A 50,680-nucleotide genomic window follows, 5' to 3' on the forward strand; every position below is an offset into this window, starting at 1 on the left:
CCGGGGCCGGGGATCTCGGCGCTGACGAGGTACTCCTTGTCGTTCTCGCTGACGTCCACGCGGATGTCCGCGGGCAGCTTGACATCGTCGGCCAGCGACAGCGGACGAGACCAGCGGCGCAGCATTTCGGGGAAGAGGTTTTCGATGCGGTCGAAGGGAGTCAATGCGTTCATGAGTTTCTCCAGGGTGGTTGGGACTTGGCATCGCACCGCGGTTCGCCGCGAATGAAGGCGCGACCCAGCACGATCGCTTCAGTCTAGAAGTGCACGGCGCACGCGTATTGCGCTCGATCAAGGTCGAGGGTGATGGACACCCGGCGCGGCCCGTCCCGCGGGCACCGCCCTTGTTGACATGCATCAAGGCGCTCGCGTCCGCCCGGCCTACGATGAACTTCCACGCACCGACGGTGCGGTGCTCGATGCAACGAAAGGAATCTCCATGGACACGCCCAGCGCAGACACGGCAGCGGACGAAGCAACGAGGCGCGCGGCCGCCTGCTGCGGCGCGGCTTGCGACAACTTTCTCGACGGCATGAAGAAGTTCGCGCCCGGCGGGATGGGCTGAAGTCGGATGCCCTGCTCAAGGCGCGCAGTGCCGCGCGGACGACCGGGGAGGCGGTGCAGCACCATCCCTTCAGCGCCATCGGTATCGCGGCGCTCGCGGGCCTGGTCCTCGGATTCATGGCCTCGCGGCGCTGACATCGGCGCGGAAGCGCGCCACGGAGGGGTCACCATGAGACCACGGATACTCATCGCGGGGCTTGCGGCCGCAGCCCTGTTCTCGCCACTGCCATCGATGGCGCAGGCACCCGCCAAGGGTGCCCAGGCGCAGACGGCGCCGGACCTGCAGGCCTTCGACAGGCAGCTGGCCGAGGCGCAGGCACAGATGCGGAAGATGCAGGAGCAGATGGAGCACATCCGCCAGACGCAAGACCCTCAGGAACGACAGCGCCTGCTGCAGGAGCACTGGACCACGATGCAGTCCGCCATGGCGACGATGCGCGGCATGTGGGGTCCGGGCATGATGGGCGGCCCCGGCGGGATGCACGGCCGGGGGATGATGGGGGGCCGGGGAATGATGGGCTGGCGCGGCATGCACTCCGACTATTCCAGGATCACGCCGGAGCAGCTGAAGCAACGCCAGTACATGATGAACCAGTACATGGGCATGCAGCAGATGATGATGGACCAGATGCTCGACAGACAGCAGTGGATGATGCAGCCTCCGGCCGCGCCGCCGAAGTAGCCGTTGCGGCGGCTTCTCAACGGGCCTTCGACGACGCTTCGTGCCCAGGCTGCGGATGGCTCCGCATCATGAGCGCCGGGCCGCGACCAGGAACAGCGCGCCGAACACCCGGGCGGCGGGATTGACGGCGGCGAAGAACGCGAAGTGATACGCGACCGCCATCCAGGCCCACAGGGCTGCCAGGATGGCGCAGACCCATCGGCCATCGGACGGCCCGGCCGCCAGACAAGCCGCAGGACCACGAGGGCGAGCGCGTTCCATGCGATTTCAGTGCGGCGCCCGTGCCTGCGCGCCGCCAGGCAATTCGTTCCTGTCGTCCTGCGCCAGCACCAGCGACCAGATGTCCTGCCCGATGGGCGCGACGCGCTCCTCCATGACGTGGGCCACCAGCCCCGCGGCGCGGCCGATCAGCGCCAGCCCTCTTCCGAACATCGGGTCCAGTCCCATGTCGGCAAGCACCGCGCCGATGGCGCCCGCGGCGTTGAGCGGAAGTCGGCGCCCGTGCTCGGTTCGCAGCACCTCGGCGACCGCGAGGGCCAGGCGCCAGTGCTTGCCGAAGTATCCATTGCGCTGCGAGACGGCCCGCAGCGCGGGCACGCGCGGATCGCCATCGACATGGATCGGGTGCCCCACGCCCGGAATGCTCTGTCGGGCCGCCTTGGCCGCCCGCAGCAGTTCGCGCGCGCAGGCGGTGACGGCCTCGTCGCTCGAATCGGCCGCCAGCGCCGCGCCGTGGCGGGTCCACAGTTCGGCCGCGTTCTGCACGGTGCCGAGGAAGTGGCTGCCCGCCCCCAGCAAGCCGGCCGCCACGGCGCCCTGCAGCGATTCCGGCGCGCCCAGGTAGGTGAGCCGGCTGCTGATCGCGCTGGGGGTCATGCCGTGGTCCGCCGCCGTGACCAGCAGCAGGTTGATCATCTCCTTCTCCCGTGCCTGCGGCAGGCGCGCCCAGCTCAGCCAGCAGACCATGTCGACGAAGTCGAACTTCCCCAGGATCTCGCTCGCCAGGTCGAGTCCGCGAACCTGGATGGCCTCGGGTGTGGTGGTGCCGATGTCGGTCTTGATCATGCGTGCCTCCTAGGACGCCAGGCCGACCGTCATGCCGCCGCAGACGTGGAGCACCTGGCCGGTGATGAAGGAGGCCCTGGCGTGCATGAAGCAGTCCACGGCATGCGCCACCTCGGCCGGCTCGCCGAAGCGCTGCACCGGAATGCCCTGGGCGATGCGCCGCGTGCGCGGACTGTCGGCGGGGTTGGCCGCCTTGAAGGCCAGCGTCGCGATCGGCCCCGGCGCCACCGCGTTGACGGTGATCCCCTGCGAGGCGAGTTCGAGCGACCAGGTGCGCGTGAGCGCGTTGAGCGCGCCCTTGCCGGCCGAGTAGCCGCTGCGCAGCTCCTTGCCGAGCGCCGCGCGGCTGGTGATGTTGACGATGCGCCCGTGGCGGGCCGCCCGCATCGCGGGCAGCACGGCCTTCGCGCACTGCAGCGCGGCGCGCGCGATCACCGACAGCTGCAGGTCGAAGTCCTCCAGCGTGGTGTCCTCGATCGACGCGGGGCGGATCGCGGCGACGTTGTTGACCAGCCCCAGGACCGGCCGCTGTGCGCACAGCGCTTCCAGCGCATGGGCCAGCGCGCCGCTGTCGGACATGTCGACCCGGACGAACTCGCCCGCCTCGTTCGAGGGCGGCGGCTGGATGTCGAAGTTGACGACGTTCCATCCGGAGGCCGTGAGCGTCTGGCAGATGCTCAGGCCGATGCCGGAGGAGCCGCCGGTGACGAGCGCGATGCGCGGGGAGGCTGCCGGGTTCGGGTTCATGCCCTGATCCTTTCGATGCGTTGAATGACTTCCTGGCGCGCGTCCTTCTTGGACACCTTGCCGTTCGGCGTGCGTGGAAGCGCGTCGAAGAAGTGGATGGCCTTCGGCGTCTTGACGGCATCGAGCTGCCGCTTGACCCAGGCGATGAGTTCGGCTTCGGTGGCGGCCCCGCCTTCGCGCAGCTGCACGGCGGCGTGCACGGCCTCGCCCCATTTCTCGTCGTCGATGCCGATGACGGCGCAGTCGTACACGGCGGGGTGCTGGCCCAGCGCGTTCTCCACGTCGGTGGGATAGACGTTGAAGCCGCCGGTGATGATCATGTCGCGCACGCGGTCCTTGAGGTACAGGTAGCCGCGTTCGTCGAGGTAGCCGCCGTCGCCGGTGCGCAGCCAGCCGTCGTGGAAGGCCTCGGCCGTCTTCCCGGGCTGGCGCCAGTAGCCCGACATCACGAGATCGCCGCGGACCACCACCTCGCCGCTCTCGCCCGGCGCGAGCAGGCGGCCTTCGGCGTCCATGATGGCGATGTCGGTGAGAAGCGCGGCGCGCCCCACCGACTGCAGGTTGCGCGGGTCCAGCGCCTCTTCGGCCGGCATGTACGAGATGATGGCCGGCGCCTCCGTCTGGCCGTAGCCGGTCTCGACGTGGCCGAAGACCTGTTGCGCCTCGACGATCTTGTCGGCACGCATGGGCGCGGCGGCATAGACGAAATGGCGCAGGGCGCTCCAGTCGCGCTGCCGCGCGGTCTCGTCTTCCAGCAGGCTGTAGATGAGCGTGGGCGGCATGAAGACAGCGGTGACGCGCTCGCGCTCGAGCTGGTCGAGCACCTCGCGCGCCCGGGTCGAACTCGGCAGGAGGATGGTGCCGCCACTGCCCAGCACGGGCAGCAGGAAGGTCGAGGTGCCGTGCGTGATGGAGGCCACCGCCAGGTAGCGCTCGTGCGCGTCGAGCCGCATCGCCTGCACGAGCGAGACGATGGTGGTGTTCCATGCGCGGTAGCTCTGCATGACGCCCTTGGGCGCACCCGTGGTGCCCCCCGTGAACTTGATGGCCTGGGTTTCGCCCAGGTCGTGGCGGATGGGCGCCGGAAGGCGGCCGCGGTAGCGGGAGATCAGGCCGCCGAGTTCGCAGGCGCCGTCGCCGGTCGCGGGCACATAGCGAAGCAGCGGCGCGGCCGAGCCCTCGACCTTGGCTTCCATGCCCGCCTCCACGATGACCAGCGCGGCCTCCGTGAATTCGACGATGCGGCTGAGCTCCTGCCGGCCGGCGCGCGGATTGAGCGGCACCCAGATGCGGCCGGCCAGCAGCGTCGCGAACAGGGCAATCACGTGCGCGATGTGATTGCCACCGCAGATCGCGATCCGGCCGCGAGGGTCCGGCACGCGCGCCTGGAAGGCCGCCGCGAGCGCCTGCGTCCGGGCCACCAGTTCCGCGTAGGTGATGCTGCCTTCGGGCCCGGAGACGGCCACCTTGTCGGGATGACGCAGCGCGCTGCGCAGCAGGAAATCTATCGGTCGCATGCGGGAACTCCTGATCTCGGAAAGACGCGCGCCTTCATTCGGCCTTGGCGCCCGAGACCTTCACGATCTCCGCCCACTTGTCGTACTCCTTCGCCACGAAGGCCGCGAAGTCGCGCTGGCTCATGGGCTGCACTTCGGCGCCGAGCTCGCGGTAGCGCAGCTGGACCTTGTCGCTTTGCAGTCCCTTGGCGATCACGTCATGCAGGCGTTGCACGATCGGCGCGGGCGTTCCGGCCGGCACGAAGATGCCGCTCCACGCGATCGACTCATAGCCGCGCACACCGGCCTCCGCCATCGTCGGCACGTCGGGCAGCAGCGCAGACCGCGTCGATCCCGTCACCGCCAGCGGGCGCAGCGAGCCCTTGGCGATGTGGGGCAGCGAGGTCGGCAGGTTGTCGAACATCAGGTTGATCTGGCCGCCCATGAGGTCGGTAAGCGCCGCCGCGCCGCCCCGGTAAGGCACGTGCAGGATGCTCACGTGCGCGAGATGCTTGTAGAGCTCGCCCGACAGGTGGATGCTGCTGCCGTTGCCGGACGATCCCATGCTCAGCTGGCCCGGCTTGCTTTTGGCCAGCGCCGTGAGTTCGGCCACCGACTTCGCCGGCACCGAGGGATTGACGACCAGCACGTTCGGCAGCGAGCCCACCATGGCGACCGCGGTGAAGGCCTTGCGCGTGTCGTAGGGCAGGTTGCCGTAGAGCGTCGGATTGATGGCGTTGGTGCCGATCGTGCCCAGCAGGAGGGTATAGCCGTCCGGGGCCGCGTTGACGACTTCGCGCGTGCCGATGTTGCCTCCGGCGCCGGGACGGTTGTCGACGATGACGGGCTGGCCCAGCGCCTGCGCCAGTTCGGCCCCGACCAGGCGTGCGAAGAGGTCGGCGGCGCCCCCGGGCGGAAAGGGCGCCACGAGCCGGAGGGGCCTGGCCGGCCAGGTCGGCGCCTGCGCCCAGGATGCCGAGGCGCAGAGCGTCAAGGCGGCGGCCGCGAGGAAGGTTCGCTTGTTCAAATGAATGTCTCCTGGAGATGAAGTCGAATTCGCGGCCCGGTCAGGCGTGGGCCGACGGTGCGCGCGAGATGCCGTGGCCCAGTCCGCCATCGACGGGCAGGTCCACAGCGTTGATGTAGGCCGCTTCGCGCGAGAGCAGGAAGCTCACGGCATGGGCGATGTCCCATGCCGTCCCCTGGCGGCCGAAGGGCAGCGCCCCGCTGGCCCGCCCGGGACGGGCCGCGCTCGCGGCGCGCCCCATGGGCGTGTCCACCAGTCCCGCCCTCACGACATTGGCGCGGATGTCCCTGGCATGGCCGTCGAGCGCGACCGCGCGGCACAGGGCCGAGAGCGCGGCCTTCGATGCCTCGTAGGCCGGGTTGCGCCCGAGCGGCAGTTGCGCGGCCAGCGATGAGACGAAGACGATCGCGCCGCCCGCGTCCATGACCGGCAGCGCCGCCTGCGCGCAGAGCATGTGGCCGCGAAGGTTGACGTCGAAGATCGCGTCCCAGCTCTGCGGCGTGATGTCCGCGAGGGGGCGGCGGTCGCTGATGCCCGCGTTGAGAACGAGCCCCTGGAGGGGTCGCCCGCTGCACGCGATGCCGTCGAACAGGGCGCGCACCTCGGCCGGCCGCGCGATGTCGGCCTGCAGGGCCTCGGCCTCGCCGCCTTCCGCCTCGATCGCGGCCACCGTCAGGGCCGCGGCGTCGAGGCTGCGGTCGGCGCACAGCACGCGGGCGCCGCGCCGCGCCAGCGCAAGGCAGATCGCGCGGCCATTGCCGACCAGATCCGGATCTTCGTGAAGGGCCTGGCCGCCGCCGACCACCAGCACGGAAGCAGCGCGGATCGCGGTACCGCCCGCAGCGGTGGTCGCCTCGGAATGTGTAAACGATTTCATGTTCGACCCAAGGCTAACAGTGGGTCAACTTGAGCCGCAACTCATGGAACGTTTACATAAGGGAAATCCATGAGCGCATCGGTTTCGACCGGGAGCGCCGGACCGAGGTCGGCTTCGACGGCGGCCGTTCAGCCGTGGCCGCCTTCGGCGGGGGCGCTCAGAGCTTGTAGCCGAACTGGCGCAGCATCTTCTTGCGCGCCTGGACATCCGGTTCGGTCTCGATCCCCTTGCTGGTGGCGCCATCGACCACGCCGAGAATGCCTCGCCCGGTGCCCGTGTCGGCCACGATGACCTCCACCGCGTTGGCCGTCGCGCAGAAGATGCCGCAAACCTCGGGCACCGCCTTGATGGCGTTCAGGATGTTGACCGGAAAGCCGCCGGTCATGAAGACGATGAAGCAATGGCCGCAGCCGAGCGCCAGCGCGTTCTTCTGCGCCAGCTCGATGAGATCCGGGTCGTTCCCCGTCCGGCGGACCAGGGCAGGCCCGCTCGCCTCGCAGAAGGCGACGCCGAACTTCATCTGGGGCACGGTCTGCACGACCGCCTCATGCAGGTCCTCGATCGTCTTGATGAAGTGCGCCTGGCCGAGGATGAAGTCGAGGTCGGCCGGCTTGTCGATCGGGACGGTCGTCAGTTCCATGACTTTCTCCTTTGCGCCGCGCCCCGCAAGCTCACCGCAGCTTGATGTCGCCGTCGAACCTGACCTTGAGCCCTAGTTCCGGAATCTCCAGGGTCATGGTGGCGGCCAGCGTCTCGGTGCCGGCGCCGGCCGCCCGCGCCACCGCCTGCTCGATCTCGCGCTGCGAGTTGACGCCGACCATCTTGAGAAACTTGCGAATGCTGAGATTGAGTGTCTCGTCGTCCATCGGAGCCTCCTGCTGGGTGGTGCCGGGGCGATCCGCGCGAATGCCGCATCCCGGTGGCGCATGATCCTCCATCTGTTCGAACAACGAAACCCATCCGATCGGGAGAAATCAAGTGAGCGCTTTTGGAGATACGGCCCGATGAAGGCGCCCCAGCGACTGCAATCGCTCGTCGACGAAGGCCTGGTCGACACCGTGGTGCGCCAGCTGATGAGCGGCAAGGAGGCGATGGTCTACGTTGTGCGCTGCGGCGACGAGACGCGCTGCGCCAAGGTCTACAAGGAAGCGGAGAAGCGCAGCTTCCGCCAGGCGGTCGACTACACCGAGAACCGGCGCGTTCGCAACTCGCGCGAGACGCGCGCGATGGCCAAGGGCACGCGCTTCGGGCGCGAGGTGACCGAGGCCGCCTGGCAAAGCGCCGAGGTCGACGCGCTCTATCGCCTCGCCGCCGCCGGCGTGCGCGTGCCGGTGCCCTACAACTTCTGCGACGGGGTGCTGCTGATGGAACTGGTGACCGATGCCGAAGGGGACGCGGCCCCGCGGCTCAACGACGTCGCCTTCACGCCCGAGCAGGCCCGGCTGCACCACGCGACGCTGCTGAAGGAAGTGATGCGCATGCTGTGCGCCGGCATCGTGCATGGCGACCTGTCGGAGTTCAACGTGCTGCTCGCGGCCGACGGGCCGGTGATCATCGACCTGCCGCAGGCGGTGGACGCCGCCGGCAACAACCACGCCAAGCGCATGCTGCTGCGCGACGTCGGCAACCTCAAGACCTTCTTCGGCCAGTTCGCGCCGGAGCTGCTGCGCACCTTCTACGGCGAGGAGATCTGGAATCTCTACGAGCGCGGCGTGCTGCGCCCCGAGTCGCCGCTGACGGGCACCTTCGCGCGCAAGACCGGCCCCGTGGACCTGGGCGATGTCCTGCGCGAGGTGGACGACGCCCGCACCGAGGAAGCCGCGCGCCTCACGCGGCTTCGGGCCCCGAGGTGACCGGCTCGGCCACCTTTGCCCTGCCCGCGAAAAGGGTGATGAGCGGCCCGGTCATCGCCGTGGTCGCCAGCGCCATGACCAGCAGCATGGTGAACAGCTCCGGACCGATCAGGCCGGCGTCCAGGCCGACCTTCATCACGATCAGCTCCATCAATCCGCGCGCGTTCATCAGCGAACCGGTGGCCATGCTGTCTCGCCAGCCGTAGCCGGCCAATCGCGCGCCGGCGGCGCCGCCGAGCACCTTGCCGATGACAGCCACGGCGGTGATCAGCAGCATGGCCCCCAGGCCGGCGCCGGCGAAGGCTCCCGCCGTGCTGCCGAGACCCGCCAGCGCGAAGAAGATGGGCATGAGCACGACGATCGACAGCGGCTCGATGCGCTCGGCCAGTGCATGCAAGAGCTTGTCGTCGCGCGGCAGGCAGATGCCGAACAGGAAGGCGCCGAAGACCGCGTGCAGGTGCAGCCACTCGGTCAGCAGCGCGCAGGCGAGGAGCCCGATCATCAGCGCGGCGAGCACGACGGTGGAAGGTTTCCCCTCCGGCGCGTGCGTGCGCAGGAGCCAGGCATAGCCCGGTTTCAGGACGAAGAAGACCAGGGCGCAAAGCAGCAGCGCGCCGACGCTGGTCTTGAGCAGGCCGGTGTAGCCCTCGCCCGCGCCGACCAGCGCGACCACCAGCGCCAGCAGGATCCATGCGAAGACGTCGACGACGGCGGCCGCGCTGAGCGACAGCTGGCCGAAGTGGGTCCGGGTCATGCCGCGATCCTTCAGGATGCGGGCCATGACGGGGAAGGCGGTGATCGAAAGGGCGGCCGCCATGAAGAGTGCGAAAGGCCAGAAGCCCACGCCGCGCGGCGCGAGCGCCGGATACAGCACCGGCGAAACGGCGAGGCCCAGCCCCAGCGGAACGGCCACGCTCAGCAGCCCGACGAAGCCCGCGGCCCTCACCTGCGCGGCGAGGCCCTGATGCGCACGCAGTTCGAGACCGATCACGAACACGAAGAGGATCAGCCCGATGGTCGACAGCGCCGACAGCCCGCCCAGCGAGGCCGGGGGAAAGAGTTGGGAATGGAAGGCCGGGAACAGCGCGCCGAGCACGACAGGCCCGAGCACGATGCCCGCGGCCATTTCGCCAACCACGCCGGGTTGGCCCAGGTACTGCAATATCCAGCCGCACAGCCGGGCGGTACCGAGGATGACGATGAGTTGCAGCAGGAGCGTGGTCGTGGACATCGAACCGTGTTGCCCCATTCGCCATGAGATATGGAGCGGGAGAAGAGTCTCGAACTCTCGACCTCAACCTTGGCAAGGTTGCGCTCTACCAACTGAGCTACTCCCGCGTTTTAGCGTCCCGGATTATAGGGGGTGTCGCGGGGCGTCCCGGCGCGGGCGCGCCGCTTTACCGCGCGTTTCTGCAATCTCTTTGCCGCAGCTTCGCCTGTTGCTCAGGTGGCGCCAAGAACCCAGGCCTGGATGGATGTCGAGCAGGCACCGCGGGGAAGCATCCGCCGATTGCGGCGAATCTGCAGGCCGACAGCCATGACGCATCCACGATTCGACCGCGCCATCTTCGCGGACGATTTCTCTGGTTCCAGCGCCAACGGGCTGCACTACCACGAACAGAGCCGGGGCTTGTGCGCATTGCCGCGGACGGTCGCTGGCAATCCAGTTCGCGGTCAGCGAGTCGCAGCGTTCGACGAACGCCAGTGTGGACACGGAGGTCCGGCGCCTACCAGAGCCGGGCGAGCGGAAGCACCACGCCGGCAAACAGCGAGTTCGTCGCGGGCCGCGGCCGCATGGCGCGGGCGATGCCCACGTCGAAGGTCAGGCGCTTGCTCGGGCTGAAGGTCAAGGCCGTGAGTACCTGCAGGCCGTTGTCTGCGCCCCTGCGGTGCGTGCCCGAGACTTCGCCGGTCAGGCCCCAATGCTCGGACAGGGCCATCGAGAACGCGGTCGACGCGCCGATCTGCGTGCGCGCGCTGCCCGGGTCGACAAGGCCGAAGCGCGTCGCATTGAGGTTGGCATCCATGTGCACGGGCCCGAGGTCGCGGCTGTAGATGGTGTTGATCGTGTAATCCGCCTTGCCGCTGCCGAGGATGTCGTTGGCGGTCGGCAGCTTCGCGCCGAGTTCAATGCCGAACGCGCTGGCATCGTCGACGACCCAGGCACGCTTGAGCACGACGTTGGTGTCGCCCACGCCTTGCGCGCGGCCCGCGTCGCCCTGCGTCCAGACATGCGCATCGCCACCGAGCAGCACGCCCCATTCGTTGTCGAACGCCAGCTTGAAAAGGTAGGGCAGGCTGCTGCGCCGCGGGTCGCCGCCGGTGGTGCGCAGGCCGCCGAACTCGAACTCCAGCTGTCCCGGAGCGGGCAGCTGCGCGGGGCTGGAGACCGAGGGGCGGTACGGCGTGATCGGCGGGCCCTCGCTGTCGTCGGCGGCGTTCGCCATGGCGGTGAAGCTCATGGCGGCCAGGGCAAGGAGCAGGCCGCCGGCAAGCAGGCGCGGGCGTGGGAGGGCGAGTGTCATGGAGGCGGTGCGCTGAACGAAGAGGCCCCGATTCTGAGGGCTGGCGCGGCGATGGAATGCCGCCCCGTGGTCAATCCGCGCGCCGGGTCGCGACGATGAGCGCCTGGATCTTGCCATCCACCACGCCCTCGCCGAATCGCTCGCGAAGGGCGCGTGCCGCGGCTTCGGTGGCGGCCGCGAGGCCGGTCGCGGCGCGGGCCTCGATCTCGCCGCGCAAGGGCGTGCCCTGGCAGTAGGCCTGCGCGGCCAGGTCGCAAGAGGCCGCCCGGCTGCGCGCCGCGAGCGTCGTGAAGGCGGGCGGCTCGGTGAAGCCGCCCGCGACCAGCTCGCGTTCGATCTGCGCTCGATCGTGATAGCCGTGGGGCGTGCGCGCCATGAAGCGCGGCGGATCGTCCGGGAAGAGACCCGCGAGAGCGGTGGTGACGGTATCGGCGATGTCGTTCTCCTCGATCCGGTCCCAGACACTGAAGAGAAAGCTGCCGCCCGGCGCGAGCACGCGGCGTGCTTCGGCGAAGGCTTTCGCCTTGTCCGGAAAGAACATCACGCCGAACTGGCAGACGACGGCATCGAAGCTCCCGTCCTCCCAGGGCAGTCGCATCGCATCCGCCTGGCGCCACTCGACGGCGCGCGCGGTGCCTCGGGCCGAGGCATGGTCGAGCATGGCCTGGTTCAGGTCGGTCGCGACGATGGCGGTGCGCTCGGGAAGCGCCCGGGCCATGGCGCGCGTCACCACGCCGGTGCCCGCGGCGATCTCGAGCACGCGTTCCGGCGCTAGGGCAGCGAGCCGAAGCGCCAGGTCCTGCGCGTAGGGCTCGAAGATCAGCGGGACCATGTGCGTGTCGTAGAGCTCAGGGATGGACCCGGTGAATTGCCGGTCGGTCTGGGCTTCGTTCATGTTCAGCATCCTTCCCATCGAAAGATTGGACAACCGCCGGGCTCGCCTGTCCAGTCTTGCGAATCGCCGAAAATCGCGCGTTTCCCGGGGAGACCTTCTTGATCAATCGACGTCAGTTCTCGGGCGCGCTGCTCCTTCCCCTGGCCGCCCCGTCGTTCGTCCACGCCGCGCCCGCGCCCGATCTGGCGCGGCAGTTCGCGGCCATCGAGAGCACCAGCGGAGCCCGGCTGGGCGTTTGCGTGCTCGACACGGCGAGCGGCCGGCGTGCCGGTCATCGCGAAGACGAGCGCTTCCCGATGACCAGCACCTTCAAGTTCCTGGCCGGCGCCCTGGTCCTGGCGCGCGTGGACCAGGGCAAGGAGTGGCTGCAGCGCCGCGTGGTCTTCGGCGCCCGTGATCTGGTCGATTACTCCCCGGTCACCGGGAAGCACGTCGACGGCAGCGGCATGACGATGGCCGAGCTCTGCGAAGCGGCGATCACGATGAGCGACAACACGGCCGGCAACCAGTTGCTCGCGAGCTTCGGCGGCCCGAAGGGGCTGACCGCCTATGCGCGCTCGCTGGGCGACAGCAAGACCCGGCTCGACCGCATCGAGACCCAGCTCAACGAGGGGCGTCCGGGTGACCCGCGCGATTCGACGACACCGGCGGCCATGCTCGCCAACATGCGCCGCATCCTGCTGGGCCGCGCCCTGTCGCCCGCGTCGCGCGCCGTGCTGCAGCAATGGCTCGACGACAGCAAGACGGGCGGCGAGCGGATTCGCGCGCGCCTGCCGGCGGACTGGAAGGTCGGCGACAAGACCGGCGGCGGTGGCAACGGCTCCACCAACGACATCGGCATCCTGCGCCCACCCGGGCGGGCGCCGATCCTCCTGACCGTCTATCTGACGGAAAGCGCGGCGCCGGCCGACGCGCGCAATGCGGCGCTGGCATCGGTGGGCGCCGCCGTCGCGGCCTGGGCCTAGCCGGGTCCTTCCAGGCCAGCCACCAGGCGGGGCAGCAGGTCCTCGGCGGGCCCCAGCAGCACCGCGCTGGCCGATGCGTCCAGATGCGAGGTCTCCACGTTGAGGGTGACCAGCCTGCCTCCATTCGCAAGCGCCTCCAGCGGAAGATCCGCGGCAGGATGGACGACGGCGGTGGTCCCCACCACCAGGAAGACATCGGACGCCCGGGCGGCAGTTTGCGCGCTCAGCAGCACGCCCTCGTTCAGCATCTCCCCGAACATCACGACGTCCGGCCGCGCATGGGAGCCGCAGCGCAGGCACCGGTGCAAGGGCCACGGGCCGTGACGGTTGCCACAGTGGTCGCAGCGCCATCGGCGCAGAGACCCGTGAAGCTCCAGCACGTCCAGCCCGCCCGCGATGGACAGGAGGCCGTCCACGTTCTGGGTGATCAGCGTGGTTGCGGGCCGCAGCCTTTGCAGGCGGGCCAGCGCCAGATGGCCCGGGTTCGGCGCGGCCGCTTCGACGGCGCCGAGGCGATGCGCCCAGAAGCGGGTAAAGCCGGCCGGGTCTCGCCGCAGGTCCTCCGCGTGGGAGAACTTCAGCGCGTCGCCGTTCATCCACAAGCCGTCGGCATCGCGGTAGGTCGGGATGCCGGAGGCCTTGGACAAGCCGGCGCCCGAAAGAACGCCGATGCGCCGGGCCGCGCGCATCAGCTCGATGGCCGTTTCAACGGATCCCTTGCTCATGGGCCCGATTCTGTCCCAGACCGCAGAATCCCCGCATGAACCGTCCCTGGGGCCGCGCCGTCGCGATGGCGCTGTGCGCATCGACCATCTCCGTCTCGGCCTTCCTGCTGTTTCTGCTGCAGCCTCTCATCGCGCGCGAGATCCTGCCGTGGTTCGGCGGCTCCGCCGCGGTGTGGACCCTGTGCCTGGTCTTCTTCCAGGGGGTTCTGCTGCTGGGCTATGTCTACGCGGACCGGCTGTCGCGCCTGCCCTTGCGCATGCAGGCACTGGCGCATGCGGCGTTGTTGCTGCTTGCATGCGCGACGCTGCCGGTGATCCCGGAGGCGGCATGGAAGCCGGCCGGCGGCGCCGATCCGGTGCTCGAGGTGCTGGGCGTGCTGGCGGCAACGATCGGCCTGCCCTATCTCGCGGTATGCACCACCGCCCCGCTGCTGCAGAGCTGGGTGGCGCGCATCGAGGCGGCGGACGCGGCGCGGCAGGCGCGGGTCTACCGGCTCTTCGCGCTGTCGAACCTCGCGGCACTGGTGGCACTTGTCGTCTATCCCTTCGTGATCGAGCCCGCCTTCACGCTGCGCGCGCAGGCCATCGGCTGGTCGGCCGGTTTCGGGCTGTTTGCCGTGCTGGCGGTCGCCTCGGCCGGCGCCAGCGGGGCCGTCGCGCGGCGCGATCGCGCCGCCATCACCGCCGCCGTCGACGCGGCGCGCCCGCGCTCGGCCGACGCCGCGCTGTGGCTGCTCCTGTCGGCCCTTGGAACCGTCGCGCTGCTGGCGGTGAGCTCCCACATCACGCAAGACATCGCCTCGGTCCCGCTGCTGTGGATTCTTCCGCTGGTCTTGTACCTGCTGTCCTTCGTGCTGTGCTTCGACAGCGCGTTCTGGTACCGGCGCTGGCTCTTCTGGCCCGCGGTGCTCGCGCTGGCGCCTTGCCTGGGCTGGTATCTGGTCACGCCGCACCGCTCGGTGCCGATCGCCCACGCCGTCGCCCTGTTCTGCCTCGGCCTGTTCGCGATCTGCATGTTCTGCAATGGGGAACTCGCCAAGGCCAGGCCGGGGCCCGCCCATCTCACGCGCTTCTACCTGATGATCGCGCTGGGCGGCGCGCTGGGCGGGGTGTTCGCCGGCGTGCTGGCACCCTGGCTCTTCAGCGGCAACTGGGAGCTTCCCCTGAGCCTCGCGCTGCCGGGCTGGATCGTGCTGTGGCTCGCGCGCGGGCGCCTGAGATCATGGGCCAGGCTTGCCGGGCTGATCGGGGTCATCGGATCGGTCGCGGTCGCCTGGATGACGATCGCCAACACCCAGGGCGGCGAGGACCTGACGCTGATGCGCGCGCGCAATTTCTACGGCACGCTGCGCGTCGAGCAGTTCGGCTCCGACCGCTCGCCCGTCGCTTGGCGGCGGCTCATGAACGGCGCGATCTCGCATGGGCAGCAGGCGCTGGCGCCGCGGAAGCGGGGCCAGCCGGTCAGCTACTACGGCCCGGACACGGGCGCGGGCGTGGTCATGACGGCGCTGCGGCCGGGGCCCAGACGGGTCGGTGTCATCGGCCTGGGCGCGGGTACGCTGGCGGCCTATGGCCGCGCCGGCGACACCGTCCGCTTCTACGAGATCAACCCGCTCGTGATCGAGGCGGCGCGCACGCATTTCTCCTTCCTTGCCGATTCCGCCGCCACGATCGAAGTGGCGCAAGGCGACGCGAGGCTGCTGCTGCAGCGGGAGCTCGACAGCGGCGATTCGCGAGACTTCGACGTCATCGTGGTGGATGCGTTTTCCGGCGACGCCATTCCGGTGCACCTGATGACGCGCGAGGCCCTGGGCATCTACCGCCGGCATCTGCGGCCGGACGGCATCATCGCCTTCCACGTCAGCAACCGCTACCTCGACCTGGCGCCGGTGGTGAAGCGGCTGGCGGACGACGCCGGCATGCAGGCGCGGCTGATCAGCTTCGATCCGCCAATGGGCAGTTTCCTGGAGAGCGCATCGGACTATGTGCTTCTCACGCAAGACGATGCCTGGCTGCAGGACCCGCGCATCCGGCAGCGCGGCAAGCGCATCGATGGCCCGGGCGCGCCGCTGTGGACCGACGACTACAGCAACCTGCTGGCGGCGCTGCGCTGGAAGCTGCCCTGACGAGAGGGCCGCTCAGGTCCCCGCCGCGAACTTCGCCAGGGCGATCAGACCGACCACCAGCAGAAGCACGAGTACCAGCGCGATGGCGATCATCGCCAGCGCGCCGCCTTCATCGACGCGCGAATCGGCATCGGCCTGGCGGCCGCCCAGGCCGATCAGGCCCCAGAGCACGGCACGCAGATAGCGCAGGAATTTGGACATCGCAGCCTCACATCGAGCGGCGCGGTGCATCTGCAGTCCGCGCCAGGGATCCCTGCCCGACTGTGACGCACGACGGCCGAAAAAGACAGCAGCAGCTGTGGCCGGGCGGGGCGAATCAGATCAGATGCGTCTTCGCCCCGCCTGCGCATCGGGCGGCGGCGGCGGGGATTGCGGCGGGCGCCGACGCCCGGCGCGCGATACGGCTATCCTGCGGGCCGGCCCGCGCGCGGCCGGCACTTCCCCGCTCCCTCTCATGACCCCCACCCCCCTCCCAGAGCCCGAACCCGTCTCTCCCCACGGGCGCTGGATCGCCTTCCTCGTGGCCGCCGCCTTCTTCATGGAGAACCTGGACGCGACCGTCATCACCACGGCGGTGCCGGCGATGGCGCAGAGTTTCGGCGTCGCGCCGGTGGCCCTGTCGACCGGCATCAGCGCCTACCTGCTGGCGCTGGCGGTGTTCATTCCCGTCAGCGGCTGGGTGGCCGACCGATTCGGGCCGCGGCCGGTGTTCGCGGGCGCGGTGCTGGTCTTCACGCTGGCGTCCATCGCCTGCGGCTTCGCCCAGAGCCTGCCGATGTTCGTGCTGGCGCGCATCGCGCAGGGCATCGGCGGCGCGTTGATGGTGCCGGTCGGCCGCCTGGTGGTCCTGCGCAGCACGCCCAAGAGCGGCCTGGTCAGGGCGCTGGCCACCATCACCTGGCCCGGGCTGGCCGCGCCGGTTCTCGGCCCGCCGTTGGGCGGCTGGATCGCCAGCACCTGGGGCTGGCACTGGATCTTCTTCCTGAACGTGCCGCTCGGCGCCCTCGCGATCTTCTTCGCGCTGCGCTGGATCGACGGCGCGCCGGGCGGGCGGCGGCCCTTCGACTGGCGCGGCTTCGTGGCGAGCGGCGCCGGCCTGGCCGCGCTGATGTACGGCCTCGACCTGCTGAGCCACGCGCCCATCGACTGGGCATTGGCCGGCGCGATGGCCGCGGCCGGCGCCTGCTCGCTCGGCTATGCGCTGTGGCACATGCGGCACGCGCTGCACCCGCTGCTCGATCTCTCGGTCTTTCGCGTGCGCACCTTTCGCACCTCGGTGCTGGGCGGCTCGCTGTTTCGCATCGCGATCGGCAGCGCGCCCTTCCTGCTGCCACTGATGTTCCAGCTCGCCTTCGGCATGAGCATGGTGGCCTCGGGCTTCCTGATGCTGGCGCTGTTCGCGGGCAACCTCGGGATGAAGGCTGGCACGACCTTCGTTCTTCGCACGCTCGGCTTTCGCGGCACGCTGCTCGTCAACGGATGGGTGGTGGTGCTCGGCTTCGCCGCCTGCATCGCCCTGTCGCCCGGCACGCCGCTCGCGCTGACCGTGGGGGTGATGGTGCTGTGCGGCATGTGCCGCTCCATGCAGTTCACCACCTACGCGACGCTGGGCTTCTGCGACACCACGGCGGCGCAGACCAGCAGCGCGACCACCATGTTCAGCATGTGCCAGCAGATGGGCGCGGGCCTCGGCATCGCCTTCGGCGCCATCGCGCTGCATGTGGCGGAGCGGTTCACCGGCCACGCGGGCACGCCCGGCGTCGCCGATTTCCGCATCGCCTTCGGCCTGGTGACGGTGCTGGCCTTGCTGGCCTTGCTCGATGCGGTGGCACTGCCGCGCGACGCCGGCGCGCGCGTCAGCGGACACCAGGTCGGCGCGGCCGCGCGCTGAGTCAGGCCGACTGGGCCCGCGCGGGCTCGAGCGAGGCGAAGGCCGAGTCGAGGTCGACGCCGTTGAGCACGCACATCAGCCCGTGGTAGAGCTGGTTCGGAGACACCGGCTTGTGCAGCAGCGGCACGCCCGTGGCGCGCGCTTCGCGCAGCCGCTGCGGCGCGGTGTCGCCGGTGATCAGCAGCGCCGGCAGGCGCGCGCCGAACTCCGCGCGCAGCGCCTCGATGGCCTCCGCGCCGGTGCGCAGCTCGCGCAGCCGGTAGTCGCTGATGACGAGCCCCGGAGGATTGGCGCGCGCGAGCGCCTGGGCGTCCTCGATGGAGTCCGCCGCGTCGCACTCGCAACCCCAGGCGCTTAGCAGCTGGCGCATGCCCGAGCGCACCGCTTCGTCGTCGTCGATCACGAGCACGCGCACATCGAACACACGCGAATGGCTGGCCGGGGCATCGAGCCTGCTGGTCGCCACGCCCATCTGTGCGATGGGCAGGGCCAGCCTGAAGACGCTGCCGCGCCCGGGCACCGACACCAGGCTCAGCTCATGACCCAGGGCGCGCGCCAGGCCCTGCGCGATGGCCAGGCCCAGTCCCAGGCCCTTGCGGCGGTCGCGCTCCGCATTGCCGAGCTGATGGAACTCGCGAAAGATCTCGTGGTGCTGCGCGGGCTCGATGCCGATGCCGGTGTCCCACACCTCCAGCAGCAGCTCGTCGCCGCGCGCGCGGCAGGCCACGAGGACACCGCCGTTCTCGGTGTAGCGGATCGCGTTCGACACCAGATTGCGCAGGATCAGCGCGACCAGCGCCGGATCGGAGCGCACCGCCACGTGGGTTTCGCGCGAGCGGTAGACGATGCCCTTGGCATCGGCTTGAGGAGCCAGTTCGTTCTCGATCTTGTTGAGCAGCGGCTGCAGGTGGAAGGCCTGCATCTGCGGCTCGACCACGCCGGCTTCGATGCGCGAGAAGTCGAGCAGGGTGTCGAGCATCTCGGCCGAGGCCTGCCAGGTGGCGCGGGCATTGGCCAGCGCGTCGTACTGGGCCGCCGAAAGCTTGGTGCGCGCCAGCACCTCCAGGAACAGGCCCTGCGCATGGATGGGCTGGCGCAGGTCGTGGCTGGCCGCGGCGAGGAACTTGGACTTGGCCAGGTTGGCCTCCTCGGCCTTCTGGTGCGCGGCCTGGGCATGCTCGGTCTCGACGCTCAGCCGCTCGATCAGTTCGAGATTCTCGAAGCGCAGCGCGATCGCCCTGCGCGCCGCCCGCGAACCGTTGCGCGCCTGCCCCAGCAGCGCCGCGGTATAGAGGAGCGCGGCCGCGCCCAGGGCGTTGAAGGCCGGGTCCTGGAGCATCAGGAGCTTCGCCCCCAGCACGATCAGCTCGGCGGCGCCGAACACCACGAAGAGCCGGAACACGGGCGCCAGCGACGACATCGAGCTGCCGGCGACGCCCGCCAGCACGCCGATCACCAGGATGCTCCCGGCCACCGTGGTGGTGCCGAGCGCGGCCCAGGCCAGCGCGCCCCACACCGCGCCATCGATGGCGTTGAGCACCATCTTGCGCCGAAGCAGGCCGGGGGCCTCCTGGGTCGTGACGCCGGTGGCCAGCAGCCGCCGCGCGTCCCATGCGAGGAACAGCTTGAGCAGCAGCACGGCGGCGCACCAGGCATACATGGCCGGGACATTGCTTTCGTTGGAGAGAATCCAGACCAGCAGCAGCGCCACCAGGATGGTCGGAATCACCGAGCTGCCGACGTTGCCCAGTTGCAGCTTCAACTGCTCCACCAGCATGCGCTCCTCGGGCAGCTTCGGCGTGCCTTTCATCAGGCGACGAGGCCCCTGCGCCGCGCCGCGAACCCGGCTTCCGACCGGCTCGACACCTGCAGCGCGGCCAGCACCGCCTGCACGTGGCCGCGCACGGTGTTCTCCGAGAGATTGAGCCGGCGGCCGATGACCTTGTTCGACAGGCCCTGGCACAGCAGGTCGAGCACTTCGCACTGGCGCGGCGTCAGGCGCTGCTGCGAAGCCTCGCCATCGTCCGACTGCGCCGACATGCGGTCGGGGAAGGCAAGGACCGGCTGCCCGCGCCGCAGCTGATCGATGATGGAGAGGATGTTGTCCGCGGTATCGGCCTTGGAAACGAAGGCGACGGCGCCGCGCTCGCGCGCCTGCCTCACGTTGTGCGTGCCGGCATCGGAGGAGAGGATCACCACCGCCGCCCCCGGCCACTTGCGCTTGACCAGCGCGATGCCCTCCAGCCCGTTGAGCCCATGCAACTGGATGTCCAGCAGCACCAGCGCCGGCTCTTCGATCGGCCCGCGCATGGCTTCCTCGAGCGAAGCGGCCTCGGCCACCACCGCATCGGGGATGCCGGTCGTGAGCACCATGCGCAAGCCGCAGCGAAACAGCGCGTGGTCGTCGATGAGGAGAATTCGGGCCGGAAGCATTGGATGGATAGTGATCCATTCTGCGCGAAGTCGCTCCGGTCCAAATGGACTATTTACTCGGCGCGCCGCCCTTGCGACCATGCAAGCTCCCGAATTTCGCAACACCTTCCTCGTCACCCTCCGCTCTCCCGAATGAAGCCGCTGATCGAAATCCAACGCGTTGGATCCTCCGACACCTACTCCTACCGCATCAGCGCCCGGGGCACGGCCGCCCAGGAGCCGGAGAGCGCGTTCGAGTCGCTGGAGCGTTGCCTGTTCGATGCCGGCGCTTCGCTGGGCAGCTACTTCCCCCGCGTCGAGGTGAATTTCGAAGGCATGTTCCTGGGCGCCTTCACCACCGCCGTGCTGCGCAGCAACCCCAAGGCCGTGGCCCAGCGCATCTCGCAGCACTTCCAGCCCGTCTGAGGGCCTCAGCCGGCCCGTCCGGCCGCGCCTTCCTTGACCGAGCGGCGCAGCACATCGATGAAGCTCTGGCTGGCGGCCGACAAGGACCGGCCGCGTTTGGTCACCACCGAGATGTCGCGTGAGATGCGCGGGGCCGTGATGGGCCGCACGACCAGCGCCGGATCGCCCTGCGCCCTCGCAAAGGCCGAGGGCATGATCGAGGCGCCCATGCCGCTGGCCGTCATCCAGAGCGCCGTCGAGAGAAAGGACACCTCGTTGACGACGTTGAGCACCACGCCGGCGTTCGCCGCCGCGGCATCGATCAGCGGTCGGATGCCGTAGCCGGGACGCACCGTGATCACCGGGTGGCCGGCCAGGTCCACCCAGCGCACGGCCTTCGTCGACGTCGCCAGCGGATGGCCGCGCGCGCAGACCAGACTCAGGTAGTCGCGCACCAGCACCCGGGTGTCGAGTTCGGCGCCCGGGTGCTCGGGCGTGCCGATGCCGAAGTCCACATGCTCGCCCGTGATGCGCGCGGTGAACTGGTCGGGCGCGCAATCGTCCACCACCACGCGCACCTGCGGATGCGCCTGGCCGAATCGCTGGATCGCCGCCGGCATCAGGAACGTGGCGAGCGTGGGCGTGATGGCCATGCAGACCCGCCCGCGCTCCAGGCGCGACAGCTCGCGAAAGCCGTCGCTCAGCGAATCGACGTCGCGCAGGATGCGCTCGGCCGCGGCGAGCATCTCGAAACCGGCAGCCGTCGGCTGAAGCGAACGCGTGGTGCGGTCGAACAGGCGCGCGCCCAGGCCCTCCTCGAGCTGCCGGATCAGCATGCTGACGGCGGACTGCGTGACGAACAGCTTTTCCGCCGCCGCGCTGAGCTTGCGCGTCTGGTGCACGGCGAGGAAGGCGCGCAGCTGGCGGATCGTGGGGCTGAACTTCTGATTCATCAGGTGAATTCATATTTTATTCGTAATTTATTGATTTACGAATGAATCCGGCTGCCGTCCAATGGCCGCCGGAGACAACCACGACACAAAGGAATTCGATGCAGACTTTCGTTCGCGCCATCGGACTGCTCGCCGCAGCCTGCTCGCTGATGGCGAACCCCGTGCATGCACAGGCGCCCACCACCGACTTTCCGGCCAGGCCGATCCGCATGGTCATCACCTTTCCGCCCGGCGGAAGCTCCGACGCGGTCGTGCGCATGCTGGTGCCCAAGCTCAACGAGAAGCTCGGCCAGCCGGTGATTCCGGACAACCGGCCCGGCGCCGGCGGCAACGTCGGCCTGACGCTGGTGGCCAAGGCGCCACCCGACGGCTACACACTGGGCGTCGGCGCGGCCGGCGCGCTCTCGGCCAACGTGAGCCTCTATGCCCAGATGCCCTTCGACCCGCTGAAGGACCTCAAGCCGGTCGGCATGCTGGCCGCCATCCCTTTCGTGATCGTGGGGAATCCGTCGGCCGGCGCGAGGACGCTGAAAGAGGTGATCGCGCAGGCGCGCGCCGAGCCGGGCAAGCTGTCGATCGGCCATGGCGGCAACGGCACGGCCATGCACCTGTCGGCCGCGCTGCTGGGCCAGATGGCCGACGTGAAGATGGTCGAGGTGCCTTATCGCGGCTCGGCGCCGGCGGCGCTCGACGCGATGGGGGGCCAGATCCCGCTGGCGGTGGTCGACCTGCCCTCCTCCCTGCAGCAGATCAAGGCCGGCAAGCTGATCGCCTATGCGGTGACCAGCCCGCAGCGCCTGCCGATGCTGCCGGACGTGCCCACCGTGGCCGAATCGGGCCTGCCCGGCTACGACTCGACGGGCTGGTTCGGCGTGGTGGCGCCGGCCGACACGCCGGCGCCGATCGTCGCCCAGCTGAACGCCGCGCTCAACACGGCGCTCAACGACGAGCAGGTGAAGACCGCCATGCGCAACCTGGGCGTGGAGCCCGCGCCGGGCACATCGAAGGCCTTCGATGCCTACATCCGCTCCGAAACGAAGAAATGGGCGAAGGTGATCCAGAGCGCCCACATCAAACTCGACTGAATCGAACCGAATGACCGAAGAAGAACTCGACGCCGACGTGCTCATCGTGGGCGCCGGCCCGGTGGGACTGACCCTGGCAATGGACCTGGCCTCGCGCGGCGTGCGCGTGGCGATCGCCGAGATCCGCCGCTACGCGGAGCCCCCGAACGTGAAGTGCAACCACATCGCGGCACGCACCATGGAGCAGTTCCGCCGCCTGGGCGTCGCACGCAAGCTGCGCGATGCCGGCTTGCCCGCCGACTACCCGAACGACGTGGTGTTTCGCACCAGCGTGACGGGCATCGAACTCACCCGCATCCCGATCCCCTGCCGGCGCGACCGCTACACCGAGCGCGAAGGTCCCGACGCATGGTGGCCGACGCCGGAGCCGCCGCATCGCATCAACCAGATCTTCATGGAGCCGATCCTGCTCGAGCACACGGCGGCGCTGCCGGGCGTGACGCTGCTCAACCGCACGCAGGTGACGCACTTCGCGCAGGACGACGCGGGCGTGGTCGCCACCGCCGCCGATCTCGACCGGGGAACCACGCGCACCATCCGCTGCCGCTACATGGTGGGCTGCGACGGCGGCGCCTCTAACGTGCGCAAGCAGATCGGCGCGAAGCTCGAAGGCACGGCCGTCATCCAGCGCGTGCAGTCGACCTTCATCCGCGCGCCGGGCCTGCGCGCGATGATCCCCGGCAAGGCGGCGTGGTCGTACTACTCGGTGAACCCGCGCCGCTGCGGCACCATGTTCGCGATCGACGGGCACGAGACCTGGCTGGTGCACAACCACCTGAATCCGGACGAACCGGAGTTCGACTCGGTCGACCGCGACCGCTCGATCCGCGAGATCATCGGCGTGGGCCCCGACTTCCGGTACGAGGTGATCAGCAAGGAAGACTGGGTCGGCCGCCGCCTCGTGGCCGACCGCTTCCGCGACCGCCGCGTGTTCCTCGCGGGCGACGCGGCGCATCTGTGGGTGCCCTACGCGGGCTACGGCATGAACGCCGGCATCGCGGACGCCATCAACCTCTCGTGGCTGCTCGCGGCCCGCGTGCGGGGATGGGGCGACGAAGGCATCCTGGACGCCTACGAGGCCGAGCGCCAACCCATCACCGAGCAGGTCTCGCGCTTCGCCATGGACCATGCGCAGAAGATGATCCGCGCCCGGCGCGCGGTCCCGGCGGACATCGAAGCGCCGGGTGCGGCGGGGGATGCGTTGCGCGCGGAGGTCGGCCGCGAGGCCTATGAACTCAACGTGCAGCAGTTCTGCTGCGCCGGCCTCAACTTCGGCTACTTCTACACTGGCTCGCCGATCATCGCCGCCGACGGCGAGGAAGCGCCCGCCTATTCGATGGGCGACTTCACGCCCTCCACGGTGCCCGGCTGCCGCGCGCCGCACTTCTGGCTGGCGGACGGCCGCTCGCTCTACGACGCCTTCGGGCCCGGCTACACGCTGCTTCGCTTCGACCGCCGCAGCGAAACCACGGCGCTGGAAGAGGCGGCGCGCGCCTGCGGCATGCCGCTGGTCGTGCTGGACGTCGACGCGCCGGAGGTGCCGCGGGCCTACCGCCACCGCCTGGTGCTGTGCCGCGCCGACCAGCACGTGGCCTGGCGCGGCGACCGCGTGCCGGTGCGGCTGGCCGCGCTGATGGCGCTGCTGCGCGGGCAGGCTTCGCAAGCAGCGCGCGACCCCGCATCGCAGCGGGAACGCACCGACGCGTAGCGGGGGCGGCGCCCATCCGCGCGCGAATGGGCGACACTGTGGGGCTCATGCAAGCTGCCTCTCCCTCCGGCGCCGTGCCGCCGCCTTCCCCGCGCCGCCCCACGCTGCGCTTCATGCTCTCGCACCCGGCGCACATCATCGCGATCGGCTTCGGCTCCGGCCTCCCGCGCGTCGCGCCGGGCACCTTCGGCACGCTCTGGGCCTGGGCCGCCTTCTATGCGATGCAGCAGTGGCTCTCGACGGCCACGATCGGCTGGGTGATCCTGGCTTCGCTGCCCATCGGCTGGTGGGCCTGCACCGTGACCGCGCGCCACATGAACGTGGCCGACCCCGGCGCCATCGTGTGGGACGAGGTCATCGCCTTCTGGATCGTGCTGTGGCTGGTGACGCCGGCCGGGCTGCTGGCGCAGGCCATCGCCTTCGCGCTGTTCCGTCTCTTCGATGCCGCCAAGCCGGGGCCGGTCGGCTGGGCCGACCGCTGCATGAAGCAGAGCGGGGCGACGGCCGAGACGATGCGCTGGAGCCTCGCCGGCTTCGGCATCATCTTCGACGACCTGGTCGCGGCCTTTTGCACCTTGCTGGTGATCGCGGGATGGCGCGCATGGTGAGCGAACGCGACACGGCCGCGCGCGTGGCCACCCTGGCCGAACGGCTGCTGCGGAAGCACTGGATGCTCGCGACCGCCGAGAGCTGCACCGGCGGGCTGATCGCCGGCGCCTGCACCGATCTCGCGGGCTCCAGCGCCTGGTTCGAGCGCGGCTTCGTCACCTACTCGAACGATGCCAAGACGGAAATGCTGGGCGTCGATGCGGCCCTGATCGCCGCGCACGGGGCGGTGAGCGAGCAGGTGGCGCGCGCGATGGCCGCGGGCGCCATCTCGCGCTCGAAGGCGCAGGTCGCCGTCGCCGTCACCGGCGTCGCCGGGCCCACCGGGGGCTCGCCGGAGAAGCCGGTCGGCACGGTGTGGTTCGGCGGGTCCGTCGGGGGGCAGCTGCACACCGAGCATCGCCGCTTCGACGGCGACCGCGCCGCCGTGCGCGCGGCCACCGTGCAACACGCGCTGGCCATGCTGCTTCGCTTGATCGCATAGACCGCGGCGCGGCCGCGCGAACCTGGGCGTGTCCGTCGGATTCCCGCGCATCGCATCGCGCTTGCGCGCATGCGTCCGCGCGCGTGAGCCGCAACATGGATGCAGTCCCCACTCTCCTCCATCTTGTTGAACCCTCTCAGTCCCTGGCCGCCGACGTGGTCGCCATCGTCACCGATCCTGCCGTCCTGGCAGTCACCCACCGATCCCCCAACGGATGAAGCCGCGTCGGCCTTCGTGCCCGCGAATGAACCTGCCGTGCAGCCCGAGGTGGCGCATCCCCTCCAGGGACTGCCGCCCTCGGACCCGCCACGGCGGATGGCGGCGGATCGCGCCCTCAGGAGAGCATCGGCGGATGCCCTGGACGACTTCCTCAACGATGCCGCCACGGGCCCGGCGGCGGCCAAGCGCGCCCGCACGCAAGGGCCCGACGCGTCGCGCGACATCCAGGCCGATCATTTCGTGCGCACGGAAGCCGCCCTGATCCGGTCCGCCACGCCGCCCGCGCCGCATGCCACGGCCGCACCCGTTGCCGCGCCGCCTGCCGCCAGGCTTCCCGCACCGCCGCTGGGCCCGTTGCGCCAGAAGGGCCTGGACACCCTCGTCGACTGGATCGTGTTCAAGAACTGGAACAGCGAGGCGGGCGACATGGCTCCGCAATTGCTCACCCGGCTGCCCCGATGGCCCGCCGGCCGCCGCCTGGAGGTGCACGATGCCGATGGCGCTGTCTACGCATTCGGCAACACCGGGGAATGGCAGACGCCGGTGCGGGTCTGGCGCGAGCACCATCACTACTCGGCGCTGGTGGATGGCCGGCTGCTCGCCGTTCCGGCCGATGGCGACTGCCTCTTTCACGCCATCGTCACGGCCATGGGCGCCAAGGATGCGTATGCGCTGGCCGGCGTCGACGCGGGGCCCGGCGGGAACGGCGCGGAGCTCGGCGAGGCCGAGATGCGCAGGCTGGCCGTCCACATGCGGCTGGCGCTTGCCGACCATGTGCGAGACAACCCGGGCGAAGTCTCCCCGTGGGTGGATCTGGAACGCATGGGCGCGCAGGCGGAGCTTCCGGCGGCGTCCTCGCGACGCTGGCGCGTGCCATTCTCGCAAGAGCAAAGGCTGGATCGGATCGAGATATCGAGAAGGCAGGTGGCCCTGCTGAAGGAACTGCAGGCGCTGGCACAGGAGAACCTGCTTGGAAGGCCCTCCGGGGCCCCGCTCAGCGCGAAGCTGATGAAGGAGCATGCCGCCATGCGCGGCTTGCCGCAGGCGCCCGTCACGAAGTGGCTCTCCGTCCTGGGCCATCTGACGCTGGCCGGAAGCGCCTTCCTGCAGGAGGCGGAACACCTGGAGCAAGGGATGGCGTACAACGCGGCCGACGCGGCCGACGCGGCACTCCTGCGTGGACTGCAAGCCCGAGCCAAGGGCCCCGACCGGATGCCGCTCTCCGACCGGGTGATCATCGATGTCGCCCTGGCGCGGAACGTGTCGATCAGCGTCCTGCGCACGCTGATCAAGGACAACGGCGACCTCACGCAGGCTGGGAAGAACGTGATGAACGGGGGAGGGCTCAGTGGCACGCGCCGCCGCTTCAAGCCGCTCACGGCCGCGGTGTTGCGCGAGCTGCAGCCGCGTCTCGCCCTCGGCAAGGACATGGCCGCCGAGGCGGAACGCCTGCAGGTGTCCCTCGATACGCTGCGCAAATTCATGCACCGCGACGGCACACTGAGCTCCCTCGGGCAAAGCAAGATCGCCAACGATTCCGCCAGCGTCACGGCCGAGGTCCTTCTGGCGGTGCAAAGGACGGTCCGCCGCGGCCACTCGCTCACGGCCGTGTGCCGCGAGATGAACTTCGAATACGCCAGGATCAGGAGATTCGTGCGCGAGTCGGGCGAGTTCACGATCGAGGGACGCAATGCCCTGTACGGCGATGAGCAAAGAAGAAGCGGGAGGACCAAGCAGCGGCCGACGGCGCAACTGGTCATCGAACTGTTCAACCTTCCGGGATCGGGCGGTCTCTCCAAGGAGGAGATCTTCGAGTTCTCAAGGAAGCACGACCTTTCGTTCCTCACGATGGCCGCGTACTTCGTGCACAAGAAGGGGCTGAGCAAGGCCGGCATCGAGTTCCTCAGGAGCCAGGGCATCCCGCATCCCGAGCTGCTGACAAGCGCGCGCCGCGACTGGGCGAAAGGGGCCCCACAATCGGGGCCATCCAAGGACCCGGGCCCGACCGCATGAACCACGAGCAGACGATCCGCCGCTTCTACGATGCCTTCGCCGCACTGGACGCCGACACCATGGCCGCCTGCTACGCGCCGGATGCGCGCTTCGACGACGAGGCCTTCTCGCTGCGCGGCGCGCGCGAGATCGGCGGCATGTGGAGGATGCTCTGCACCGGCACCCGGGCCAAGGGCGCGGCCGTCTGGAAGCTGAGCTACCGCGACGTGCGGGCCGACGCCACGAGCGGGCAGGCGCACTGGGATGCGCACTACCTCTTCAGCGCCACCGGCCGCATCGTCGACAACGCCATCGACTCTCGCTTCACCTTCACGCCCGAGGGCCTCATCGCCACGCAGGACGACCACTTCGATTTCTGGCGCTGGTCGCGGCAGGCGCTGGGCACGCCGGGCCTGCTGCTGGGATGGTCGCCCGCTCTCAGGAAGAAGGTGCGCGCCACCGCCGCCGGCAACCTGGCCGCCTTCCTCGCACACAATCCCTGACCTCACTTCGGAGCGAGCACGCATGACCGATATCACCATCACCAACGACAGCGAGAAGCATCGCTACGAGGCCCGCATCGCCGGGGAGCTCGCGGGCTACTGCGAATACAACCTGCTGCGCGAAGCGATCATGTTCACCCACACCGAAGTGCTGCCCGAGCACGAGGGCCAGGGCGTGGGCTCGGCCATCGCCCGCCACGTGCTGGGCGAAGCGCGCGATCTGGGCCTGCATGTGATCCCGGTCTGCCAGTTCATCGCCGGCTACATCCGCAAGCACCGCGAATACGTCGATCTGGTGCGCGAGGACATGCTGCGCGCCTTCAAGATCTGAGCGGGCGAGGGGCCCCGAGAAACGGAAGCGGGTTTCCGGCCCGGGCTCAACCCGCGCCGTGGCACTTCTTGTACTTCTTCCCGCTGCCGCACGGGCAGGGGTCGTTGCGGCCCGGGGTCGCTTCCTTGCGGACGGTCTCCACGCGCGGGCCCATGCTCTTCCAGAGCTGACGCAGGTCGTACACGGCCCAGATCGCGGCGCCGAATTCGTCGATGCGCTTCTGGCTCACGCTGGGCGGGCCGTCGTCGCTGTACATCGAGAGCGCCGGCTTGCCGGTGTCGTCCTCGGTCAGCGCGACGATGGCCTCCAGCGCCTCGTCGAGCATCTGCGCGGCTTCCTTGTCGCGCGGCGCCGCCCATTCCTCGGGCCAGTTCTCGACCGCGTACATGAAGCCGAGCGCCCAGACCTGCGCGAAGGACGGAATCGCCTCCCCCGCCATGTCCGCGCGCTCTTCCTCGGGCAGCGCGGCGATCGCGCCGCGGGTGTCGAGCACTTCGGGCTGCCAGGTGCGCTCGTCGTCGAGCGACTGGACGTCGGCGTCCAGGCCGGTCTCGATCTCGCGCCAGCGCTTCTTCCAGCGCCAGACGAATTCCATCTGCTGCATCGGCGCGAAGCCCTCGCCCAGCAGCACCGGCCAGTATTCGGCCGGCTCGATGGGCCGGCGCGAGCAGACCAGGGCGGCCATGAAGCCCTCGCAGAATTCCCACTGGGGGGTCTCGTCGTCCTGCTCGCGCATGACATCGAGCGCGTGGTCGAGGGCATCGAAATCGTCGGGGCCGAGCGGCACGTTTGCGGGCTGGGCGGAGGGGGAGGTGTCGGGTTGGGTTGTCATGGCATGGAGGAGGCAGCCCTCTATGATGCAGCAAGGCTCCCGGAGACCGCTATTTTTACCCTGATGATTTCGCCTTTTCCCGTACGTTACAGCGCCTTCGCGCTGTCCGTGGCCGGCCTGCTCGCCAGCCTGGCGGTCGTCCTGGTCTCGCCGCATCTCTGGACCGCGTGGCTCGCCTTCTGGGCCTTCGCGGTGCTGACGGGCACCGGCGTGCACGACCTGCGCCAGGCCCGCCATGCGATCCTGCGCAACTACCCGGTGATCGGCCACCTGCGCTTCCTGCTGGAGTTCATCCGCCCCGAGATCCGGCAGTACTTCATCGAGAGCGACTCCGAGGCCGCGCCCTTCTCGCGCGCCCAGCGCTCGCTGGTCTATCAGCGCAGCAAGGGCGAGCCCGACAACCGCCCCTTCGGCACGCAGCTCGACGTGACGATCGCCGGCTACGAGTGGATCAACCACTCGATGCAGCCGACCCGCCTGGCCGACCACGATTTCCGCATCGTCATCGGCGCCACGTCGAACCCCGCCTCGCCCGCGGGCCAGGTCTGCACCCAGCCCTACAACGCGAGCGTGTTCAACATCTCGGCGATGAGCTTCGGCGCGCTCTCGGCCAATGCCATCATGGCGCTCAACCAGGGCGCGAAGCTGGGCGGCTTCGCGCATGACACCGGCGAGGGTTCGATCTCCGAGCACCATCGCGTGCACGGCGGCGACCTGATCTGGGAGATCGGCTCCGGCTATTTCGGCTGCCGCAACGACGACGGCAGCTTCAGCGAAGAACGCTTCATCGCCAACGCGCTCGATCCGCAGGTCAAGATGATCGAAGTCAAGCTGAGCCAGGGCGCCAAGCCCGGCCACGGCGGCGTGCTGCCGGCCCCCAAGGTGACGCCGGAGATCGCGGCCGCGCGCGGCGTGCCCATCGGCGTGGACTGCATCTCGCCGTCCTCGCACAGCGCGTTCTCGACGCCGGTGGAGATGATGCATTTCATCGCCCGCCTGCGCGTGCTCTCGGGCGGCAAGCCGACCGGCTTCAAGTTCTGCCTGGGCCATCCGTGGGAATGGTTCGGCATCGTCAAGGCCATGCAGGAAACCGGCCTCACGCCCGACTTCATCGTGGTCGACGGCGCCGAGGGCGGCACCGGCGCGGCACCGGTGGAATTCATCGACCATGTGGGCGCACCGCTGCAGGAAGGCCTGCTGCTGGTGCACAACACGCTGGTGGGCGTCGGCCTGCGCGACCGCATCAAGGTCGGATGCGCCGGCAAGGTGATCACCGCCTTCGACGTCGCGCGCATGATGGCCCTGGGCGCCGACTGGTGCAACGCGGCGCGCGGCTTCATGATGGCGCTGGGCTGCATCCAGGCGCAGAGCTGCCACACCGGCCGCTGTCCGACGGGCGTGACCACGCAGGACCCGGTGCGCCAGCAGGCGCTGGTGGTGCCGACCAAGGCCGACCGCGTGCGCAACTTCCACCGCAGCACGCTGCATGCCCTGCAGGAGCTGGTGCAGGCCGCCGGCCTCGACCATCCGCGGCAGATCACGGCGCACCACATCGTGCGCCGCATCTCCGACGCCGAGGTTCGCCTGCTGAGCAACCTGGTGATGCAGGTGCGGCCGGGCGCGCTGCTCGGCCCGCTGGACGCGCAGCACAACGTGTTTCGCACCTACTGGCCGCTGGCGAGCGCGCACAGCTTCCAGCCGCTGCCCCTGGCGTCATGAAGTGCGCGCCATGAGTACCGGCAGACGCGGCGGCGCTTCCACGCGCGTGCAGATGCGCAAGGCCCTGGCCTCCGCGCCAGCGCCGCTGGAGGCCGATGCGCCGCCTCCGCAACCGACCGACTACGCCGACTTCCTGCGCGCCATGCTGCCGCTGCAGGCGCAGTCGGTCGCCAGCCATCGCTTCGGCCTGGAGCGCGTATGGCTCAAGAAGGCCGGCCCGCGCCACGGCAAGGTGGGCTATTACCTGCTCGCCGCAGTCTCCGGCGCCCTGCGCCTGGACGTGCTCAGGCCGGTGCCCAATCCCGGCGGCGAGGCCGCCATCGAGATCGAGGCGCGGCGGCTGCGCGCGCTCGCCGCGGCGGGCGTGCGCGTGCCCGCCGTTCTGGCCCAGCAGCGCGACGGGCTGCTGATCTCCGACCTCGGCGAGAGCGGGCGCCCGCCCGTGGTGCTGCGGGAGCGGCTCGACCAGGCCGCCGTCGCCGGCCCGGTCCCGCTGCTGGCGACCTGGCGCGAAGGGCTTGCCGCCATCGCCCGCGTCCACGCGCGCGACGCCTACCTGAGCCAGGCCTTCGACCGCAACCTGGTGCTCTGCCCCGACGGCACCATCGGCTTCATCGACTTCGAGGACGACCCGGGCGAGACGCTGCCGCTGGCCGAGTGCCAGACGCGCGACTGGCTCAGCTACCTGCATTCCACCGCCATGCTGGTCCACGCCGCCTCGCCCCACGCGGCCGCCGCGCACTGGCACGCGGTGCTGGCCGATGCCAGCGACGATGTGCGCAACCGGCTCGCGGTGGCCGCGCGGCGCATGCGCTGGCTGCGCCATCTGCCCCCCGGCCGGCGCTGGGGCCGCGACACGCAGCGCGTGCGGGCCGCGGCGCACCTGCTGGCAAGGTGGTACGGCAAGGAGGGGCGATCCGCGCCCTGAAGGAGATCGGCATGATCGACGGCATGAACACCGCCACGCCACCGGAGAGCTTCGGGCGCCAGCTGGCGCACCAGTACGGGCTCGAGGAGGTGCAGTCATCGACGGCCTCGACGGCCCGCTCGCCGCTGGACATGGCCCGCATGCACTACGGCCTGCCGCACCTCTTCGTGCTGCCGCCGCTGCCGCCGGAAGACGCCTTCGTGCTCAGCGTGGAACTGGCGACCGCCGGCAGCCGGCGATTCTTCTGCCACAACGCCACCACCTGCCTCGACCGCATGGAGGCGGGGGCGATCCATATCGCCGACCTCAGCGAACAGCCTTTCGCCTATGTCTGCAGTCCGTTCCACTCGGTGCTCTTCCATATGTCGCGCGCGGCGATCGCCGATTTCGCGCGCGAAGCGGGCGTCGCGCCGGTGAAGGCGCTGCGCTGCGCGCCGGGTGCCGTCGACCCGGTGGTGGCCGGCCTGGCCGCGGCGGTGCTGCCCTCGCTGCTGCGGCCGTGGGAAGCGAACACGCTCTTCCTCGACCACATCGCCCTCGCGCTCTATGCCCATGCCACCCAGGTCTATGGCGGCATGAGCGTCGCGCCCGCGCAGCGGCGCGCGGGCCTGGCGCCCTGGCAGGAACGCCGCGCCAAGGAATTGCTGAGCGAACAGCTCAAGCGCGACGTGTCGCTCGCCGAAGTGGCCGGCGTGTGCAAGCTGTCGCGCGGCCATTTCAGCAAGGCCTTCAAGGAGACCACCGGCCAGTCGCCGCACGCGTGGCGCATGGGCCAGCGCGTGGGCGCGGCGCAGAGGATGTTGCTGGAATCGACCGCCTCGCTCGCCGAGATCGCGCTGGCCTGCGGCTTCGCGGACCAGAGCCACCTCACGCGCGTCTTCGGCAACCGCGTCGGCACTTCGCCGGCCCAGTGGCGCCGGGTTCGCCTGAGCTGAGCGCTACCGCGGCAGGATGCCGGGCAGCAGCGGACGTTCCAGGCGCGCGCGCCACCATTTCAGCGCCTCGCCCATGCCGTCCGGCTTCCACGCGAGCCAGAAGCTTTCCTCCGGCCGCGATTCCTCCACCGCCAGCTCGACCAGCGTGCCGCGCGCGAGCTCGCCGCTCACGCAGGCCCGGGGAAGAAAGCCGTGTCCCAGCCCCGCCACCTGGCATGCGATCTTCGCGAGCATCGACGGGACGGTGATGCGCCGCTGGCCGGCCAGCAGCCCGATGGTCCTGTCGGTCATGTGGCGCGCGCCGTCGCCCACGACGACAGCCGTGTGCTCCAGCAGATCGCCCCGGGTGAGCGGGCGACCGAGCATGGCCATCGGATGCGTCGGCGCGACGCAGAAGGCGAACTCGACGCATCCCACGTTCACCGCCTGGTAGCCGCCGCCGGCCGGCCCGTCGCTGGCGGCGACGATCAGGTCGGCGCGTCCGTCGCGCAGCGCCTCCCAGCTGCCCGTCATGGTCTCGCATGAGATCCGCAGGCGCGTGCCGCAATTCAGGTCCTCGAAGGCGCGGATGTCCTCGGTGAAGGCGCTGGTCGGAATGAGGGAGTCGTGCACCAGCCGCAACTCGGATTCGAAGCCGGTGGCGATCTGCCGCATGCGCGATTCCAGCTCGGCCGCCGCGGCGATCAGCCAGCGCCCTTCCTTGAGCATCTCCTGCCCGGCCGGCGTCAGGCTCACGCGCGGCCCCTGCCGCTTGAACAGCGCGATGCCGAGCTGCTCTTCCAGCTTGCCGACCGCGTAGGAGATGGTGGACGGCACCCTGTGCAGGCGCTGCGCCGCGGCGGCGAAGGAGCCGTGGCGCTCGATGGCGTCGACGATCTCGATGGCTTCCAGGGAGAGTTTCAGCATCTCAGATCGAATGGCCCGGTTTCGTTTATCGGTTGCGCAACGCCCTGCGGGATTCTCGATGATGGAGCGCCGGGCTCGCCCGCGCAACGCGCGTGCGTCGATGCGGATCACTCCATGCGGGGCGACGCGACGTCATCGGCCGGCGCCGCGCTTCGGGCGTCCAGCCCGAGGAAGTGATGCACCACCGGCGGCCGCGGCCCGACGTGGAAGCCGGAGGCCTCGGCCTGCACGTCGGCGTCGGCGTTCGACACCCGGCGGTGCTGCCGCAGGTGCTCCGCCCATGATTCCACCAGGAACCACTCCATGAGGCGTTCCGGATCGCCCGTGTGCTCCGTGATGCCCCAGGCATAGGCGCCGTCGCGCCGACGCTCGGCCGACAGGCGCTGCATCGCCCGGACGAAGGCCGGCCGGTCCGCCTTGCGGACGCGGTATTCGATCTGCACCATGACCGGCCCGCGGTCGTGCGCCACCGGTTCGGCGACCAGCGGCTCGGGCCAGTGATTGGAGGGCTGCAGGTCGACCTCGCCCGCCGGCAGCTTGACGCGATGAAAGCCGATGGCCACCAGCGCCAGCGCGGCGGCGCCGGCCAGCAGCGCCATCGGCACGCCGATCTGCTGCGCCACGAGGCCCCATCCAAGGCTGCCGGCGGCCAGCGCCCCGTTGAACACCGTCAGGTAGACCGCCAGTCCGCGGCCCCGAACCCAGTTCGGGAGGATGGCCTGCGCCACGCCGTTGAGCGTCGTGAGCGCGATGATCCAGCCCACCCCCAGCAGCAGGAGCAGCACGACGGCCAGCCACCGGGGCGGGGCGGCGACGAGCGCGGCCATGACGCCGGCGGTGATCAGCGAGGCGAGCAGCACCAGGGCGTCGGCGCCCAGGCGCGCGCGGATGCGCGGCAGCAGCACCGCGCCCACGATGGCGCCCGCGCCGACGGCGCCGAGCAGGATGCCGTAGAAGCCCGCCGACCCGCCGAGCATCCTGCGCGCGACCAGCGGCAGCAGCGCCCAGACGGAACTCGCGAACAGGAAGAACACGGCCGCGCGCAGCAGCACCACGTGCAGCTCGCGGCTGGCGCGCGTGTAGCGCACGCCAGCCTTGAAGGCACCCACGAAATGCTCGGACAGCGCGCTCTCGGCGGCGGCCGGCCGGCGCCACCACAGCAGCGCCGCGACGACGAACACATAGCTCAGCACATCCATGCCGTAGGTCGCGGCGGCGCCGAAGCTCGCGAGCAGCAAGCCGCCGGCGGCCGGCCCGATGGCGCGCGCGATGTTGATGCCCAGCGAATTCAGCGCCACCGCGCTCTTGAGTTCGGCGCGCGGCACCAGCTCCGGCACGATGGACTGCCAGGTGGGCCCCATCAGCGCCGCGCCGATGCCGCCGGCGAAGGTCAGGCCGATCAGGTAGCCGACCGTGAGCGTGCCCGTATGCGCCAGCACCAGCAGGCTGCCGCTCACGCCGGCCAGCATGATCTGCACGAAGATGAGGAAGCGCCTTCGATCCAGGATGTCCGACAGCACGCCCGCCGGAATCGCGAGCAGGAAAACCGGCAGCGTCGCCGCCGTCTGGACGAGGGCGACGGCCGCGGGGCTGGCCGACAGCTCCGTCACCATCCACGAGCTCGCGACGTCGCGCATGAAGCTGCCGATGTTGCCGAGCACGGTGGCCGCCCACAGCACGGCGAACACGGGCTGGCGCAGCGGCGCGAAGCCGCCCGGGGCGGCCTGCGGAAGCGGCTGCGCGGGTGAACTCATGGGCCGCGGGCGGCGCCGGCGTCGCGGCGCTGCAAGTCATGCCATGCGACAAGCAGGAAGCCGCCCACCAGGCCCAGGTGCTCGAAGAAGGAATTGGCGGCCATGAAGCGCTCGGGCGGCGCCATCTCCCAGAAGCGCAGGGCCACGAAGGTCGCGAACAGGGTGAAGCCGGCCAGCGCCAGGGCCCCCAGCCAGCGGTAGAAGCCCGTCAGGATCAGCACCGATGCGCCGAGCTCCAGCGCGATGACCGCGATGGCCAGCGGCGCGGCGGGCGAGAGCCCGAAATGCTTCATCTCGGCAAGCGCGGCGGGGAAATCGATCGCCTTGTCGATGCCGCCCTGCAGATAGGCCGCGCACAGGCCGAGCAGCGCGAGCCAGCGCACCCATGGCGCCGTGAGGATGGCGCGCACCGCCGCCATCACACCGCCCAGCAGGCGCAACCCAGCGCGCCCCAGAAGCTCTTGAGATCGGCGACGGGCAGCCTGCTGCTCCAGGCCGTCGCATGCCGGTGGCCATGCATCTTGCAGTCGTTGGCGCAGCCGCAGGACACGGACGCCTTGCGGATCGCCGCCTGCAGCGGCGCGCCCTCCTTGTCGCCCCAGCCCGCATAGCCGCCGAAGCTGCGCGTGGGCGACCAATCGGGCATGGCCGGCGGCGGCATGCCTTCGTCGTGCATCCCCAGGGGCCCGGCGGCATAGACCACCTTGCCGCCCACCATCGTGAGCAGCGCGGTGGTGTCGGCGATCTCCGATTCGGCGCAGCCGAAGAAGTCGCGGTCCGGCACCACGAGGTCGGCGAACTGGCCCGCCTCGATGCGGCCCTTCCGGCCCACCTCGTTGGAGAACCAGGTCACGTTCTCGGTCCACATGCGCAGCGCGGCCTCGCGGTCGAGGCAATTGCGCTGCGGATAGATCTGCAGGCCGCCGACCGTGCGGCCCGTCACCAGCCACGAGAGCGACACCCAGGGGTTGTACGACGCCACGCGCGTGGCGTCGGTCCCGGCCGAGACCTTCACGCCCTTCTCCAGCATGCGCTTGACCGGCGGCGTGGCCTCGGCGGCGCCCGGCCCGTAGCGCTCGACGAAGTACTCGCCCTGGTAGGCCATGCGGTGCTGCACCGCGATGCCCCCGCCCAGCGCGGCGATGCGGTCGATGGACTTCTCGGAGATCGTCTCGGCATGGTCGAAGAACCAGTGGAGCCCCTGCAGCGGGATGTCCTTGTTGACCTTCTCGAAGACATCCAGGGCGCGCGTGATGGTCTCGTCGTAGGTCGCATGCATGCGCCACGGCCAGCGGTTCTGCGCCAGGATGCGCACCACCTCCTCGAGCTCGCCCTCCATCTCCGGCGCCATATCCGGGCGCGGCTGGCGGAAGTCCTCGAAGTCGGCGGCCGAGAAGACCAGCATCTCGCCCGCGCCGTTGTGGCGGAAGTAGTCGTCGCCCTGCTTGTACGTCGACGAGGCGGTCCAGTCGAGGAAGTCCTGCTTTTCCTGCTTCGCCTTCTGCGTGAAGAGGTTGTAGGCCAGGCGGATGGTCATCTGGCCGGCATCGGCGAGTTGCTGGATGACCTGGTAGTCCTGCGGGTAGTTCTGGAAGCCGCCGCCCGCGTCGATGACGCCGGTCACGCCCAGGCGGTTGAGCTCGCGCATGAAGTGGCGCGTGGAGTTGACCTGGTATTCGAGGGGCAGCTTCGGCCCCCTGGCCAGCGTGGCGTAGAGGATGGCCGCGTTGGGCTTGGCCAGCAGCAGGCCGGTGGGGTTGCCCGAGGCGTCGCGCACGATTTCGCCGCCGGGCGGCTCGGGCGTATCCCTGGTGTAGCCGACCGCCCGCAGCGCCGCGGCGTTGAGGAGGGCCCGGTCGTAGAGATGGAGGATGAACACCGGCGTGTCCGGCGCCACCGCGTTGAGTTCGGCGATGGTGGGCAGTCGCTTCTCGCTGAACTGCTGCTCGGTGAAGCCGCCCACCACGCGCACCCACTGGGGGGCGGGCGTGACCGCGACCTGGCGCCTGAGCATGCCCATGGCATCGGCGAGGCTGCGCACGCCGTCCCAGCGCAGCTCCATGTTGTAGTTGAGCCCGCCGCGGATGACGTGGGTGTGATTGTCGATCAGGCCCGGCAGCACCGGCCTGCCGAGCAGGTCGATGATCCGGGTGCCCGCGCCGGCCAGCGCCAGGACGTCCTCGTCGCGGCCCACGCGGGTGAAGCGGCCGTCCTTGATCGCGACGGCGCTCGCCGTGGGGTTGGCACGGTCGAGCGTGGTGAAGCGCCCGCGATGGAGGATCAGGTCGGGGGCGGAAGCGGCATTCTCAGCCATGGCGACGGCCCTTCGTCGCAGCCGCCGGCAGCTGGGCCTCGGCCTGCTTGTCGCATTGCGGCAGCTCGCCGAACATGTGCGGCTTGACCTGGTGATGCAGCCATGAGGTGGCGGCGGGGTCCTTGTTGAGGACCTGCTTGATCAGCGGCGGCAGCTGCTCGCCGATCAGGATGCCGAGCAGGCCGACCAGGGCGATCACCGGCGGCGCCGGCGAGCGCACCTGGAAGAGCGCGTAGATGACGCCGACCAGCAGGCCGACCGCCAGGGAAACGACATAGGGCTTCATGGCCTGCTCCCGGGAATCAACCCTCGTGGGCGCTGAACATCGTGCTGGCGTAGATGATGCCCAGCCCGTAGGCGCCGCCGAACTTCTTCGCGATGCCGGTGGTCATGCCGTAGGTCTCGGTGCGCGCCCAGTCGCGCTGGAGTTCGAGCAGGTACTGCAGCGAAGTCATCGGCCGCGCGCCGGACTGCACCATGCGGTCCATGGCGCGGTCATGCGCCTCGGTCGACACGTCGCCGCAGGCGTCGGCGATCACATAGACCTCGTAGCCCTGGTCGAGGGCCGACAGCGCGGGGCCGACGATGCACACGCTGGTCCACAGGCCGGCGAGCACGATGCGGTCCTTGCCGATCTCGTTGACGCGCTTGATGACGGCGGCGTCTTCCCAGGTGTTCATCGAGGTGCGGTCGAGCAGCGCCTGGCCGGGGAAGGCGGAGGTGATCTCCTCGAACATGGGGCCGGAGAAGCTCTTCTCGGCGACGGTCGTGAGGATGGTGGTGGCACCGAAGCCGGCGGCCGCATGGGCAACGAGCGCGGCGTTGGAGCGCAGCGCGACGGCATCGATCGAGTGCGTGGCGAAGGCCATCTGCGACTGGAAGTCGATCATGATCAGCGTGTGGTCCTTGGGCGAGAGCAGCTCGGCGCCGGGCGTGGGCTTGGCGATGATGGGCATGGGGTGTCCTTTCGATGCGAGGGGGAGGGGTTGCGCGGGTTCGGTGCATGGTGCGTGCGAAGCGGGCCGCGGTCTTGTCGAATCGGCAGGCGCGTTGAACATTCGTCCGGCGGCCCGGAGCGGGGGACTTGCGAGACTGCGGGCGGAAGCGACGAGCCACGCCTTGCGCAGCCTCTTCGAGGGTCTGCCGATTCACGCGAGCCACCATGCCTATCCGCCGGCCGATGTTCGCTCCAACGGAAACTACGCGGTCATTCAACTGAACCCCAAGGACGCGCCCGATTGCAACCCCGTTCCGATCCCGGGTTTCAAATCCGGGCGCTAGACGCTCGCCACCTCCACACCCCACGCCGCCAGCCGCTTGCGCATCGACAGCACCGCACGGTCCTTGCTCAGCAGGCGCGCGCGGTGCGCGACCGCGAGGTCGATGAAGATCTGGTCGTCCGGGTCCCTGCAGACGCAGGAGGCGCGCGCCGGCACGCCGTCCACCACATGGGCGTGCGCATCGAAAGCGGCGAGCACATCCGGCGCGCAGCGCCCCGTCGCCGCCAGCCGCGCCACGATCAGGGGATAGCCCAGCACGCGCGCGAGTTCGTCGCGCATCGCGGCGGTGGCCAGCCAGCGCAGTTCCCCGGCCGCGAGCGCGGCGCCCAGCTGCGCGTACCCGGGGTCGTCGAACACCAGGAGGTCCAGCGCGATGTTGGTGTCGATGACGATGCCCACGGATCAGCCCTGGCGGAACTGCTTGCGCAGCAGGGGCCGGTGACGCGCGATGTGCGCCATCTGCGCCTCGGCGATCATGCCGCCCAGGTCGTCGCCGTCGCCGTTGAGCACGCCGTTGGCGCAGGCCAGGGCGCGCGCCACCACTTCCTCCTCGCTGACGCCCTGCCGGGCGGCAAGATCGAGCGCCACGCGCTTCATCGCCCGCTGCGACAGCATCCACATGGCGCCGAAGGCATCCCAGGCGGCGGCTGCTTCCTTGAACCTGTCGCGCTCGGCGAGGATCTCGATGAGCGGCTTCGCCAGGATCTCGTTCAAGGCGTCGAGCTGCTCCGCCAGGGCCTCGCAGCGCGCCTCGGCGGCGAGCCGGGCGTCGTCGCTCCCCGCGGCGGGACCGTAGGAGCCGTCCGGATTCGTGGAAGGGATTTGGAGCTTTTCGGAGGCCGTCATGGTGAATCCTGGAAAGAGCCCGCAAGGATAGCAATCGCCGTTGCATCCACGGCACTTCGCCCGGGTTTCGGCCCTTTCGGAACGGGCGCGCCCCCCGCCGTGTGGTGACGCGGTAAACGCAATAGGTTACAAACCCGCCTTGGCGTGCCGCGGTTGGCTTTCGCCACCGCCCCTCCCGAGGTCCCCTTGCTGCCATCTGATTCGATCTATCGCTTCGACAACATCGAGTTGCATCCTTCCACCCGACAGCTGCTGGTGGAAGGCCAGCCCGCCAGCCTGGGCGCCCGGGCCTTCGACCTGCTCTCGGCCCTGATCGCCCACCGCGACCGCATGCTGACCAAGAACGAGCTGCTCGACATGGTCTGGCCGAACCTGGTGGTGGAGGAGAACAACCTCCAGGTGCACGTGAGCGCGCTGCGCAAGCTGCTGGGGCCCAAGGCCATCGTCACGATTCCCGGCCGCGGCTACCGCTTCGCCGCGCCGCTGGACGCGCTTCCCGCGGCTGCGGCGGCCCCCGCCGCCAGCCCCCCGGCGCCCAAGCCCAGGGCCGCCCCCATGCCGGCCGCGGCCAAGGCCCTGCGGCCGGACACCGGCAACCTGCCCGCCCTGCTGCCGCCCCTGCTGGGCCGGGATGCGGAATTCGCCACGCTGCGCGAACTGGTGCGGCAACACCGCCTGCTCAGCCTGCTGGGCCCGGGCGGCATCGGCAAGACCAGCCTGGCGCGCGCCGTCGCCCGCCAGGTGGCGCACCATTTCCGGGACGGCGCCTGGATGGTGGAGCTCGCCAACGTCTCGGACCCGCAGGCGCTGCCCGGCGCGGTGGCGCTGGCCCTGAGCATCAGCCTCCCCGGGCGGACCGACGCGCGCGTCGAGCTGGCCGAACGCCTGCGCGGCCACGAGTTGCTCGTGCTCGACAACTGCGAGCACCTGGTCGAGCCGGTGGCCGCGCTGGCGAGTTATTTGCTCGAAGCCGTGCCCCACCTGTACATGCTGGTCACGAGCCAGGAGCCCCTGAAGCTCGCCGCCGAGCGGCCCGTGAGGCTGGACGCCCTCTCGGTGCCCGCGCATGCCGCCCTGGCCGACGCCGGGGCGCACGGCGCGGTGGCCCTGTTCGTGGCCCGCGTCAGCGCCACGCAGCCGGGCTTCCGGCTCGATGAAGGCAACATCGACGCGGTAGTGGACATCTGCCGCGAACTCGACGGCATGCCCCTGGCGCTGGAACTCGCCGCCGCGCGGGTGCCGCTGCTGGGCATCCAGGGCGTGCGCCAGCATCTGGCCCAGCGCCTGCACGTGCTCAAGAACGGCGTGCGCGACGCGCCCTCGCGCCACCGCACCCTGCGCGACACGCTCGACTGGAGCCATGCCCTGCTGAGCCCCGACGAGCAGAAGGTGTTCCGCCGGCTCGGCGTCTTCGTCGGCGGCTTCGGCCTCGAACTGGCGCAGCAGGTGGCGGCCGATGCCGACATCGACGCCTGGGCGGTGCTGGACCACCTGGGCAACCTGATCGACAAGTCGATCGTGGTCGTCGACGCCAGCACCGTGCCGCGCTACCGCCTGCTCGAAACAGCGCGCGCCTATGCCCGCGAGCAGCTCGAGGCGGCCGGGGAATGGGACAGCCTGCGGCAATGGCACGCGCGCTGCATGCATGCCGCGATCGACCGCCGCGCCCGCTACGCCCGCCTGGGCCCCGAGTCGGAAGACCAGTGGCTGCTGGGCTGCAGCCCCGAGATCGACAACCTGCGCAGCGCGATCGAATGGGCCTGCGGCCCGGGCGGGGATGCCGCGCTGGCGCTCGACCTGGTGAACATCGCCGCCGTGCTGATGTACCAGGCGGGCCGCTATCCCGAGTGCGTGCGCTGGATGGAGATGGCGCAGCCTCTGATCGGCGACGACACCCCGGCGGAGGTCGTCGCCCAGTTCAACCTCGGCCTGGCGCTGGTGGGCCTGCACGGCGGCCTCAGCGCGCAGCGGCGGATGGAACTGCTCGACAAGGCCCGCGAGGCCTTCGAGCAGCAGCCGCCCCACGGCCTGCTGTGCCTGACCTGCTGCATGAGCGCGTACGTGGCCAGCGTGAGCGGCGACTTCGAGGTGGCCGAGCGCAGGCTGGACCAATGCCGCAAGCTGCTGGAGCTGCCCGGGCTGCGCGCGTTCAAGGGTATCTGGCTCTACATCACGGGCATGGTCCGGCGCCACCAGGACCGGCCCGTGGAAGCGCTGGCCGCCTTCTCCCAGGCGCTGCCGCTGGTGCGCAGGGAAGCCAACGCGCGCACGCTGTTCTACGTGCTCAACAACCTGGCGGCCATGCACCACGAGCTGGGCCACGTCGACGAAGCCGTGACCCAGTTCCGCGCCATGATCGACCACCTGCAGCGCTCGCCGCTCACCGACGCGGAGATGATGGGCTTCGCACTCAACTGGTACGCGCATGCGCTCACCGGCCAGGGCGCGCTCGACGAGGCCCATGCCCAGGTGCTGCGCAGCGTGCCGTATTGCCGCCGCTCGGTCGGACTGCGCCATTTCGCGGGCATGCTGGCCCTTCTGGCGGCGCGCCGGGGCAGGCTGCGCGAGGCCGCCCTGCTGATCGGCTGCGACGACACCGAGCGCGAGCGACGCGGGGAGAGGCGCATGGCCGCCGACAACCGCACGCTGGCAGCCACGCTGGCGCTCATCGGCGCGGCGCATCCGGCGCCCGACATCGAGGCCTGGCGCCTGGAAGGCGCGGAACTCGACGAGGACGCCGTCGTCGCGCTGCTGTCCGACCGCTTCAGTGCTCCCTCGGATCGGCACGTTCAAGCTGCGTGATCAGGTAGGGGAAGATGTCCCGCGCCGCGTCGCGGCCGATGAACAGGTCCATGTGGGCGTAGCCGTCGAAGACCTGGCGCGTGTAGAGCGCCGGGTCGTTGAAGGCTGACAGCCAGCTCTGCGTGCGGATGCAGGTTTCCGGGAAGAAGAGCTGGTTCTTCGCCCCCGCCACGAAGCTGATCGGCAGCGCCAGCCGGGGTGCCTTCTGCGGCGTCAGGTAGACGTCGCCGCCCTCGGCGTCGACCGCCTTGGCGCGCTGCATCATCAGGCTCAGCTGCTCGAAGGGGCGCAGGGATACGCAACCGAACATCTCGGCCAGCGCGGTGTGGGTGGCGTTGCTCAGCTGCGCATGCGTATAGGACGCACCGAAGATGGAGAACACGCGGTGGCACACCGGGTTCTTGCACGCCTCGCCGGCCGGGACGGGCACCTTCCAGGCCAGCGTGTCGATCTCGCGGTCCAGGTCGGTCGTGCCCGGCACGATGTCGAAGCGGTCTTCCAGCGGCGCATAGTTCTCCAGCAAGCGGGCCATGCCGAGGTCGGCCTTGGTGTTGTTGAGCCAGCCCGTCACCGGGTGGAGCGTGAGCTGCGACGAAACGATCGAGCGCACGCCGGTCATGCCTTCCAGCAGGGCCATCAGCAGGCTCATCGAGCCCACGCAATGCGCGATCGCCTGCAGGTCCGGCGCGCCCGTGGCCTCCAGGATGAAGCGCACCGCCGCCGGCCAGTCGACGCGGGCGATGTCGTCGATGGTGAAGGGCGCGACAGGGCTGCCCGAATCGGGGCTCGCCCGGTAGTCGAACAGCCACACGTCGTAGCCGCGCGCGCAGAGCGCTTCCACCAGGTTCTGCTCCACCGTGTCGGTCGCGAAGGAGGACGCGCGCACCGAGAAGCCGGGCGCCAGCACCACCGGCCCGCGCGCGCCGCCGGCATAGCGGGTGAGCTTGATCTTGAAACCACCGCCCACCTCCACGCTGTGCGGCACGGGCGCCGGCGCGCGCAAGGCGCGCCGCGGCAGCCGGGCCAGGTCGAGCGCCGGGAAATTGTTCAGGTCGGCCAGCAGTCCGCCATAGGCGCGGAACAGCGTCATGCCGAAGAAGCCGCCGAACTTGGCAAGGTAGGCGGCGGAGATGGCGTCGCGCGCGGCCGGCACGAGATTTTCCACCGCGCCCGGCAGGTTCTCGGGCGGCTCGAGCTTGATGGTGGAGGCCTGCCACAGCAGGTCCTCGAGGTCGAGCGTCAGGATGCCCTGCGCGACGAGCGGGCCCTCGGCGCTCTCGACGTCGTGCACGCGCACGAAGAGCGTGGTGGTGTCGGTCCAGGGCGAGGAGCCGGGCTGCTGGTGCAGCACCTTGTGGCCCTTGAAGCGCAGCCGCGAGGCGCCGCGCCGCAGCATCATCTCGTAGGTCATGGTCCAGGTTTCGACACGCTGCGCATCCGCCGGCAGCAGGTGGAAGACGCCGCTGATCACCGGCATCGGCTCGTGCCACAGCGCCGCACAGGTCACGGTGCCGGTGATGCCGGCGGGATGGGTCGGATCGGAGACCAGCTGGTAGAGATCGTCGGTATGGATGGTCAGTTCGAAGCGCATGGTCTGGTCGCGCATGCGGCCCCAGGCGCTGGCGACCTCGTAGTCGCTGGCCATGCGTCGGCCCGTGTCGGAACGGGCGACCACGGCCTCGGTGCTGATCCAGCCATGCATGGTCTCGGTGAACTGGAAGCTCGGGCTGAGCAGCGCCGGGTCCTTGGCGATGACCTCCCGGATCGCCTCCTTCGCCAGCTCGATGGCGCCGGCTTCGAGGTGACGAGTCGCCTTCTTGAGCAGGGCCTCGGCGTCATGCGCGATCGTGGAGGCCTCGCGTTCCAGGCGCTCCAGCAGGCCTGGCGCGGGACGCGGGGGCGCCGGCACGGCGCCGCCCGGGGCCGGCAGGAACTGCCGCCGCGCCATCCCCAGATCGATGGTCCAGCCGCGCTCGTCGCACAGGTTCTGGCAGGCGCGCTCGGCCAGCGCGGAGATCGTGAGCAGGGGGTTCACCCCCGCCGCGCCCGGCAGCACCGCGCCGTCGCAGACATACAGGCCCTCGTGCACCGCGTCGCCCTCGTTGCCGGCGAAGACCTGGCTCTGGTGATTGACCACGCCGTCGCTGGCGCTGTCGCCCATGCCGCAGCCGCCCAGCGGATGCACCGTGATCAGCTTGCGGCCGAGCGCGTCGCTCCACAGCGGGTTGGGGATGAACTGGCCCTGCACCGCCTCGTTGGCCTGGTTGAGCCACACGTTGTCCGAGGCGATCACCGCGCTGTCGCCGGCCCGGGGCCAGTCGATGCGCAGGCAGTCGTCCTGCAGGTGCAGCCGGCCGGCCGCCTCGTCCACGCTCATCACCAGGTAGGTCTGGGTGCGCGCCACGGCACCGGTGTAGGCCATTCCGGCCAGCCGGCCGGGGGCCTTCTGCACCGCCTCGCCCAGGGCCTGGGCATCGAGCAGGCGCGCCTTCGCCTGCGAGGCGCCGTACTCGAATTCGCCGCCCAGCATGGCGTCGGCGAAGAACAGGGCCGGGGTCAGCATCGCGGCCAGCGCGCCGGGGATCACGCCCTCCTCGATCACCAGCCCGTCGCCGACATGCTCGCTGTTGCGCATGTCGATCACGCCGGTGATGCAAGGCCCCGGCAGATCGGCCGGCGCCACCTTGTTGATCCCCACGCCGACACCGTTGATGTTGCGCTGGACCGGGTCGCCCTTGGCGTCGGTGCCGGCCTGCCAGTAGCTGTCGTAGCCGAGCGCGAGCACGTCGCCGTTGCCCGAGAAGCGCTGGCCGAGCCGGTCCGACAGCGGCAGGCCGTGCTCCTTCGAGCGCAGCAGGATCTCGGTCGAACCCAGGGCGCCCGCGCCGAGCACCACCACGTCGGCGCTGACGCTGCGCCGGGCCGCGCAGGGCGCGGTGCCCGAGCCGCGCAGGGCGACCTCGTCGAAGAACACGCGCCAGCGCGTGCCCTCGCGCTCGACATGGCTGACCCGCGCGCCGGTGAAGATCTGCGCGCCGTGCGCATTCGCGTCCGGCAGGTAGTTCATCAGCGTGGTGTTCTTCGCGCCGACGTTGCAGCCGCTGGTGCAGTCGCCGCACAGGTTGCAGGCCGGCTGCGTCACGCCGAAAGGGTTGACCTGGTCGACGAAGTTCACCGCGATCGGCGGGCGCTTGAAGGGCTTCTTCATGGCCGCCGCCGATTGCTGCAGCGCCTGCAGCTTGTTCAGCGGCGGGAACTCTTCCGGATAGGGCGAGGGGTCGAGCATCTGCCGCGCCCGCGCGATGAACGGGTCGAGCAGCTTCGGATCGGCGCGGAAGGGCGCCGGCCAGGGCGTCGCCTCGAACAGGCGCGGATCGACCTCCAGCGCGACATTGGCATTGATGAGCGAGGTGCCGCCCAGGCCGCAGCCCACCATCGCCAGCATGTCGTCGTTCAGGTGCAGGTTGTAGAGGCCGTCGGGCGCGCCGATCTTGCCGCGCGCGCCGTCGATCTGCATGTCGTCGCGGGCCTTGGGCATGTCGTTGGGGTAGTCGCCCGGCAGGATCTCGCGGCCGCGCTCCAGCACGCACACCGACTGGCCCGCGCGCGCCAGGCGCGAGGCCGCCACCCCGGCGCCGTAGCCCGAGCCCACCACGACCACCGTGTAGTGTGGCGCCAGTTGATCGAGCGAACGGGCGATGGGTTTGATCGTCATGCGCTCACCTTGGCGTCTGCGTGGGTCTTCATTCCAGCCCGTGCCTGCGTGATCACCCCGATCGAGGCCTTGAAGAACTCGTCGAGCAGCAGCGTGGCGCGGGCTTCCGTGGCCTGCTGCGCGCAGTGCGAGAACGCGTCCCACGCGCCGGCCGTGCGCGCGATGCCCACGGCCAGCGCGGCCAGCATCAGGTTGTCGCGGTCGCGAAAGCCGCCGACGCCGCGCGCGCGCACCGGCGCGATCGTGCCGTTGACCGGATCGTTGAACAGCCGCAGCGAGGCGACATTGAGCGCGTCGTCGATGAACACGGCCGCGGCGCCCTGCGTGGTGGTCATCGTCGGCTGGTCCATCACCCAGCCACCCGTATTGAAGACGCCCACCGGCCGGTCGAAGCCCGCCACCGGCAGCTCGTCCTCGAAGGGCTTGTGGGTGTGGCCGAAGACGAAGGTGAGATCAAGCGCCGAGGCCTCCAGGCGGGCCTGCTCGAGCTGCAGCTTCACCGCGCCCGACAGGTACCAGCGCAGGTCCTCCACGTCCTTGACGCTCATGACGTCCAGGTAGCCGCCGCGCTGCGACTCGGCGCCCCGGCCCAGCGTGGCCTCGATCGCGCCGAGCACGAGCTGGCTGAGCGTGAGGCCCTGCACCATGGCCGTGCTGCCGCTCATGCCGAAGCCCTGGTCGAGCCTGGAAACGAGCAGTGCCGCGAGCCGCTGCGCAAGGGCGTGCGATGCGCCGCCGTCGAGCATCACCTCGTAGAGCGTGGTCGCGTCGGTGCCCGTCAGGCCCGCGCTGCCGAGATCGGACCACAGGAAATCGACCCAGGCGCCGTTCTGCGTCTCCAGCTCGGCGACCGAAACCCCGGCGCGGTTGCGGCCCCTGCCGTGGTTCGGAAGCTGGGAATTCAGGATCGTCATCACGCGGTACATGGGGTCGATGTAGTGGCCATGGTGCAGCACCACGCAGCGGCGCCGCGCGGCGTCGAGCAGGCCGAGGTTGGGATAGGCGATGTCCGCGCGGGCGCCGGCCAGGGCGGGGTAGCCCGCCATCAGCCGCGTCAGCATCGAGGCGTCGACCCTGGCGGCCGGCCCGGGCTCGCCGGCATCTTCGAACAGCGCGGTGTGCTCGATCAGGTCGGCGTCGATGCGGCCCTGCATCAAGCCGTCCTGGAAGTGCTGGTCCTGCGCGATGCGCCACAGGTGGTGGTCGTGATTGCCGGGCACGCACAACACGCGCGGCGCGAACACGGGCTTGCCGTCGTCGAGCATCACCGCCTCGACGAAGCAGCGGAAGGCGGCCGCCACGCTGCCCATCGGCGACAGGCCCATGTCGAGCACGTCGCCCAGCAGGATCAGCGTCGGCGGCGGGCCGTCCATCGCGGACAGCAACTGGCGCAGGGCACTCCCGAAGGCACTCAGCGTGGCACTGGGACGGGTGGGGTCTGGCTCGCCGTGGGCGTTGGTGTCCGTCAGGGTGCTGTAGGCCGCGCCGAGGTGCAGGTCGGACAGGCAGACATAACGCGGGGCATTCAGGGCCATGGTTCCTCGGGTGGTCCTTGGGGTGGATCGGTGGAACCAGGATGGTTCCGTGGAGGGGAATGTCGCCGAAGCGGGCCGCCGCGTCCTGAATACGGGCCTTAAACGTTCTGAATTCGAACGCCGGCGGGGCGCTTCAGGCCGGTTTCAGCACGATTCAGCACGCCTTAAGGACCCCTCGGGCGGGGCACGGGAAGCTTGCGCCTTCCTTCAACAACCACCGGAACGCCGCCATGCCCGAACCGCACAACACCCCCGCCGCCGCCATCGCAGCGTCGCGGCGCGCCGTGGGACTGCCCTTGCAAGTGCAGTTGCGCAACGGCGCGTCGGCCCGGATCCGGGCCGTGCGACCGGACGACGCCCGGCGCGCCAAGGTCTGCCCGCCGGGCATGCTGGAAGAGCTGGTCCGCGTGGATGGCGTGCGCCATGTCGCCTTCATCGCCACGATGGCGCGCGACGATGGCGAAGAGCTGATCGGCGAGGCGCGCTACTGCGTCGGCGCCGATCCCGAATGCGCGGAGCTGCTCATCACCGTGGCCGATGCATGGCGCGGCCAGGGCGTGGCCGACCAGTTGCTCGAGCACTTGCTCCACATGGCGCGCGATGCCGGCTTGCGCTGGATCTTCACCGAGGTGCCGTCCACGAACCACCGTGCCCTCGGCTTCCTGCGGCGCATGGGTTTCCTGGGCTGCGCGATGGGCGCCAGCGGCGCGGTGTTGCGCATGGGCCGCGCCGTGGCCACGCGGCGGCCCCGGGCCGCCCGGCGGCGGCCGATGGCAGGGCTGCGGCGCTGGCTGCGAATCAAGTGGGCCCAGCTGATGCCCCGTTGACCGCCCGGGGCGGCCACAGGACAGCAAGAGCCTTTCATGAAGACCGGGCACGTCGCCTTGAGCCGGGTGTGACGCGGTATCCAAGTAACATCGCCCGCGTTACCGAGTATCTGTATGGCGAGTGCGCAGGCGATGGTGCCTCCACTCGCCTCAACCCCCTGTTGCGGAGCGGAAAATGGCTTCATCGCTGGATCGGGTCGACCATGCATTGGACATCATCGAACAGGTCTGCGGACCCGACGAGCGCGCGATGGTGGAGCGCAAGCTCACCGACCCCGTCATCGCCAAGGGCTTCGGCGGCGCCCTGCACATCGGCGGGTATCGCGGCGGCATCGGCGTCTTCAAGTCCGACGCGGAAAGCTACCGGCGCAACCTCGCGCGCGCGGTGGTGCTGACCCTGCTGTCACAGGGAAAGCTCCAGCCGGCGCAGGCCGACGTGCAGCTGGCATTGCTGCGGGGACGGAGCTCGGGCGAGCTGGAGAGGCAGCTCAAGGCCTTGTTTCCGTACAAGGCCTTTCGCGGCCAGTTCGCCGGGCGGGCGGCGTGGCGGCCGGAGTACTTCACGAATCCGGCGGTGCATACCGACCAGGCCTACCGGTACATCGTGCATACCATCCAGGGCGCGGCGTCGGTCGCGGCGGATGCGATGGCGGGCAATCTGGCCGACGCCGAGAAGATGGCGAAGCTCCACCAGCGCTACATCGGCTACGGACACATCGACAAGACCAACCCGCTCAAGGCCAAGCTGATGGTGCGCTTCTACGAAGAGTACCTGCACAACCCGCACATCATTCGCCAGAACATCATCAGCAGCACGGTCATCAGCGAATCGAAGCACTCGACCTACTACCCCTTCGGCTTCATCATGCGCGTGCCGCCGGAGTGCATCTACATCACCTCGCCGACCGACGTCGCGGTCAAGAACCGCACGAGCGACATCATCTTCGAGCTGAACGACAAGAAGCGAGGCGCGATCTGCAGCCCGGACGAGATCCTGAACGCGACGAACGGCGCCGACGGGGACACGGGCTACAACGAAGTCGTCGTCGTCGGCACGGCCCCCGAGGGCAGGCAGGTGGATGTCATCGGGCTGTTCGTGAAGACCGACGGCAAGGGCAATCTCTACATGCGCCCCGGCAAGCCCAACGAGCCCTATGTGAATGCCGAGATCCAGAAGCTGATCGCGGAGTGCTCGCGCCGGCACAATCTGCCGATCGTGCCGATCGCGGACGCCAGCTCCGACCCTTCCGTGACGCCCTGGCCCTTCGACTTCAATGAGCGCGCCCATCTGTTCGCGCCGCGGGTTGCCGATCGCGCGCGGCGCAATTCGATCTGAGTTGCCGCCCCGGTGACGGCCGGGGCCGCCGCAGCTGACGACCAAACTAGGCAGGCGGCGCGGCTCGACGGCAGTGCGCGGCGAGCGTCATGCAGGCCGACGCCAGGTCGCCGAGCTCGGCCATCAGGAAGCCCAGGCTTTCGAGCGTGTCGGCGCCGATGCTCCCGTCTTCGATGACCACGGCGGAATGGGCCAGCAGATGGCCGATGGCACCTACACCCAGCTGGATCGCGGCCATGGTGGTTTCGGCCTCTTCGGCAATGGTGATCAGCAGGGAGGGGACGGCTGAGGGGTAGTCGACGCTGTGGGCTGCGTCGAGGGGGAGGCGGGGGAGGTTTTCAATGAGCTGGCGCATGGGGCGCGAGGAAGGCGCGGGGCGTGACGCGGACATGGGCGTACTCTGCACGCAGCCGCGCTATTGCACCAGAGACCATAGTGCGTATGCGATCTGCGCCTTCATGGCCTCGCCCTGATCGCAGCCGGCGGGATCCTCATGGACTGCACCATCCGGCCCATGCTTCGCGATCGCCATCGCGATCGACTCGTCAGGCCGGCATCCAGGAAACCTGGCAGCCAGTCCAGCATCCAGGAAATCAGCCCGTTCGCCCTTGCCCACGTCATCCAGTCAACGTGCTCGCTGCCAAGCACCTCTAGCCTGAAGTTCCACGCCCCTTCATACTAACTTGCGTTCAAAGATATAGAAGTTATCCATTTGAACCCAGTCATTGAACGGGTTCGCGTTGGATTGGATTCCAGGGCGACGAGTCCGCTTGTCAGGGCGTCCTCGACTGCATCGAGGTTGGCGAAGACGTGGTT

Annotated in this window: 49 protein-coding genes and 1 tRNA gene; 21 read left to right on the plus strand and 29 right to left on the minus strand. The window is 69.9% G+C overall.

The genetic code is table 11. From position 1 onward, the window contains the following. Positions 1-438 precede the first annotated feature (438 nt). Genes AC1DNF_RS27640 through AC1DNF_RS27650 form a run of 3 tightly spaced genes read left to right on the plus strand, consistent with a single transcriptional unit; the run spans position 439 to position 1,245 of the window. Positions 439-564, plus strand: coding sequence for a hypothetical protein (locus AC1DNF_RS27640; protein WP_478151850.1), 126 nt, complete (start codon positions 439-441; stop codon positions 562-564). A gap of 53 nt (positions 565-617) precedes the next feature. Continuing rightward, a complete protein-coding gene (locus AC1DNF_RS27645) occupies positions 618-698 on the plus strand; it encodes a glycine zipper domain-containing protein (RefSeq protein ID WP_478151896.1) in 81 nt (26 codons plus the stop codon). Between the two features lie 34 nt (positions 699-732). Continuing rightward, the gene (locus tag AC1DNF_RS27650; protein WP_478151851.1) at positions 733-1,245 is read left to right on the plus strand and encodes a hypothetical protein; all 513 of its coding nucleotides are present in this window, start codon (positions 733-735) and stop codon (positions 1,243-1,245) included. Positions 1,246-1,311: 66 nt separating this feature from the next. On the opposite strand, the gene AC1DNF_RS27655 is transcribed toward AC1DNF_RS27650, so the two are convergent. The 8 genes from AC1DNF_RS27655 to AC1DNF_RS27690 all read right to left on the minus strand — a co-directional run bounded on the left by AC1DNF_RS27655 (position 1,312) and on the right by AC1DNF_RS27690 (position 7,323). Beyond that, complete coding sequence (locus AC1DNF_RS27655; protein WP_478151852.1) at positions 1,312-1,506, minus strand: DUF6064 family protein; 195 nt, start codon at positions 1,504-1,506, stop codon at positions 1,312-1,314. A 6-nt stretch (positions 1,507-1,512) separates the two neighbouring features. Continuing rightward, positions 1,513-2,310 (minus strand): citryl-CoA lyase, encoded by a 798-nt coding sequence (locus AC1DNF_RS27660; RefSeq protein ID WP_478151853.1) that lies wholly within the window; start codon positions 2,308-2,310, stop codon positions 1,513-1,515. 9 nt (positions 2,311-2,319) lie between these two features. After that, complete coding sequence (locus AC1DNF_RS27665) at positions 2,320-3,057, minus strand: SDR family oxidoreductase (protein WP_478151854.1); 738 nt, start codon at positions 3,055-3,057, stop codon at positions 2,320-2,322. Further along, on the minus strand, positions 3,054-4,574 hold the full coding sequence (locus tag AC1DNF_RS27670; protein ID WP_478151855.1) for a class I adenylate-forming enzyme family protein: 1,521 nt from the start codon (positions 4,572-4,574) through the stop codon (positions 3,054-3,056). Before AC1DNF_RS27670 ends, AC1DNF_RS27665 begins: the two co-directional genes overlap by 4 nt. 34 nt (positions 4,575-4,608) lie before the next feature. Continuing rightward, positions 4,609-5,580, minus strand: a complete 972-nt coding sequence (locus AC1DNF_RS27675) for a Bug family tripartite tricarboxylate transporter substrate binding protein (protein WP_478151856.1) — start codon at positions 5,578-5,580, stop codon at positions 4,609-4,611. 40 nt (positions 5,581-5,620) lie between these two features. Further along, positions 5,621-6,457, minus strand: coding sequence for an SDR family NAD(P)-dependent oxidoreductase (locus tag AC1DNF_RS27680; protein WP_478151857.1), 837 nt, complete (start codon positions 6,455-6,457; stop codon positions 5,621-5,623). Positions 6,458-6,614: 157 nt separating this feature from the next. Next, entirely contained in the window at positions 6,615-7,097 is a 483-nt protein-coding gene (locus AC1DNF_RS27685) for an adenosine-specific kinase (protein WP_478151858.1), read from the minus strand. 31 nt (positions 7,098-7,128) lie between these two features. Then, positions 7,129-7,323 (minus strand): DUF6494 family protein, encoded by a 195-nt coding sequence (locus AC1DNF_RS27690; protein WP_478151859.1) that lies wholly within the window; start codon positions 7,321-7,323, stop codon positions 7,129-7,131. A 138-nt stretch (positions 7,324-7,461) separates the two neighbouring features. Between AC1DNF_RS27690 and AC1DNF_RS27695 the strand changes: the two genes are divergently transcribed. Further along, positions 7,462-8,310, plus strand: a complete 849-nt coding sequence (locus AC1DNF_RS27695; protein ID WP_478151860.1) for a PA4780 family RIO1-like protein kinase — start codon at positions 7,462-7,464, stop codon at positions 8,308-8,310. On the opposite strand, the gene AC1DNF_RS27700 is transcribed toward AC1DNF_RS27695, so the two are convergent. The 4 genes from AC1DNF_RS27700 to AC1DNF_RS27715 form a co-directional block, all read right to left on the minus strand. Beyond that, positions 8,285-9,541, minus strand: coding sequence for a cation:proton antiporter (locus AC1DNF_RS27700; RefSeq protein WP_478151861.1), 1,257 nt, complete (start codon positions 9,539-9,541; stop codon positions 8,285-8,287). The genes AC1DNF_RS27695 and AC1DNF_RS27700 overlap by 26 nt on opposite strands. A 31-nt stretch (positions 9,542-9,572) precedes the next feature. Further along, positions 9,573-9,648 (minus strand) — tRNA-Gly (locus tag AC1DNF_RS27705). A 389-nt stretch (positions 9,649-10,037) separates the two neighbouring features. Continuing rightward, positions 10,038-10,835: a transporter gene (locus AC1DNF_RS27710; RefSeq protein WP_478151862.1), complete on the minus strand. Its 798-nt coding sequence runs from the start codon at positions 10,833-10,835 to the stop codon at positions 10,038-10,040. A 70-nt stretch (positions 10,836-10,905) separates the two neighbouring features. Next, on the minus strand, positions 10,906-11,730 hold the full coding sequence (locus AC1DNF_RS27715) for a class I SAM-dependent methyltransferase (RefSeq protein WP_478151863.1): 825 nt from the start codon (positions 11,728-11,730) through the stop codon (positions 10,906-10,908). 98 nt (positions 11,731-11,828) lie between these two features. On the opposite strand from AC1DNF_RS27715, the gene bla reads away from it, so the two are divergent. Further along, entirely contained in the window at positions 11,829-12,695 is an 867-nt protein-coding gene (gene bla, locus AC1DNF_RS27720; RefSeq protein WP_478151864.1) for a class A beta-lactamase, read from the plus strand. On the opposite strand, the gene AC1DNF_RS27725 is transcribed toward bla, so the two are convergent. Continuing rightward, positions 12,692-13,420 (minus strand): SIR2 family NAD-dependent protein deacylase, encoded by a 729-nt coding sequence (locus tag AC1DNF_RS27725; RefSeq protein ID WP_478151865.1) that lies wholly within the window; start codon positions 13,418-13,420, stop codon positions 12,692-12,694. The two genes, bla and AC1DNF_RS27725, sit on opposite strands and share 4 nt — an antisense overlap. Before the next feature lie 35 nt (positions 13,421-13,455). On the opposite strand from AC1DNF_RS27725, the gene AC1DNF_RS27730 reads away from it, so the two are divergent. Continuing rightward, positions 13,456-15,546 carry a fused MFS/spermidine synthase gene (locus tag AC1DNF_RS27730; RefSeq protein WP_478151866.1) on the plus strand — a complete coding sequence of 697 codons (2,091 nt, stop codon included), beginning with the start codon at positions 13,456-13,458 and terminating at the stop codon, positions 15,544-15,546. 12 nt (positions 15,547-15,558) lie between these two features. Here the strand turns inward: AC1DNF_RS27730 and AC1DNF_RS27735 are convergent, their stop codons facing one another. Then, entirely contained in the window at positions 15,559-15,747 is a 189-nt protein-coding gene (locus tag AC1DNF_RS27735) for a DUF2970 domain-containing protein (protein ID WP_478151867.1), read from the minus strand. A gap of 253 nt (positions 15,748-16,000) precedes the next feature. Here AC1DNF_RS27735 and AC1DNF_RS27740 point away from each other — a divergent pair, with 253 nt between their 5' ends. Further along, positions 16,001-17,437, plus strand: a complete 1,437-nt coding sequence (locus AC1DNF_RS27740; protein WP_478151868.1) for an MFS transporter — start codon at positions 16,001-16,003, stop codon at positions 17,435-17,437. A gap of 1 nt (position 17,438) precedes the next feature. Here the strand turns inward: AC1DNF_RS27740 and AC1DNF_RS27745 are convergent, their stop codons facing one another. Next, entirely contained in the window at positions 17,439-19,247 is a 1,809-nt protein-coding gene (locus tag AC1DNF_RS27745; RefSeq protein ID WP_478151869.1) for an ATP-binding response regulator, read from the minus strand. Beyond that, the gene (locus tag AC1DNF_RS27750; protein ID WP_478151870.1) at positions 19,247-19,870 is read right to left on the minus strand and encodes a response regulator; all 624 of its coding nucleotides are present in this window, start codon (positions 19,868-19,870) and stop codon (positions 19,247-19,249) included. The genes AC1DNF_RS27745 and AC1DNF_RS27750 overlap by 1 nt, the downstream gene beginning before the upstream one ends. A gap of 132 nt (positions 19,871-20,002) precedes the next feature. Here AC1DNF_RS27750 and AC1DNF_RS27755 point away from each other — a divergent pair, with 132 nt between their 5' ends. Next, a complete protein-coding gene (locus AC1DNF_RS27755; protein ID WP_478151871.1) occupies positions 20,003-20,275 on the plus strand; it encodes a hypothetical protein in 273 nt (90 codons plus the stop codon). Between the two features lie 5 nt (positions 20,276-20,280). On the opposite strand, the gene AC1DNF_RS27760 is transcribed toward AC1DNF_RS27755, so the two are convergent. Continuing rightward, on the minus strand, positions 20,281-21,207 hold the full coding sequence (locus AC1DNF_RS27760; protein WP_478151872.1) for a LysR family transcriptional regulator: 927 nt from the start codon (positions 21,205-21,207) through the stop codon (positions 20,281-20,283). Positions 21,208-21,305: 98 nt separating this feature from the next. Here AC1DNF_RS27760 and AC1DNF_RS27765 point away from each other — a divergent pair, with 98 nt between their 5' ends. The 7 genes from AC1DNF_RS27765 to AC1DNF_RS27795 all read left to right on the plus strand — a co-directional run bounded on the left by AC1DNF_RS27765 (position 21,306) and on the right by AC1DNF_RS27795 (position 28,135). After that, a complete protein-coding gene (locus AC1DNF_RS27765) occupies positions 21,306-22,292 on the plus strand; it encodes a Bug family tripartite tricarboxylate transporter substrate binding protein (protein ID WP_478151873.1) in 987 nt (328 codons plus the stop codon). A gap of 10 nt (positions 22,293-22,302) precedes the next feature. After that, positions 22,303-24,000, plus strand: coding sequence for an FAD-dependent oxidoreductase (locus tag AC1DNF_RS27770; RefSeq protein WP_478151874.1), 1,698 nt, complete (start codon positions 22,303-22,305; stop codon positions 23,998-24,000). Between the two features lie 47 nt (positions 24,001-24,047). Beyond that, positions 24,048-24,608, plus strand: a complete 561-nt coding sequence (locus AC1DNF_RS27775; protein WP_478151875.1) for a phosphatidylglycerophosphatase A family protein — start codon at positions 24,048-24,050, stop codon at positions 24,606-24,608. After that, complete coding sequence (locus tag AC1DNF_RS27780) at positions 24,602-25,090, plus strand: CinA family protein (RefSeq protein ID WP_478151876.1); 489 nt, start codon at positions 24,602-24,604, stop codon at positions 25,088-25,090. Before AC1DNF_RS27775 ends, AC1DNF_RS27780 begins: the two co-directional genes overlap by 7 nt. A 234-nt stretch (positions 25,091-25,324) precedes the next feature. Then, the gene (locus AC1DNF_RS27785) at positions 25,325-27,322 is read left to right on the plus strand and encodes an OTU domain-containing protein (protein WP_478151877.1); all 1,998 of its coding nucleotides are present in this window, start codon (positions 25,325-25,327) and stop codon (positions 27,320-27,322) included. Further along, positions 27,319-27,804, plus strand: a complete 486-nt coding sequence (locus AC1DNF_RS27790; RefSeq protein WP_478151878.1) for a nuclear transport factor 2 family protein — start codon at positions 27,319-27,321, stop codon at positions 27,802-27,804. Before AC1DNF_RS27785 ends, AC1DNF_RS27790 begins: the two co-directional genes overlap by 4 nt. Beyond that, positions 27,797-28,135 (plus strand): GNAT family N-acetyltransferase, encoded by a 339-nt coding sequence (locus AC1DNF_RS27795; RefSeq protein ID WP_478151897.1) that lies wholly within the window; start codon positions 27,797-27,799, stop codon positions 28,133-28,135. Before AC1DNF_RS27790 ends, AC1DNF_RS27795 begins: the two co-directional genes overlap by 8 nt. 46 nt (positions 28,136-28,181) lie before the next feature. Here the strand turns inward: AC1DNF_RS27795 and AC1DNF_RS27800 are convergent, their stop codons facing one another. Then, positions 28,182-28,967: a UPF0149 family protein gene (locus tag AC1DNF_RS27800; RefSeq protein WP_478151879.1), complete on the minus strand. Its 786-nt coding sequence runs from the start codon at positions 28,965-28,967 to the stop codon at positions 28,182-28,184. A 63-nt stretch (positions 28,968-29,030) separates the two neighbouring features. Between AC1DNF_RS27800 and AC1DNF_RS27805 the strand changes: the two genes are divergently transcribed. Genes AC1DNF_RS27805 through AC1DNF_RS27815 form a run of 3 tightly spaced genes read left to right on the plus strand, consistent with a single transcriptional unit; the run spans position 29,031 to position 32,549 of the window. Then, a complete protein-coding gene (locus AC1DNF_RS27805; RefSeq protein WP_478151880.1) occupies positions 29,031-30,686 on the plus strand; it encodes an FMN-binding glutamate synthase family protein in 1,656 nt (551 codons plus the stop codon). A gap of 10 nt (positions 30,687-30,696) precedes the next feature. Then, the gene (locus AC1DNF_RS27810) at positions 30,697-31,614 is read left to right on the plus strand and encodes a BUD32 family EKC/KEOPS complex subunit (protein ID WP_478151881.1); all 918 of its coding nucleotides are present in this window, start codon (positions 30,697-30,699) and stop codon (positions 31,612-31,614) included. An 11-nt stretch (positions 31,615-31,625) separates the two neighbouring features. Next, positions 31,626-32,549 (plus strand): helix-turn-helix domain-containing protein, encoded by a 924-nt coding sequence (locus AC1DNF_RS27815; RefSeq protein ID WP_478151882.1) that lies wholly within the window; start codon positions 31,626-31,628, stop codon positions 32,547-32,549. A gap of 3 nt (positions 32,550-32,552) precedes the next feature. Here the strand turns inward: AC1DNF_RS27815 and AC1DNF_RS27820 are convergent, their stop codons facing one another. The 8 genes from AC1DNF_RS27820 to AC1DNF_RS27855 form a co-directional block, all read right to left on the minus strand. Next, positions 32,553-33,455, minus strand: coding sequence for a LysR family transcriptional regulator (locus AC1DNF_RS27820; RefSeq protein ID WP_478151883.1), 903 nt, complete (start codon positions 33,453-33,455; stop codon positions 32,553-32,555). Between the two features lie 107 nt (positions 33,456-33,562). Then, a complete protein-coding gene (locus tag AC1DNF_RS27825; protein WP_478151884.1) occupies positions 33,563-35,209 on the minus strand; it encodes an MFS transporter in 1,647 nt (548 codons plus the stop codon). Beyond that, positions 35,206-35,628: a DoxX family protein gene (locus AC1DNF_RS27830; RefSeq protein WP_478151898.1), complete on the minus strand. Its 423-nt coding sequence runs from the start codon at positions 35,626-35,628 to the stop codon at positions 35,206-35,208. The genes AC1DNF_RS27825 and AC1DNF_RS27830 overlap by 4 nt, the downstream gene beginning before the upstream one ends. Then, positions 35,628-37,523: an amidohydrolase gene (locus tag AC1DNF_RS27835; RefSeq protein WP_478151885.1), complete on the minus strand. Its 1,896-nt coding sequence runs from the start codon at positions 37,521-37,523 to the stop codon at positions 35,628-35,630. The genes AC1DNF_RS27830 and AC1DNF_RS27835 overlap by 1 nt, the downstream gene beginning before the upstream one ends. After that, the gene (locus AC1DNF_RS27840; RefSeq protein ID WP_478151886.1) at positions 37,516-37,809 is read right to left on the minus strand and encodes a XapX domain-containing protein; all 294 of its coding nucleotides are present in this window, start codon (positions 37,807-37,809) and stop codon (positions 37,516-37,518) included. Before AC1DNF_RS27840 ends, AC1DNF_RS27835 begins: the two co-directional genes overlap by 8 nt. 16 nt (positions 37,810-37,825) lie before the next feature. Then, positions 37,826-38,479: a hydrolase gene (locus tag AC1DNF_RS27845; RefSeq protein WP_478151887.1), complete on the minus strand. Its 654-nt coding sequence runs from the start codon at positions 38,477-38,479 to the stop codon at positions 37,826-37,828. Positions 38,480-38,800: 321 nt separating this feature from the next. Further along, positions 38,801-39,202 carry a putative toxin-antitoxin system toxin component, PIN family gene (locus tag AC1DNF_RS27850; RefSeq protein WP_478151888.1) on the minus strand — a complete coding sequence of 134 codons (402 nt, stop codon included), beginning with the start codon at positions 39,200-39,202 and terminating at the stop codon, positions 38,801-38,803. 3 nt (positions 39,203-39,205) lie between these two features. Beyond that, on the minus strand, positions 39,206-39,649 hold the full coding sequence (locus AC1DNF_RS27855; RefSeq protein WP_478151889.1) for a hypothetical protein: 444 nt from the start codon (positions 39,647-39,649) through the stop codon (positions 39,206-39,208). A gap of 186 nt (positions 39,650-39,835) precedes the next feature. On the opposite strand from AC1DNF_RS27855, the gene AC1DNF_RS27860 reads away from it, so the two are divergent. Next, positions 39,836-42,451, plus strand: coding sequence for an ATP-binding protein (locus AC1DNF_RS27860; RefSeq protein WP_478151890.1), 2,616 nt, complete (start codon positions 39,836-39,838; stop codon positions 42,449-42,451). Here the strand turns inward: AC1DNF_RS27860 and AC1DNF_RS27865 are convergent. Next, entirely contained in the window at positions 42,414-46,166 is a 3,753-nt protein-coding gene (locus tag AC1DNF_RS27865; protein ID WP_478151891.1) for an alpha/beta fold hydrolase, read from the minus strand. The genes AC1DNF_RS27860 and AC1DNF_RS27865 overlap by 38 nt on opposite strands. Then, positions 46,163-47,701 carry a metallophosphoesterase family protein gene (locus AC1DNF_RS27870; protein WP_478151892.1) on the minus strand — a complete coding sequence of 513 codons (1,539 nt, stop codon included), beginning with the start codon at positions 47,699-47,701 and terminating at the stop codon, positions 46,163-46,165. The genes AC1DNF_RS27865 and AC1DNF_RS27870 overlap by 4 nt, the downstream gene beginning before the upstream one ends. A gap of 230 nt (positions 47,702-47,931) precedes the next feature. Here AC1DNF_RS27870 and AC1DNF_RS27875 point away from each other — a divergent pair, with 230 nt between their 5' ends. Beyond that, positions 47,932-48,528, plus strand: a complete 597-nt coding sequence (locus AC1DNF_RS27875) for an N-acetyltransferase family protein (RefSeq protein WP_478151893.1) — start codon at positions 47,932-47,934, stop codon at positions 48,526-48,528. A 175-nt stretch (positions 48,529-48,703) separates the two neighbouring features. Further along, entirely contained in the window at positions 48,704-49,864 is a 1,161-nt protein-coding gene (locus AC1DNF_RS27880) for a hypothetical protein (protein ID WP_478151894.1), read from the plus strand. Positions 49,865-49,910: 46 nt separating this feature from the next. Here AC1DNF_RS27880 and AC1DNF_RS27885 read toward each other — a convergent pair whose 3' ends face one another. Then, positions 49,911-50,219, minus strand: a complete 309-nt coding sequence (locus tag AC1DNF_RS27885; RefSeq protein ID WP_478151895.1) for a hypothetical protein — start codon at positions 50,217-50,219, stop codon at positions 49,911-49,913. Between the last annotated feature and the right edge of the window lie 461 nt (positions 50,220-50,680).

The sequence above is a fragment of the Variovorax sp. 01T432 genome, from assembly GCF_056398605.1.

Bases quoted from the DNA above. Each gene is read 5' to 3' on its own strand.
- AC1DNF_RS27665 (WP_478151854.1), bottom strand. From the start codon at position 3,057: ATGAACCCGAACCCGGCAGCCTCCCCGCGCATCGCGCTCGTCACCGGC.
- AC1DNF_RS27715 (WP_478151863.1), bottom strand. From the start codon at position 11,730: ATGAACGAAGCCCAGACCGACCGGCAATTCACCGGGTCCATCCCTGAG.
- AC1DNF_RS27780 (WP_478151876.1), top strand. From the start codon at position 24,602: ATGGTGAGCGAACGCGACACGGCCGCGCGCGTGGCCACCCTGGCCGAA.
- AC1DNF_RS27660 (WP_478151853.1), bottom strand. From the start codon at position 2,310: ATGATCAAGACCGACATCGGCACCACCACACCCGAGGCCATCCAGGTT.
- AC1DNF_RS27690 (WP_478151859.1), bottom strand. From the start codon at position 7,323: ATGGACGACGAGACACTCAATCTCAGCATTCGCAAGTTTCTCAAGATG.
- AC1DNF_RS27840 (WP_478151886.1), bottom strand. From the start codon at position 37,809: ATGAAGCCCTATGTCGTTTCCCTGGCGGTCGGCCTGCTGGTCGGCGTC.
- AC1DNF_RS27710 (WP_478151862.1), bottom strand. From the start codon at position 10,835: ATGACACTCGCCCTCCCACGCCCGCGCCTGCTTGCCGGCGGCCTGCTC.
- AC1DNF_RS27875 (WP_478151893.1), top strand. From the start codon at position 47,932: ATGCCCGAACCGCACAACACCCCCGCCGCCGCCATCGCAGCGTCGCGG.
- AC1DNF_RS27725 (WP_478151865.1), bottom strand. From the start codon at position 13,420: ATGAGCAAGGGATCCGTTGAAACGGCCATCGAGCTGATGCGCGCGGCC.
- AC1DNF_RS27830 (WP_478151898.1), bottom strand. From the start codon at position 35,628: ATGGCGGCGGTGCGCGCCATCCTCACGGCGCCATGGGTGCGCTGGCTC.
- AC1DNF_RS27870 (WP_478151892.1), bottom strand. From the start codon at position 47,701: ATGGCCCTGAATGCCCCGCGTTATGTCTGCCTGTCCGACCTGCACCTC.
- AC1DNF_RS27835 (WP_478151885.1), bottom strand. From the start codon at position 37,523: ATGGCTGAGAATGCCGCTTCCGCCCCCGACCTGATCCTCCATCGCGGG.
- AC1DNF_RS27730 (WP_478151866.1), top strand. From the start codon at position 13,456: ATGAACCGTCCCTGGGGCCGCGCCGTCGCGATGGCGCTGTGCGCATCG.
- AC1DNF_RS27805 (WP_478151880.1), top strand. From the start codon at position 29,031: ATGATTTCGCCTTTTCCCGTACGTTACAGCGCCTTCGCGCTGTCCGTG.
- AC1DNF_RS27770 (WP_478151874.1), top strand. From the start codon at position 22,303: ATGACCGAAGAAGAACTCGACGCCGACGTGCTCATCGTGGGCGCCGGC.
- AC1DNF_RS27735 (WP_478151867.1), bottom strand. From the start codon at position 15,747: ATGTCCAAATTCCTGCGCTATCTGCGTGCCGTGCTCTGGGGCCTGATC.
- AC1DNF_RS27845 (WP_478151887.1), bottom strand. From the start codon at position 38,479: ATGCCCATCATCGCCAAGCCCACGCCCGGCGCCGAGCTGCTCTCGCCC.
- AC1DNF_RS27700 (WP_478151861.1), bottom strand. From the start codon at position 9,541: ATGTCCACGACCACGCTCCTGCTGCAACTCATCGTCATCCTCGGTACC.
- AC1DNF_RS27800 (WP_478151879.1), bottom strand. From the start codon at position 28,967: ATGACAACCCAACCCGACACCTCCCCCTCCGCCCAGCCCGCAAACGTG.
- AC1DNF_RS27640 (WP_478151850.1), top strand. From the start codon at position 439: ATGGACACGCCCAGCGCAGACACGGCAGCGGACGAAGCAACGAGGCGC.
- AC1DNF_RS27775 (WP_478151875.1), top strand. From the start codon at position 24,048: ATGCAAGCTGCCTCTCCCTCCGGCGCCGTGCCGCCGCCTTCCCCGCGC.
- AC1DNF_RS27880 (WP_478151894.1), top strand. From the start codon at position 48,704: ATGGCTTCATCGCTGGATCGGGTCGACCATGCATTGGACATCATCGAA.
- AC1DNF_RS27815 (WP_478151882.1), top strand. From the start codon at position 31,626: ATGATCGACGGCATGAACACCGCCACGCCACCGGAGAGCTTCGGGCGC.
- AC1DNF_RS27680 (WP_478151857.1), bottom strand. From the start codon at position 6,457: ATGAAATCGTTTACACATTCCGAGGCGACCACCGCTGCGGGCGGTACC.
- AC1DNF_RS27810 (WP_478151881.1), top strand. From the start codon at position 30,697: ATGAGTACCGGCAGACGCGGCGGCGCTTCCACGCGCGTGCAGATGCGC.
- AC1DNF_RS27765 (WP_478151873.1), top strand. From the start codon at position 21,306: ATGCAGACTTTCGTTCGCGCCATCGGACTGCTCGCCGCAGCCTGCTCG.
- AC1DNF_RS27755 (WP_478151871.1), top strand. From the start codon at position 20,003: ATGAAGCCGCTGATCGAAATCCAACGCGTTGGATCCTCCGACACCTAC.
- AC1DNF_RS27695 (WP_478151860.1), top strand. From the start codon at position 7,462: ATGAAGGCGCCCCAGCGACTGCAATCGCTCGTCGACGAAGGCCTGGTC.
- AC1DNF_RS27655 (WP_478151852.1), bottom strand. From the start codon at position 1,506: ATGGAACGCGCTCGCCCTCGTGGTCCTGCGGCTTGTCTGGCGGCCGGG.
- AC1DNF_RS27760 (WP_478151872.1), bottom strand. From the start codon at position 21,207: ATGAATCAGAAGTTCAGCCCCACGATCCGCCAGCTGCGCGCCTTCCTC.
- AC1DNF_RS27790 (WP_478151878.1), top strand. From the start codon at position 27,319: ATGAACCACGAGCAGACGATCCGCCGCTTCTACGATGCCTTCGCCGCA.
- AC1DNF_RS27685 (WP_478151858.1), bottom strand. From the start codon at position 7,097: ATGGAACTGACGACCGTCCCGATCGACAAGCCGGCCGACCTCGACTTC.
- AC1DNF_RS27740 (WP_478151868.1), top strand. From the start codon at position 16,001: ATGACCCCCACCCCCCTCCCAGAGCCCGAACCCGTCTCTCCCCACGGG.
- AC1DNF_RS27670 (WP_478151855.1), bottom strand. From the start codon at position 4,574: ATGCGACCGATAGATTTCCTGCTGCGCAGCGCGCTGCGTCATCCCGAC.
- AC1DNF_RS27650 (WP_478151851.1), top strand. From the start codon at position 733: ATGAGACCACGGATACTCATCGCGGGGCTTGCGGCCGCAGCCCTGTTC.
- AC1DNF_RS27885 (WP_478151895.1), bottom strand. From the start codon at position 50,219: ATGCGCCAGCTCATTGAAAACCTCCCCCGCCTCCCCCTCGACGCAGCC.
- AC1DNF_RS27745 (WP_478151869.1), bottom strand. From the start codon at position 19,247: ATGAAAGGCACGCCGAAGCTGCCCGAGGAGCGCATGCTGGTGGAGCAG.
- AC1DNF_RS27825 (WP_478151884.1), bottom strand. From the start codon at position 35,209: ATGAGTTCACCCGCGCAGCCGCTTCCGCAGGCCGCCCCGGGCGGCTTC.
- AC1DNF_RS27820 (WP_478151883.1), bottom strand. From the start codon at position 33,455: ATGCTGAAACTCTCCCTGGAAGCCATCGAGATCGTCGACGCCATCGAG.
- AC1DNF_RS27865 (WP_478151891.1), bottom strand. From the start codon at position 46,166: ATGACGATCAAACCCATCGCCCGTTCGCTCGATCAACTGGCGCCACAC.
- AC1DNF_RS27750 (WP_478151870.1), bottom strand. From the start codon at position 19,870: ATGCTTCCGGCCCGAATTCTCCTCATCGACGACCACGCGCTGTTTCGC.
- AC1DNF_RS27855 (WP_478151889.1), bottom strand. From the start codon at position 39,649: ATGACGGCCTCCGAAAAGCTCCAAATCCCTTCCACGAATCCGGACGGC.